The organism is Algoriphagus sp. NF (assembly GCF_028823735.1).
Taxonomy (GTDB): domain Bacteria; phylum Bacteroidota; class Bacteroidia; order Cytophagales; family Cyclobacteriaceae; genus Algoriphagus; species Algoriphagus marincola.
This window is the reverse complement of record NZ_JAPEIB010000002.1, coordinates 1-57671: the sequence shown is the minus strand read 5'-3', so window position 1 is coordinate 57671 and position 57671 is coordinate 1. Positions and strand designations below refer to the sequence as shown.

The following is a 57671-nucleotide window of genomic DNA, read 5'->3' as shown; positions in this document are numbered from 1 at the left end:
AGCCTCCGTCAGATTAGTATCTGATAGAACATCAGGTCAGGAAAGCGGTGATCAAGGTCAAAGAAATGGGATGCAAAACTTTTTCAGTTCTGACGGAAGTTTTATCCATTATAAGCCTGGCTTTGATGAAGTGAAGGGTGCCTGGGATTGGCGTAAAGTACCTGGAACTACAGCAGCTCTTATCGACTATCCACTACCTGCAGTGCCTTATGGTAAAAACTATTCAGGTTTTTCCAGCTATGCAGGTGTCTTGAATACAGAGAAAGGCGCTCTTATAGCAGGCAACTTGCGCAGAAAGAGTGGAAGCTATCAATTGGAGATGGTGAAGTCATATCTTTTGCTCCAAGATGTCGTGTTTTTCTGGGGGTTTGGATTAAAGTATGAAGATAAAGATGAAGTCCATACCACTGTAACCCAAGAATCTCTTCATGAAAATGCATTGTTTTTAAATGGGAGCGAAAAGTTATCACTTGGCTTGGGCTTTGAAAAGCATATGGAAGCAGATATTCCCATTGGAGTTTGGAATGACGACACTGGCTACATTATTTTTCCTGTGGAGGAAAAAGATATTCAAGTAAGTTTGGTCGCCAAGCCAACAAATACGAAATGGGAGCAGCTAGACCAACGAAATAAGCCTGAAAATAATGAAATACCGCTTTTGACGATCAGTGTCAAGCATGCTGAAAATGCAACAATGTACAACGACTCTTATTTTTATATGATGATCCCAGAGATTAGTAAGGAGGAATTTATTCAATTATACAATGAGGGTGCAGTAGATTTCCCATCTTTGGGAATTGAGCAGTTTACGTATTCAGGATCTAAGTTTTCGCTTGTCCATGATTCCTCTGCTTGGTTTGTCAACTTCAGAAAAGCTGCTAAATCTGAGTTTACTATTTCTGATTATAAATTTTCTGTTTCAGGGCTTATTGGAGGAGCCTTCCAATTCAAAGATGAAAATTTAAACCTTAATATCACCCAAATGGAGAAAAGGGAAAGTATTGGTCAGGACTTCTTGATTACAATTGATAATTTTGGTCCAATTAATATATCTTCGCCTTCAGTCCTGTCACAACCGATAAAAGTTCAGAATTCGCAATCGGGAATTCAAATATCAGGAAATACCGAAACCAAAAATCCACTAGAGTTTGGTTCAACTTTCCGTTTTGACATACCTTTAAAATCCCAACAATAACTTTTGAAATTTTCTGTCCTTATCTCGATCTATTTTCGAGAAAAACCCGAAAATCTGCAATTAGCTTTTCAAAGTCTGGTCGATCAGACTCTTCAAGCAGATGAGATCATTTTAGTCAAAGATGGTCCTTTGACTCCTGAGTTAGATCAAATGATCAATATTTTTCAGGATTTATTGCCGTTGAAGCTCGTTGTCTTACCTGAAAACAAGAGCTTAGGTTATGCCTTAAATGAGGGACTAAAGCACTGTTCGTTTGAATGGGTAGCAAGAATGGATACAGATGATCTCTGTCATCCGGAGCGCTTTGAAAAGCAGGTGGCTTTTGTAAAAGCAAATCCTGATATTGACTTGATTGGGGCAAATATTACCGAGTTTATAGAAGCTCCCGGTGACCTGAGCAGAAAGAAAAACGTTCCAGAAAAACACGAGGATATTATTCGATTTGCATTTAAAAGATGCCCTTTTAATCACCCTACTGTCTTCTTTAGAAAATCGGCCATTTTGGAGGTAGGATCTTATCAATCAATGATCTTATTTGAGGATTATTACTTATGGTTTAGATTGATTAAGGCGGGAAAGAGATTTCATAATCTTCAAGATTCTCTGCTTGATTTTCGACTAGGAAAAGATATGCTGGGCCGTAGACAGGGCTTACAATATGGCTTAAATGAAGCAAGGTTTTTTCTATTTGCATATCGAGAAGGACTAATACCATTCAATTCACTGGTTCGCTTTCTTCTTCGATTTCCTATACGTATTATGCCTCGTTGGTTCACCTTGTTTGTTTATAATACCTTTTTGAGGAAATAAATTTGAAAAAAGGTCTCCTTTTTGTTGGGTCTTGGCTCATTTTTTTCTTGAACTCATTTAGTCAACAGCTCAATGTTGGCCTTCCGATTTATGAAGAGTATTATCGGAGGCAACAGTTGGCTGGAGAGCTAGGTAGTATGCACTCCTTTATGGTTCGTCCTTTGAGGTTGCCAGAATTAAATAAGGATTTGGAGGACGATCTATTTCTCCAAATCATCGAAGAAGAGACGAAAATAGGTTTATTAACTCTTCCTTTAATTTCTCGAAATACCTACAATTCTAAGAGGCCTTACGGTTGGGGTAATAAAGGGATGCTACCCAATGTTGGGTTTCAGACATATCTAAGTACAGGGATATTTGCAAAACTTGGATTTTTTGAATTGCAATTGCAGCCGGAGTTTGTTTTTGGACAAAACAGGCCATTTGTAGGCTTTGGGAGTGATTTTTCTACCCCAGTTCTACAATCAAGGTTCTTTTATTGGAATAATGGAGATAACCCTGAGCGATTTGGGACTAGCCCAAATAATCGGCTATGGTGGGGACAATCTTCAGCAAAATTGAATTTTGGCGCCTTCGCTATTGGGATTTCAACCGAAAATATTTGGTGGGGACCAGGGCAATTCAATTCACTGACATTTAGCGATAATGCAGAAGGTTTTCCGCATATTACGCTAGAGACCAAAAGGCCAGCAAAAACCTTTCTTGGGAATTTTGAAGGTCAATTGATCGTGGGGCGTCTGGAAAATAGTTTGCAGCCACCTACACAAATTGATTTTTTGAATCAACGATACTTCAAAGAATTTGATGGGGATTGGCGTTATTTAAATGGGATTTCAATCAGTTATAACCCCATATTTCTCCCAAATTTGTTTTTTGGTTTTAGTAGGACCTTTCAACAATACAATAGTCTTAAAGGAGACAAGTTTTTAGATTGGTTTCCGATTTTTGAAGTATTTCAAAAAGAAGGCTTGTTTTCAAATGGTAATTCCGTTAGCTATGATAGCAAAGGTCAGGATCAGCAAGTTGTAGTTTCTTTTAGATACCTGGTTACCTCTGCCAAATTTGAAATTTATGGAGAATATGGGCGAAGAGATCACGCTTTTAATTGGCGGGAGTTTATTCTTAATCCCGAACATGCCCGAGCATATTTGATAGGCTTTCAAAAATTAATTGCCTTAAACAAAGGGGATGATTTCCTTCAAATAAGAGGAGAATACACCCACCAGCAGGAATCTGTCAATCGGTACATTCGGTATCCTGGCCTAATAGGTAATCAGACTTGGCATACGCACGGGCTTGCACGAGGCTTTGTGAATAGAGGGGAAGCTTTGGGAGTAGGGGCCGGAGTGGGATCGAATGTAATGAGCTTTGAAGTATCAAAAGTCTCTAAACTCAATAAGCGGGGAATCCTTCTAGAACGTCTTGCAAATCATCAGGATTTCTTCTACCGTGCGTTTGGTAGAAGTTCTGGGAGACAGCCATGGATTGACTACAGTATCGGCCTGTTGTGGGATCAATCTTTCAAAAATTTGACTATTGGAAGTAAAGCCCAACTTATCTCCAGCTATAATTATCAATGGAAATCAAATTTATCAAGTAGTCGGGATTTTCCACAAAAGAATCTTGACTTGGCACTCTATTTAAATCTAAACCTACTCTACCGATTTGGAGATTGAAATTGTTGGAAGAGGTTTTTTTTCAAGCCTTTTCTATTAGTTTTGCCCTGAGTTTGAAGTGAGTAATTTTGGTACTCACTCTTATCTTTTCGATCCTCAGTATCAGTTAATCTTGAGGGTTAGACATATTCTAACTGATGGACATTTAGGTTTCAAGTTAATTTGGGACTGAAAGGGCGAAGCTGTTTCGGATTTTAACTATTAACAATATTAGTTTTTATGCTTAAATCACTTAATGAATCAAAAATTGGCATCATAGGGCTTGGATATGTTGGCCTGCCGTTGGCTGTGGAGTTTGCCAAAAAATTCCCGGTGGTTGGGTTCGATATAGATCAAAAGAGAATAAATGACCTAAATGAGGGACACGATTTCACGCTGGAAGTGGAGGATGAATTACTCCAATCAGTGTTAGTGAAAAGTAGCCCAAAAATAGGGTCCAAGGGCCTTTTTAATACGGCTTTATCTGAGGATCTATCAGATTGTAATATTTACATTGTTACAGTTCCAACCCCTACAGATAGGCACAATCGCCCGGTATTGACTCCCATGATTAAGGCTTCAGAGAATATCGCAAAATATCTCAAAAAGGGAGATGTGGTCATCTATGAATCTACGGTATACCCAGGTGTGACAGAAGATGATTGTGTACCTGTTTTAGAAAGAATCTCAGGACTAAAATACAATGAGGACTTTTTTGCAGGCTATTCTCCAGAAAGAATCAATCCTGGAGATAAGGAGCATACAGTAGCAAAGATCTTAAAAGTGACGTCAGGAAGCACGCCGGAAGTTGCTGAGTACGTCGATCAGCTTTACAAAACCGTAATCATCGCAGGTACGCATAAGGCTTCTTCAATAAAGGTCGCTGAAGCAGCAAAAGTGATTGAAAACTCACAACGCGATATCAATATTGCTTTCGTGAATGAACTTTCAAAAATCTTCAATCTTTTGGGTATCGATACCAATGAGGTACTTGAGGCTGCCGGCACTAAGTGGAATTTCTTGAAGTTTAAGCCAGGCTTGGTAGGTGGACATTGTATTGGAGTAGATCCTTTTTATCTTGCTCAAAAAGCCCAAGAAGTAGGCTATCATCCAGAGATAATTTTAGCCGGTAGAAGACTCAATGACAGTATGGGTAAGCATGTGGCTACCGAAACGATCAAACACATGATGCGCAAGGATCTGAAAGTGATTGATTCAAAAGTTTTGATTTTGGGCTTTACTTTCAAAGAAGATTGCCCTGATGTGAGGAATACCCGCGTTATTGACATTTACAATGAGCTAAAGTCTTTTGACATGGATGTGGATGTCTTTGATCCTTGGGCCAATTCTCAGGAAGTAGCGCATGAATATGGATTGACTTTACTTCCCGAGTCCCCGCAACTTGAGGATTATTCTGCAATTATCTTAGCCGTGGCACATAAAGAATTTAAAGGCATGGATATTTCTAAATCTGCCAATCGAGTGGTTTTCGATGTGAAGGGGATTTTAGGGAAGGGTTTAGTCGATGCGAGACTTTAAATTTCCCAATAGTAAAGTCTAATATTTTACTAATTTTGAAACAAAATTTCTGAATAGAGTAATTCTCAAAATTCTTTTTATGCAAAAATTGATTAGACCAATAATTTTTGGGTTGGTACTCGTTGCCGCCCTTTTTTCTTGTGTTTCCAATAAAAAAGTGATTTACATGCAGGAGCTCGAGGAGTCTTTGGGGCCGCTTGTAGAGTCTAGTGATCGATATGGCTATCAAACAGAAGACTACCTTTTACAGGTCAATGATATTGTAGAAGTAAGTATCAAAACTACCGATCCAGAGCTTAATAAGGTTTTCAACGTGGTAGTAGCTGAAAACAACAATATGGCTCAAATGGGAGGCTCTCAAGGCGCAGGGGATGCTTTCTTCATGAATGGTTACACGCTTGATGATCAAGGAATGGTAGAAATACCCCTTGTTGGCGAGCTTAAATTTTTGGGATTGACAACCAGAGAAGCAAAAGAGCTTGTAGAGTCTAAGGTAGTTAAATATGTCAAGGAGGATGAATATTTCGTGCGCGTCAGATTAGGGGGGGTTCGATTTAGTGCTTTGGGAGAATTTAACCAATCAGGAAAATATACAATTCTCCAAAACAGGGTTACGATTTTTGAAGCAATTGCCTTCGCAGGTGATTTAAGTAGACTAGCCAAGCGAGATGAAGTTCTCCTTGTAAGACAATACCCTGATGGTTCTCAAATTCATAAAATCAATTTGCTTGACCGGGAGCTTTTAGGCTCCGAGTATTACTTTTTGAAGCCAAACGATATGATTTATGCCGAACCGATGAAAGTAAGGGAAATCGGTGCAGGGAATACCTTGGTAGAGACTTTGACGCTATTTACCACCACAGTGACAGCGATTGCGCTCATTTTGACTTTGATCCAAAATAATTAAAATATGTCTGTAGATCAGGAAGAAAATGATTTCCTACAGGAAGAAGAAAGCACCTTTGATTTAAAGGCGATTCTTCCCAAGATCCTGCGAATTTGGCCTTGGATTTTAGGCAGTTTACTTATTTCTTTAGGAATTGCGTTTTATATCACGCAAACTACTCCTCCAAACTTCAGGGTTTCCTCCAAATTTTTCATTAAAGAAAATGAAAAGGGATTGTCACTTTTCGAAAACCCAGCAATGATGCAGGAGCAGGGGATGGGTCTTACCAATGAGACGATTATTCTCAGGTCTCGCCCCATTGCTAAGGCTACTCTTGAAAAGCTTGATTTTCAGGTTGAATACTATCAGCAGGGCACTTTTATACTTCAAGAAATCTATAAAAAGACCCCGATTGTGGTAGAGGTAGATTGGAAGTCTCCTCAGTTGCTAAATGGACAAATTAAGGTGACTTGGACAGATGCTGAAAATTACACAATAGAGTTTCCGCAAGAAAGTTATACCCAACTCCTTCCTGACGGAAGCTATGACGCAGTTAGTAATTTGGAGCCCAAGACCTTTAAGTTTGGCGAGTGGGTAGAAACTCCTCAACTCAAAGTGAGGATAAATAATACCGCAGCTTCAAATGAGGGGAATTCCATCTTCATCCTGAGAGATCAAAACTATCTTGTGAATGTTTATTCTTTGGGTTTGATTGTTGAGTTGTCAGAAAAAGGTTCCTCCATTCTTGATTTGAGTCTCATGGTAAGGAATAGGGCTAAAGGAGAAACCTATCTCAATGCGCTGATGGAGACTTATCTTGAACTTGAGCTTCAGGAGAAAAATGAAATTGCCAATAGAACAATTGATTTTATAGACAGTCAGGTAGCGGGTGTTGCGGATTCTTTAAGTTCCTTTGAAGATCAATTGCAAGACTATCGATCATCCAATCAGATTTTCAACCTTTCCACCGAGTCTTCTGCAGTATTCGATCAGTTGACTGATATCGAAAGACAAATAGCAGAAGCTAGTCTTAAGCGTCGATATTATCAAAGCCTGAAAGATTATTTGGTTCGTGAAAATTACAACGAAATCGTGGTTCCTTCGGGGTTAGGGATCGATGATCCGTATCTTAATGGATTGATCGAGAATCTTTTGGAAGTACAGGTAGAAAGGTCACGTCTCCTTGCCACTCAAACAGAACTGTCACCGCAAGTCCGGGCAGCTAATCAAAGACTTGCCGACTTGAATACATCTATTCAAGAGATATTGACTAATGTGGAGAGCAATAACCTCATGACCATCAATGATCTTGAGAATAGAAAAAAAACTATTGAATCATCATTTAGAAGTCTTCCACAAGCGGAGCAGAACCTGATTAAATACCAGCGTCAAGCCACACTGACTGAGAATATATATAACTTCCTTTCTGAGAAAAGGGCAGAGTCTGCTATTTCAAAAGCTTCAAATACACCTGCTAACAAGATCATCGAATATGCTAGAGCAGGAATGCTTCAGATCTCACCAAAGCCTACCAGAAACTACCTGCTAGCTGGTTTTGCTGGTTTGTTTTTGCCTGTTTTGGTAGTGTTTGCTTTGGAGTTTTTCCGAACCAAAATAGAAGAACCTAAGTATCTTGAGCGAAAACTTAAAATACCTGTTTTGTCTACTATTTTGTTTAATAAGACAAAGGAGAATCTAGTGGTTTTTGGAAATGGCAAATCAGGAATAGCAGAAGGTTTTCGTTCCTTGAGATCTAATATTAAGTTTTTGGTGCCTAAGGAAAAGCAACTGACTTTTATGATTACTTCCACCATTTCAGGTGAGGGAAAGACATTTTGTGCAATGAATTTAGCATCAGTCTATTCGTTGACTGGTAAAAAGACCATATTGATTGGCTGTGATATGAGAAAGCCTAAAATCTATGATGATTTTGGTTTGAAAAATGATATCGGGCTATCTACCTACCTAAGTGGACAAGAAGATGAGTGGTCCAACGTGGTCAAGCATTCCAATTATGAAAACCTTGACTTAATCGTGGCAGGTCCAATTCCTCCCAATCCATCAGAACTTCTGTTTTCAGTCAATTTTGAGAAGTTGATCAATGAATTGAAGGCTGAATATGATGTAATCATTTTGGATACTCCACCAGTTGGTTTGGTTTCGGAAACCCTCGACCTACTTACACTTGTGGATTTCACTCTGTTTGTGTTTAGACAAAACTACTCCGATAAATCCTTCATCGATGCAGTGAATGGGCTGAAAGAGCAGAAAGGGGTCAAGAATATTTATGCAATTTTCAATGGCTTGGATGCCACCAAAGTGTCATATGGAGGGTATGGATATTCATATGGATATGGGTATGGATACTACGATACTGACAAGAAACAGAAAAAGCGATTTCGCATTTAATTTAGATTTTTGAAAAGTTTCATCACTAAGTATTTCAGATATTTCTCGTTTTTTTACGAGTATCTAGGTAATAAAGTCATTCTTCTGATAGTTTCCAGCCTATTCGTAGGTTTATTGGATGGGTTTGGTTTAGCACTATTTATTCCTGTATTTACCATAGCCGCAGATGGAATCACCGAGGAAAACAGACAAGCCCTTGGGAATCTCGACTTTCTTTTAGACTGGATTGAGAAGTTGGGCTTTGGACTGAATCTCAACGTTATACTCGGCGTAATGGTCAGTTTATTTGTCCTGAAGTCAATTTTGAAGTTTTTCGATGGGATCTTGAAGACAAAACTTCAGATGGAATTTGTCAAAAAGCTCCGGTATGAAATGGTAGAGGGACTTGGCGGAATGAGCTACAAAAACTTTGTAAATCTTGACGCAGGTAAAATTCAAAACACTCTTTCCGGCGAAGTATTCAAGGTTACTTATAGCTTTTTGACTTATTTCAGTACCATACAGTTCATGGTACTGCTGTCGGTTTATGTGACGCTAGCGATGCTTTCCAATTTTCAGTTTGCGATCCTAGTTAGTATTGGTGGATACCTTTCCAATTTTCTTTTTAAGATTATTTTTAGATTTACTGAGAAAGCATCGGTTGGTGTGACCGCATTCAACCATGAATTTCAGTCTTATCTGATTCAGGCAGTTCATAACTTCAAGTATTTGAAGGCTACAGACTACTTTGCCAAGTATAAGCTGAAGCTGAAGGCTATTATTGACTCCATAGAAGTTCAGCAACGTAAAATTGGGATTTACAATGCTTTTCTTTCCTCTACTCGAGAGCCGATAGTTCTCATTATTGTAGCGGTGGTGATTTTGGTGCAGGTCAATCTGATGGGAGGTCAGATGGCGACTATTCTTGCCTCACTTTTATTCTTTTACCGAGCCTTAAATTATGTCATATCACTTCAAACTAGTTGGCAAGGATTTGTCGCGCATTATGGAGGAATAGTTGCGGCAATGGAATTGATGGAGGAGTTTCGTTCGCTAAAAGAGTCTACTGGAAAAAGACCTGAAATTGAGCAAATCAAAGAAATCCAACTTCAAAATCTTTCCTTCGAATATAAGCAGGATATACCAGTGCTAAAGCAGGTCAATTTAGAAGTAGAGAGACTCAAAACGCTCGCCTTAGTGGGAGGCTCAGGAAGTGGCAAAACCACGATGGTAAACTTAATTATCGGACTCTTGGAACCTGTATCCGGTGAAATTCTTATCAACGGACAAACTCGAAGTAGTTTTGATAAAGCTTCCTACCGAAAGCGATTCGGGTACATCACTCAAGAGCCAGTCATTTTTAATGATAATATCTTCAATAATGTTACATTTTGGGATGAGCGATCTCCAGAAAATTTAGCAAAATTTGAGGAAGCAATTCGCCTTGCTAATATCAATACCTTTGTTAATTCCCTTCCTGAAAAGGAAAATACGAAATTGGGGGACAATGGAATGCTGGTGAGTGGTGGGCAAAAACAACGGATCTCCATAGCTAGAGAACTATATAAAAATGTAGACGTCTTGATTCTGGATGAGGCCACTTCCGCATTAGACAGCGAGACTGAGCGCTCAATCCAGGAAAATATTGACAATCTTCGAGGAAAATACACTATTATCATCGTAGCACATAGACTCAGTACGGTGAAGAAAGCGGATAAAATACTCGTTTTGGATTCAGGGGATATAGTGGGTGAAGGGAATTTTGAATCACTTGTCAATTCTAGTAAGGTCTTCAAAAGAATGGTAGAACTACAGGAATTTTGATCAAAGAAGATAAAAGACAATTTTTTAAAATCTTACTTTCCCCAATTGGTCTTCCCACTAAAAGTATTGGGAGTTGGACCAATAGAATTCAAAGATTTCAGGAGAAAACAGGATATTTTGATAGAATTATTTCTCCAACTCCAACTCCATCTCAACTTCATATTTTTGCTGAAAAGAGGCAACCGGGAAAGCTTTTAAAGCTTATTTTAAGAAACAATCTTCAGGCTTTTCGCTGTAGAAAATTTTTAGACGCAGTCCTTTCTTTTGGATCGCTTTCTCAGCCTCTTCAGATCCTCGTGATGGATGATAAAAACCTGCTGGAAGCTCTCGTTTCCATCAAGCCTAATCTTCCCAAGTACTCGGAGATTATTTTTTCTTTTCATGGACATCGACTATTGCTGGGTCCTTATCTTGCTGATCGGGTTGATAAAGTTCTTTTTTTGACAAAGCGAGGCTATCTAGAGACTTTCGAAGCAAACCATCAGCATCCTCCACTTTCATTTGTTGTGGGAAATGGTGTGCGTAGTGACCTATTCTTCCCGCTTTCTAGATCTGAAAAACACAAGCAGCGAGAAGCATTAGGCCTTTCTGTTGACAATCCCATTATCATTTGGATGGCCAATTCTCGGCCTGTAAAAGGCTTTCACTTGTTCAAAAAGGTGATTGCTGTTCTTTTGAAAAAATATCCCAACCTTCAAATTTTAAGCATTGGGCACGAACCTGATGAATCCATTTCTTATCCCAATTGGCATCAACTTGGTAAGGTGCCCAACGAAAAATTACCTAAATATCTCCAAATAGGAGATTTTTATTTTTTCACTTCATTGTGGCAAGAAGGCTTTGGACTTTCCCTTGCTGAAGCTGTCAAATGCGGAAATTTCGCATTAGCCTCAAATGCGGGAGGAATACCTGATGTAGTATCAGGCTGTCCCTTCTCAGAATTAGTAATGGAACCAAATAGTATTTCCTGTTGGGTGGATACTTTTGATAAGCTTCTCACCAAAAAGTCCAGTAATACTATCAGTGATGAGGAAATGAGAGATTGGCTTTCAAACTGGCATGATTATCAGGCTTGGGAAAGAAACTATTTACATGCGCTTGAATCCTAGTCTATGTGTGGCATAGTCGGAAAATATTCTCTTAAAGGTTCTATATCAAATGATGATGAACAAAGGCTAAAGCTCGCTTTGGATTTACAGAATCATAGAGGCCCTGACGCAAAGGGGATTTGGAGAGGAGATTCTGCGATCCTTGGACATAATAGGCTTTCCATCATCGATCTTTCTCAGGCAGCTGATCAACCGCTTTATAGGGCGGATTTGGGATTGAGAATCATATTTAATGGTGAAATCTATAATTACCAGCTGCTTAGAAGTTCTTTGCAAAAACAGGGATACGAATTCACAACAACTTCCGATACGGAGGTAATTCTGGCGGCTTATGCTCATTGGGGAAAAGGACTCTGTGAGTACCTGACGGGTATGTTTGCATTTGCTATTTGGGATGAGCAGAATGAAGAGCTGTTTATAGCAAGAGATCGATTTGGAGAGAAGCCCATCTTTTTTATAAACCATGGAGATGGTTTTTATTTTGCCTCTGAGTTGAATGCTCTGAGAACCATTTACCCGAGGGAGTTGAAGATTAATCAGGATGCTGTCATAGACCTTGTCGAGTATCTTTATATCAATTTACATCATTCTATTTATCAAGAGGTAAACGTATTTCCTCCAGCCTCTACGCTTTCGATTTCCAAAGATGGAGCCAAGAATTGGGGTCAATATTACAACTACCCCACCCAAGTTGGAGAGAATATTGATTTTGATTCGCTGAAAAAACAGACAAAAGAGAAACTGTTCCAAACAGTGGAAAGAGAACTGCATGCTGATGTACCGGTAGCAACTTTTCTCAGTGCAGGAGTAGATTCTGGCTTGATCACTGCTATAGCTCACGAGATCAAACCAGACTTGCAAGCTGTGACCATGGCTACTAATGAAGAGGCCACGGATGAGACCGATGGAGCAAAGTCTTTAGCTAGAAAACTCGGGATAAGGCATGAAATTGTTCCGGTAAACACAGATTCTCTAGAAGTATTGGGTAAAATACTTACTGATATTCAGCCTTTAGCAGATGCTTCATTAATTCCCAGTTTCATGGTAACGGAGCAAATTAAGGATAGATATACGGTGATGCTTTCAGGAGATGGAGGGGATGAGATATTCGGTTCTTACAATCGGCCAAATCGATATCTGAAACTGAAGCGAAAAAGTATACCAGGTGGGCAACAGTTTATTGATTGGGCATTCTCAGTCAAGAATCCAGCCCTTTCTGGCAAACTAATGTCCTTTCTCAATGACGAAAAAAGGATGTTACTGAATGGATGGCAGGGCTTATATTCGCGTCATAATCTCTCTGGCGCGAGTCTTTTTCAATGTATATTTTGGTCAGGAAAAGAGCAGAACTATCCAAAATCTTTGATCCCATCTCTCGAAATAGACTATAAAAGGAATTTGGAGAAACTTACATTTGGACTGGATGTGAAAACCCGACTCCCTGGAGATTTTCTTTTTAAAGTAGATAGTGCCGCTATGCACTCCTCGGTGGAAGTGAGAGCTCCTTTTCTCGATCATGAGTTAGTTGACTTCCTATCTAAAGTTCCAGTGGAATCGCTGATGCCAAATGGGGTGGACAAAGAGTTGAGTAAGTCGCTTCTTTCTGACTATAGTGGCGAATCTTGGCATCCTCCCAAGCGTGGTTTTACGATTCCTTATTGGCTTTATTTACAAGGTCCATGGGGAGATCAATTAGAATCGTTTCTTGATGAGGGTTTATCCGAATCTTATTTTAATTTTAATAAGGAAGGAATTCGCTCCATTCTTCAGCAGCATAGACAGCGATCAAATAGTACCTATGCACGTATTCTATTTTCATTGTTGATTCTCGAAATCTGGCTGAGAGTGTTTCATTTGAAAAAAGAACTGGTCTTTCTTTCCAAAAAGCAAAAAATAAAATGATCATCGCAGAAATAGCCCAAGCCCATGATGGAAGCCTTGGAAATGCCTATGCTTACATTGAAGCATTAGCTGCGACAGGGGTTGACGCCATTAAATTCCAAACTCACATCGCCGAGGCTGAGAGTTCAATCCACGAGCCATTTCGGGTGAAATTTTCAAAGCAGGATGCTACCAGATTTGAGTATTGGAAGCGAATGGAGTTTACTTTGGATCAATGGAAGGGCCTCAAGGCATACGCTGATTCTCATGGTATAGAACTGATTTCATCTCCATTTAGCAATCTTGCAGTCGATTGGCTCGAAGAAATTGGTGTAAAGCGATATAAAATAGGGTCTGGTGAGGTTTCGAACTGGTTAATGCTTGAAAAAATTGCTAAAACCGGAAAACCTATCATTCTGAGTTCAGGGATGAGTAGCTGGGAGGAATTGGATCAAACAATAGAGTTTTTGAAAAAGTATGGAAACTCCCTATCTATTTTACAATGTACAACAGCTTACCCCACTGCTCCAGAGCAATGGGGACTCAATGTAATTCAAGAGTTAAAGGACAGATACCAATTGCCCATTGGTTTTTCTGATCATAGCGGAGATATTTTTGCATGTATATCAGCTGCCTCTTTAGGAGCAGAGATATTCGAATTTCATGTTGTTTTTGATAAAAGACAGTTTGGGCCTGATACTCCTGCCAGTATCACTATAGATCAGACAGAGCAAATGGTGAAGGGCATTAAGGCTATTCAAAAAGCACTGAAAAACCCTATCGATAAAACTCAGATCAAGCCTTTTCAAGATTTAAAGAAGATTTTTGAAAAAAGTTTGGCTGTCAATCGTGCAATGAAAAAAGGAGACATCATCCAGCCTGAATTTTTGGAAAGCAAAAAACCGAAAGGCTTTGGAATAGATGCAAAGGACTACGCCGATGTAATTGGAAAAAAATTAAACAAAGATCTTTCTCAGTGGGGGTTTTTAAATTGGGAGGATCTTGAAAGCTAATATGAACAAACGGAAAATCTGTGTTGTAGTCACTGCAAGGCCATCTTATTCCAGGATTATGACGGCCCTTCAAGCTATCAAGGAGCATCCTGACTTGGAGCTTCAACTGGTAGTCGCAGCCTCGGCACTATTAGACCGATATGGGTCTGCTATCAATTATATCCAAAATGATGGCTTTGAGATTGCAGCTAAGGTATTCAATGTCCTAGAAGGAGAGAATCTCACTGCAGCGGCCAAAACAACCGGGATAGGAATTCTTGAATTATCTACTGTCTTTGATAATTTATCTCCTGATATAGTCGTCACGGTTGCAGATAGGTTTGAAACCATGGCAACAGCTATCTCTGCTAGCTATATGAATATCCCGCTCGCCCATGTTCAAGGTGGAGAAGTGACTGGAAATATTGATGAAAAGGTACGGCATTCTATCACCAAGCTTGCAGATTATCATTTTGTCGCATCTGAAAGTGCGCAGCAGCGGGTAATTAGACTTGGTGAAGATCCAGAATTTGTATTTAATACAGGTTGTCCAAGTATTGATTTAGCAGCTAGAATTCTCGAACGACCTGATTTTAATTTCGATCCATATCTCAAATATGGGGGAGTGGGCTCCAGGCCTGATTTGTCCAAAGGATACTGGGTGGTTATGCAGCATCCGGTCACTACTGAGATTCAAAAATCAAGGGCCCAAATTGAAGAGACGCTTCATGCAGTGTACAATCTTAATGAGCCTGTTCTTTGGTTTTGGCCAAATGTTGATGCGGGAGCAGATGGTACAAGTACGGGTATCAGGGCGTTTAGAGAAATGCATGATTTGGAAAATTTCCATTTTTTCAAAAATATGGAGCCAAATGATTTTTTGAGATTATTGATCAATTCAAAAGGGTTGATAGGCAATAGTAGTGTAGGAATTCGAGAGTGTGCCTACTTAGGAGTACCGGTAGTGAATATTGGAAGTAGACAAAATGCACGAGATAGAGGTCATAATGTCCTCGATGTGACTTATAACAGAGATCAGATTTTTGACGCAATCAAATCTCATCAGCAAAACGGAAAAGCAGACTCATCTCATGTATATGGAGGAGGGGTTGCCGGTACCAAAATAGCAGAATTATTGGCTTCTTTACCACTTCGTTTTCATAAAACAATTATGTATTGACTAAAATAAAACAGTATGGTTAGGAGTGATTTTGATATTAGAGATGCTCGAGGACTAGAAGATATAGTAGATTGCATCGAAGAAGGTACTTACGGCGAAGCACCAAAGAGCTTAATTTCATTTTTAGATAGCTTGCCACAAACTCCTTCCATGAACTTTCTTAGGACACTGACTGTCCCCTTTTTATTTCATGATTTTGAGGATAATATTCACCTCGACAATGATCCGATCAGCCATTTTTCTAATACACTCCTTGAGTTGAAAGAGAAAATAATGGGCCTAGTAGCTATGGGGAATTATGAGAGAGTCTTTTCTGGAGCGCTTGAATATACTCCTGAGGACACCTTTGCCAAAGAAATAAAGGTGCATACAGGCCAACATTATGGGACTTTATTCAGTGCTTTTGACTCCAAAAGCTATTTTGAGGAAGCCAAAAAGTTACTGGAACTGCGATTAAACCGAAATGGAATCTCTTTTTCAGACTTAAGCAAGTTGACCGTACTTGATCAAGGCTGTGGGGGTGGTCGGTACACCACAGCATGGAAATTACTAGGCTCTAAGGCTTGTATCGGGATTGATTTTTCAGAGATAGGGCTGGAAGATGCCAAAAAAAGAGTTTCAATGGCCAATATCGATAATGTAGATTTTGTACAAGGATCAGTATTAGAAATGCCCTTTGACGAGGATACTTTCGATATTGTTTACAGTAACGGGGTGTTGCATCATGCAGAAGATTGGAAAAAAGGCATTTCTGAACAGCTGAGGGTATTAAAATCAGGTGGATGGGGTTGGCAATATTTAATCGAGAAACCAGGGGGTATTTTTTGGGATCAAATTGAAATTCTAAGGGCGATCCTTTGTAAAGTGCCAAAACCTTTTGCCCAGCAAACCCTGAAGGGGCTAGGTATCCCCCCGAATCGAATTTTTTATATGCTTGACCATGTGATGGTTCCAATCAATACACGAATTACCCCTGATGAACTTTCCGAAGAATTAGAAAAAAATGGTGCGATTGAAATAGTTCGATTGAATCGAGGTGCTGATTTTGATAGAGTAGAGCATATTTATCAAAACGTACCGAGAGCCAAAGAAAAATTCGGTGTAGGAGAAAACAGATTTGTATTTAAGAAAGGATGAGATCAAGCCTGTCTGAGGCAGATAGGCATGAAGGACTTCACGCACTTGGGATACGGTCAATAATGCGAGATTCTCCCGAATCGTGTTCGGGACAGGCCATGTGACTGCTATAAACCAATTATAACCATATGAAAATGCCTTTTTCGAAATAATGAAAATTCTAGGCCTTATTCCAGCTCGTGGTGGGTCCAAGGGTATTCCCGGGAAAAATATCAAACTCCTAAACGGTAAGCCTCTTTTAGCTTATACCTTTGAATCAGCTCAGAAAAGCAGTTTATTATCTAAAACTATCCTGAGCTCAGATGATGCGGAGATTATTCAAACCGCTCAAGAACTAGGGTTGGAGGTGCCTTTTGTCAGGCCAGCAGATCTAGCTGATGATAAAAGCCCTACATTACCGGTAATTCAGCACGCACTACGATTTTTTTTGGAAAAGGGAGAGAACTTTGATGCAGTTTGCCTGCTACAAACTACTTATCCTTTCAGAGCTTCAGGATTGATAGATAAAGCCATTGAGAAATTTATCCAAATGGACGCGGATGCGCTGATTTCAGTTTTGCCGGTACCTCATGAGTTCAACCCCCATTGGGTATTCGAGCCAGATAATTCAGGTCTACTGAATATTTCCACTGGCGAGAAAAAAATAATTTCCCGACGTCAAGATTTACCTCCCGCTTACATTCGGGATGGAGCTATTTACCTCACTAAAGCAAAAACACTGTTGGAAGAGGCTTCTTTATATGGTGATAGTTTAACCTTTTTCGAGACAGACCCATCTAATTATGTCAACTTAGATACTTTTCAAGATTGGCAAAAAGCAGAAGAATTGGTTTTAAGATTATCCCCCAAAATCTAAATGTGCGGAGTTGCAGCTATTGTAGGGCCTAAGGCTAGTCTTCAGAATCTAGAAGGAATACTTGCCTTGCAGAACCATAGAGGGCCTGATTATACAGGATATTGGGTTGAGCCAAATCAAATTGCTCTTGGTCATAATAGACTCTCAATTATTGACCTCTCAGCTGCTGCTAATCAGCCTTTTGTGTCCTCTGATGGAAGATACCATTTGGTTTTCAATGGAGAGATTTACAATTACCTTGAATTAAAGCAAAAGCTTCGTTTTGATTTTGAATTCAAAACCAATTCTGATACGGAGGTACTACTTGCTGCATTTATAAAATGGGGCAAAGAATGCCTTGCAGAATTAAATGGGATGTTCGCTTTTATCATTTGGGATATAAAAGACCAATCCCTTTTTGCTGCTAGAGACCGATTTGGGGTGAAGCCATTATATTTTTCCCAGCTTGCAGATTCTCTGATTTTGAGTTCTGAGATTCGTCCTCACTGGCAAATTGGTATTCCCAAAGTTCCAAATTCTGATGTTTGGCATTCCTATTTGACCAAAGGACAATATGGTATGCCTGACGAGACATTCTGGAAAGGAATTCATCAAATCCCTGGAGGTCACTATCTGACCTTAAAAAATGGTGATATTGAAATTCGATCCTGGTATGATTTCGTTACCAGGTCTATGGCACTGATTAATCATCAGGAAAATGATGAGGAAGCTTACATTCTTGATTTGCTCAAAGACTCCGTCCGGCTAAGGTTTAGGGCAGATGTTCCAGTTGGCTTTAATTTGAGTGGAGGACTTGATTCCAGCACTTTGTTGGCATTAGTTTCTGATGCTTATCCAGATGAAAAAAAAATAGAGGCATTTACGTTCTTCACAGGTGATGAGCGATATGACGAACTTCCTTGGGTTCGGCAGATGCTTGTTGGAAAGCCTTACCCTCTGAATACCTGTAAGCTGGAAGTATCAGATATCCCTTACCTCACTCAGAAAATAGCCTCGGTTCAGGATGAACCTTTTGGAGGTATTCCTACTCTTGCCTATGCTAAGGTATTTGAAGAAGCGAGAAAGAAAGGGTTTTTGGTTTTGTTGGATGGTCAAGGCTCTGATGAGGCCTGGGCAGGCTATGATTATTATTTAAAAAACACTACATCCTTGATTCAGGGGACTAATACCTCGCCCGTTAGGCCTGAAGCCCTCACGAATAGCTTAAAGAGCATGGGGAGCAGAGAAATACCTATGCCATTCTCTGATAAACTGTTGAACAAACAATTTCGAGATATATTCTACACAAAAATCCCTCGGGCACTTAGGTTTAATGATAGGGTAAGTATGGCTTTTAGTACTGAGTTGCGCGAACCTTTCTTGGATTATAGGCTGGTTGAATACGTCTTTTCAAGATCCAGGGATTTTAAAATTAAAGATGGTCAGCAAAAATGGCTCCTACGGAAAATTGCTGCTAAATACTTGGGAGATGATATCGCTCTAGCTCCCAAAAGACCACTTCAGACTCCTCAGCGTGAATGGCTTGGTGGTCCACTAGCCTCATGGGTAGAAGAAAAAATAGAATTTCTCAAAGCAAATATTGATTGGTTTGATCCAGAAAGCTTAGATGTGATTTGGAAAGAGTATAAAAATGGAAATCAAGAGAACAGTTTTTACATCTGGCAGTGGGTAAATACAGCAGAGGTATTGCAATGAAGCGAATTTGTTTTTTAATCCCCGACGGCGTTGGTATTCGCAACTATCTGTATTCTGATATACTTCGAGATTTAAAATCAGAAGGTTTTGAGCTTTCTGTTTGGCATGGTCTTGATCCAAAAATCATAGATCAATCCCAACTAAGAATAGGTTTTAGGCCGGAATCTTTTCCCCTTGCTACCTTCAAAGAAGATGCAGTCACTCAGCTTTTCAGGGAATCTACCTGCTATGCTCGTCTATTGAGGGGACAAGAAATCACTTCAAACCCCACAATTCTTTCGAATTGGCATAACGGGAAATTCTCTTTTCAAAAGAAAATGCTCATTAAGCTTTCTGAATTGCTAGGTGGGACGTTTAGGAAATATGAGAATATTTTACAAACAGAAAAGCTTCTAGTTTCGCGACTAAGAGGCAGTCAGGCATATAAAATTTATAAAAAGCAGCTTTCTGAAATCAAGCCTGATGTTTTGTTTTGTACTCATCAACGAATGCCGGCTGCGACACCTGCGATGCTGGCAGCATCAGATCTCGGCATCAAGACAGTAACAGCTATTTTTTCTTGGGATAATTTGCCAAAAGCAAGGCTTGCAATGCGCCCGGATTACTATCTAGTTTGGTCTGAATATATGGCAAAGGAACTACAGTTTTTTTATCCAGAAATCAAGGAAGACCAAATACGTGTCACTGGAACCCCTCAGTTTGACTTCTATACAAAGACTGATGATATCATGTCCAGGGAAGAATTTGCAGCCGAATTTGGACTTGACCCTGAAAAGAAATGGGTTTGTTTTTCAGGAGATGATGCTAAAACTTCACCTCACGATTCCTCCTATCTCAGAGATGTGGCAGAGGCACTCGCTGATCAGCAAGATATACAGCTTATTTTCAGACAAGTACCAGTAGAAACCACGGCAAGATATAGCAAAGTTCTGGAGGATTTTCCGAAGGTGGTTCATATCAACCCTTTCTGGGAAAAGGGGAAATATTGGCAACAGTTTTTCCCATATCCAAAGGATGTTTCGCACTTGGTAAATTTGGCCTATCACTGTGCTACGGTAATCAACATTGGTTCCACAATGGCATTGGATTTTGCGCTTTTTGATCATCCTGGCCTTTTTTTGAAATATGATCATGAAAAAAATCAAGAGTGGAAAACCGAAACAGTTTATCGGTTTCAGCACTTCAAGTCTATGGATGGGCTTGATGCAGTTGGCTGGATTAATTCCAAGGATGAAATCCAGACTAAAGTCCGACTAGCAATCGATCATCCAGATAAAATAGCCACCGACCGACAAGTGTGGCTTAAAAAAATAACTGTAGATCCAAGGGTACAACCTGCCTCTAATAGGATTCTACATGAATTAAAAAACCTGATCTAACTCGAAAATGCACATTTGTTTTTTATCCCAAGAGTTTCCTCGAAAAGGAGCTTCTCACGGGGGAATAGGTACCTTTTTAGCAACTTTCACTCGATCCCTCATCAACCACGGTCATCAAGTTACCGTGGTCGGGGTAACAGGGAGCAAGTTTGAAGATCAGGTGATGGATGGAGTTCGTGTTGTGAATTTTCCGGGTAGCAAAGCTCAGTTGATTGCTTGGTGGAGAAATTACCAGCGCGTGGATGATTTTTTGACTACACTTCACAAAGAGAATCCCATTGATATTGTAGAAGGCTCAGAGCTAACCTTGGCATTTTTGAACAAAAAAAAGGGGATAAAATATGTGATCAGATTGCATGGTGGACATCATTTTTTCGCAGAAGGAGAAAAGAGAAAAGTTAACAAGTGGAAGGCTTATCAGGAGAAAAAATCTTTTTCAAAAGCTGATGCTTTTATCGCTGTTTCCAATTATGTAAAAACGCATACAGAAAAATTTCTTTCATACCACTCTAGGCCGATCGAGGTGATCAATTACCCAATAAACCTAGATAAATTCTATCCTTCTAATCCAAAAAAAGTCAAACCATTTAGATTGGTTTTTGCAGGTACAGTCTGTGAAAAAAAGGGTATAAGGCAGTTGATGCAGGCTATCCCATCCATTGCTTCAGATTTTCCTGATGTTCATTTGGAAGTGTTTGGTAGGGATTGGCTGTTCCCAAACGGCAAATCTTATATAGAGTTTTTGAGGGAAACGATGCCAAAAGTAGCCTTGCAAAAAACGACTTTCCATGGACCTGTGGCTCATGATGAGCTGCCCGGCCACTATGAACAAGCAGCAATCTGTATATTCCCCTCTCACATGGAAACGCAGGGTTTGGTCGCTCCGGAGGCTATGTCGATGGAGAAAGTAGTTGTTTTTTCTAAAACAGGTCCAGGTCCTGAGACAATCAGTCATGGAGTGGATGGCTGGCTATGTGACCCTCATTCTCCTGAGGATATTGCGAATACCGTGAAGGAGGCATTCAGTAAGGTGGATGAATTCGAAAAAATTGGTAAAGCAGCTAGAAAAAAAGTGATCTCCAAATTCGAAACCGAAATGGTCACCGATAAAAACCTTGCTTTTTACCAAAAGCTGGTAGCCAAAAAATGAGGTTTTTGGTCGTAGGCCATGTAGTTCATAAGTATCAAAATGGTTCATACTATGCCTATGGACCCTATGTCAGGGAAATGAATCTCTGGTTTAAGTATGTGGGCAAGGTTATTATAGTGGCACCTTTGAACAAGGAGATCGATCCAGACCCGATCGATTTACCCTATAAGCACGATCAGGTAGTGTTTTTCCCAGTCCCTGAATTTTCTACCCAGTCTGTAAAAAATATTTTATCTACGCTTCTTCACTTACCCGGAATTTTCTGGACTGTAATAACTGCCATGCGGTCGGTAGACCATATTCATTTACGTTGCCCGGGAAACATGGGCTTAATTGGGGCTTTGGCACAAGTTTTCTTTAGGAATAAAAATAAAACAGCTAAGTACGCTGGCAATTGGGATAGGAGCAGTAATCAACCATTTAGCTACAGGTTGCAGCAAAAAATTATATCTAGTCCATTTTTAGCTCCAAAAATGAAAGTATTGGTTTACGGTGAGTGGCCAAACGAAACCGAAAATATTGTCCCGTTCTTCACAGCTACCTATTCAGAAAGAGATATTGTTCCCTTATCCAATAAAGAAATAAACCTGAAGAAGGAAATTAACCTCATTTATGTTGGCGGCTTATATGATGGAAAGCAACCCCTAATTTCGGCAAGGGTGTTGTTGCAGCTAATCAAAAAAGGTTACTCTGTAAAGCTCGATTATTTTGGAGAGGGTCCTGAGAGAAAATCAATTGAAGAATTTCGAGATGGTAATGGTCTAGAGAATTCACTTTTCCTACACGGAAATGTCAAGGCAGATCAGGTGAAAAAAGCTTTTCAAGAGGCTCATTTTCTTATTTTCATTTCGAAAAGTGAAGGATGGCCCAAAGTTGTGGCCGAATCTATGTTTTGGGGATGCTTGCCCGTAACCACTCCTGTTTCCTGCGTACCTCAAATGCTTGATTTTGGGAATCGGGGGGAGTTGGTAGAGGGTCACGTAGAAGAGATTGCTGAGCGTGTCGAACACTTGATACTGGCCCCTGACTTATATTTTCAAAAATCCCAAAAGGCAGCGGCTTGGAGTAGGTTATACACCTTGGAGCGGTTTGAATCCGAAATAAGATCTTTGATTTACCCAGAGAGTTTAGCGGAATGAGAATTTTGCAATTGATAGATACTTTGGATCCCGGAGGAGCAGAGCGGATGGCTGTGAATATGGCGAATACATTTCATGAGATGCAAATCCCCAATTGTCTGGTTGTCAGTAGATCTCAAGGCCAACTAGGCTCCCTAGTCATAGATCAAAATTCGGTTTCTATTCTGGGGAAGAGAAATACACTTGATATAAAAGCCTTTTGGAAGTTACGGGCTATTGTACATAAGTTTAGGCCAGATATTATTCATGCTCACAGTACCTCTATTTATTGGGCTGTTGGACTCAAGTTTATATTCTCAAAGGCCAAACTCATTTGGCATGATCACTTGGGAATAAGTGAGGATGTCATAAAAAACAATCCCCGTCATGAGCTCAAATGGCTGGCACCATGGATAGACTTGGTAATTACTGCAAATGAATCAACGGCTGATTTTTGGGTAGATCAAAAGCTTAAGAGTGCAGATAAAATCCAATACCTAGCAAATTTCCCTTACTTGAAAGTCAAGAAAAAAGTGAAAACTGATGTTTTTACTTTTTTGCATTTGGCTAATTTCAGATCAGAAAAGGGCCAAAAAACCTTGATCTTGGCATCTAAAAGATTGTCCGATACAGGGTTGAAATTCAAGGCTCGATTAGTAGGGAAAAAAGTCGATATTGACTGGTGGGAAGCCTGTAGTCAAATGATTTCGGAATTAAGGCTGGCAACTCATGTTTTTTTGGAAGAGGCAAGAGCTGATGTGGATCAATTAATGGCAGAAGTAGATGCTGGGCTGGTGGCCTCAGATAGGGAAGGTTTACCCGTTGCTTTGTTGGAGTATGGCCTGGCAGGTCTTCCCGTAATCAGTACTAATGTTGGGCAATGCCCCACGGTACTGGAAAAAGGGAAGTACGGTGAGCTTGTGAATCCGGGAGATGCAATTGGCTTGGCCGATGCTATGGAAAAGCTGATAGTAAACCCACAAACTGCCAAAGAATCAGGTCAACGATTTCAATCCCACATTAATGAATCCTACGGGGCCTCATTTTTTATTGAAAAATATGCGGATATTTTAGAACGAAATTTCCATCAGAAACTAACTCAAAATTGATAAAGTATCTTATTCAAAATAAGTACCCCATTGTGCTGATAATCATCCATTTTTTATTGGGTTTTTCAGCCACACTGACTCCTTATGCGATAATTGCTTGGTTTTATCTAGTTCTTATCACATCAGCTATCCAAGTCCTCAAGGAGAAGGATTCAATCTTTGTTTTGGTTTCTTTGATTTTTTACCTGATTTCATTTGAATTGATTTCTAGGATGGCCAGAACCTCACCTTTTATTCCTTATGAGCTAGGTAAGTATTTGCTTTGCGCTGGTCTTGTATTTGGTTTGCTGCGATATAAGACAATTGGAATCATGGGCTGGATTATGCTATTATCTTTGATTCCTGGTTTTTTTATTGATGTGTCTGGTCAGGTTCAGCAGTCAGATATTATTTTTAATATCCTTGGTCCAATAAATGTGGCATTGGCAATTGCATTCTTCAATAGAAAGCGATTGACCTCTATCCAATTAGGTAAAATTCTCAGACTGATGATATACCCAATTTTGGGAGTATTAGCCTATACTTTTGTGAAAACTCCTGATTTTGATGAGGTTGAATTTGTCCTAGGTGCCAATGTGGATTTGAGTGGAGGTTTTGGTTCTAATCAGGTGTCAACCTTATTCGGACTGGGAACGCTTTTTATATTTATCTTAATGGTAAACAAATGGGAGTTTTCAGGCTACTTTATCCTGGATGCTCTGGTTTTGTTCGCACTTGCTTTTCAGGGCTTACTTACGTTTTCACGAGGAGGTATGCTCGGGGCAGTTTTGGGTATAGTTGTCATCTTATTTTTCCTTAGGTCAGCCCCCTTATTCAAGCGGAAAAAATACCAGCTGCCAAAAATTGGTAAATATGTGCTTCCTGGGATCTTGGTTGCTGTGTTGGCCTATGTTGCCGTTGATCAAATTACTAATGGTTTGCTTAGCCTTAGATATCAGGGTGAGACTATGGGGACTATTCAGGGTTCTAAAGAAAAGTCATTGTATACCATCACTACTGGCCGTCTTGATATTTTTCTGGGTGATCTGAATCTTTGGTTTGAGAATTTTATTTTTGGGGTAGGAGCAGGAGCTTCTAGATTTTTAAGAGAGACGATGACGGGTACGGTAGCCCACGTAGAAGTGAGCCGCTTACTCGCCGAGCATGGCTTATTTGGACTGATATATTTCTCAGTGCTCTGTATTGCCGGTTTGGTATTACTCAAGTACAATGAAAACCCAATGATCAAAGGAATCCTTTTTGCACTTTATCTGGTGGCTGTCTATACCTCTTTTCATGCTGCAATGCGGACTTTTGTCACACCTGCTCTAATAGGTCTTAGTTTGCTTATGATTAGAGCTCCTAAAAAAGTAGACCCTAAAAAGGTCAAGAAAAAAAGAAAAGTACCACAATTAATTTTGGAGTAATCCGATCTTCAGATTTTGAAAAAAAAGTTGCTGGAAAACATAATTCTTCCACTTGGAGATCAGTTGACAGGAGGAAGTTTTATCAAGAAATTAAAATATTGGCGAGAGGTATGTGACCTTTCTCAAAATGAACTGAACAATCTCCAAAAAGAAAAGCTTTCAAAAATTCTGGAATTTGCCAGCTCAAATTCTCCATTTTACAAAGCTTTGGCCATTCCTCATTCTAGCGATCCATATGAATGGCTCGCCAATTTTCCAATCCTGAAAAAGCAGCAGTTTCGAGATCATTTATCTCAATTTTTGACTACAAATAATCTCGAAGGCCTTACCGCGATTACCTCATCTGGTTCGACAGGCCCACCTTCCAAGATTTATTTCAATAAAGAAGAACTAAGTAGTAATCGTGCACTTCAAATTTTGTGGTGGGAGTGGGCAGGGTATCGATTTGGTAACTCGATCTTGCAAACAGGGGTCAATATGCAACGATCCAAGGAGAAGGCAATCAAGGATAAATTATTGAATACACGATACATATCTGCGATGAGCCATAGCGAAGCAGAGATTTTGAGAGAGCTTCGACTTTTGCAGAAGTCCCCTAGAGATCACTTCGTGGCATATGCTTCTAGCTTATACCTTTTTGCTAAGACTTCCTTGGATCATGGAATTTCAAATATTCAATTCAAATCAATCATTTCTCTCGGTGAAAAACTGTTGCCACATTTTCGAGAAGCTATTGAGAGAGCATTTTCATGTCAAGTCTTCGATACCTATGGTGCCTCTGAGGGCTTTTTGATTGCAGGGCAGTGCTCTGAAGGGACCTACCATATCTATAGTCCGCATTTGATAGTAGAGATACTCGACGATCAAGATCAAGAAGTCAATCCAGGGGAAAGTGGAAGGGTGGTCTTGACGGGACTTGATAATTTTACCACTCCGCTCATTCGCTATGAAGTAGGCGATATGGCTGTGAAATCGAAGATTCAAAAGTGTAGCTGTGGCATGAATCTACCGATTTTAGGTGAGGTAATTGGTCGACAAACGGAGTTTCTGCTTACACCAAAGGGTAAGTACATTACGGTACAAAATGTAGTCCGTATTATGAAGCACTTTCCTGAGATAGGTCAATTTAAGCTAGTCCAAGAAGTAGCTGACCGTATTAGACTGATTTATACGACGGATGAACAAATCCAGGAAATCGATCATTCAAAGATTCTCGGCATGTTTGAAGAGATATTTGAAGAGCCGCTAGGGATGGAGTTTAATCGAGTTTACTCCCTCCCAAAAGCCAAAACAGGGAAGTTTCAGTTGATTGAAAATAACCTTGGATCTACCTGATGAAGATTCTAAAAAAAATAAAACCTCACAAAGTAGATTTACTTGTTTTTGGATTGGAAAAGGGGGATTCAAATTATTCTCCTACGGTTAAGGAGTTAGAATTCCAACTTTCTTTTGATTCTAAAAACCATTCCTATCAGATAAAGGAACACGGGGAGATTATTCATCGTAGCAATATCTATTTAAATAGTCATTTGCTACGTGCATTTGATTTTGATCAGCCCATGATCACCATAGGCGACTGTGTGACCATTGATGCGTATAAAGGGCAAGGGATTTATCCTTGGGTAATCACGGAGATAGTAAAAGAGCATCTTCTCAAGTCACATATTTATATGCTTGTGAGTCCTCAGAATATTCCATCGATTAAGGGAATTCAAAAGGCTGGACTTAGAAAATTGGCTCGCATTAGATGTTTAAAAATTGGACCTGTATATTTGGGTAAAAAATTAGAACTTTTTGATTGAATCAGTTTCCATTCATTTGGCAGAAGGCCACAGAGAACTTGTCTCTGAGGATTACTTGAAATTCGAAACTCAACAGGAGGGACCTTTTTCTACTTACCAAATTGAGTTTAAGAAAAACTGTCAAGTAGCAGTTTTACGAGTAGACTTCAAGCTTTCTGAGAAGCCAATTTTCTTTAGGAGTTCAGCCTATCAATGGATATCTCCCGAGGATGTAGATGCGACCGCCAATTACCATTCGCCCAAAATATTAAAATTTGCGAATGACTTTTATTTATTGGGAACAACTACCCTTGGAGCTTGGAAATGGAATAAAAAGAACAATTCACTGAACTGGTACTTAATTCATCCGTATTTAAACCCTGTTTTTAGGTATAATGAAGATGATTACCGAGTTTGGAAAAAGCAATTTGAAGTAAGCACAGGCAAAAAATTTTCTTTAGGCGTTTTTTATGGGCCAGGGCCAGTGCCTGAGTTTGCAAGAACCCCACTAGGCTTTGCTCCTACGATTTGCTTTACAGATCATTGTGATTATGACACTCTAGACCTACTTCAGGCACAAAGGGAGCTGTTTAAAAAGAATCATATTCGAACCACTAAAGGGGTCTTTCTACATACTTATTCCCATAAAGGTGAATATGCAGCCTTGGATCAAAGGCCAGTACTCGAAGAAATAAAGAAATGGGAGAAAGATGGTCATGAAATTGCCTACCATGCCTTTAGTAGATCATTTCGAAAAGAGAGCTGGAAAGAGTATCAAGAATTTGAAACACCAAGCGGTTTGAAAACTATTCAAACCTATATTGATCATGGATTTCATCAATACAACTTTTCCAAGCAATATTTTTCTTCCCAGAAAGAATGGCTCCAGCATATGCAAATAAAAGGCGTCAGATATTTTTGGAACTATGTGGATGGTATGGAGGCAAACTCAAGATCTCACAATCAACTAATGCCTAGTCATTCATCAATTAGCGCGATATTACAAGAAAAGAGTAGTGCCAAACGTGCTGGATTAGATTACGATAAAAGCAGAAATAAAAAAACATGGCTCGCTTATGGTACGAACGATACACTCGATAAGAGGGTCAAAGTACTGAATGCTAGTTTTGCAGAATTTAGGAAGGGTGAAAAAGGTCTTTTTCCATTTGCATTTAGTCTATTTAAAACCCTATCCGCTGCCGCTTCATTAAGATTAATTGAGAAAAATCTTTTCCGCCCGGATAAATCCTTTTTCTTCTCAAGGTTTTCTCCTGCTTTTTTCCCCGTTTTTTTTGGGCAAAATGAGGATTTGATGGCCTTTCAGAGCTTTTCATTAAAAGACTTTCGGGCTGTTTTTTGCGAAAAATCCTTACAAGACCTAGAGGCTGAATCAGGTGTCTTGGTGGCTCATACTTACTTTGCCTATTTGGGATCCAATCACCCGGGAAGAATTTTTAAAGATGAATTTGGTCAGATTCAAGAAGAAGTGGCCTCTTCTTTTGAACGATTAGGGAACAGAATAAAAGAAAGCCGTATATGGAACCCTACTCTTTCTGAATTAGGCGACTTCCATAGAAAACTGATGGAGTCAAATTACACCTGGAAGAATGGACAATTGAATACCGAAAATTTCCCTGGCACTGTATGCTGGATAAAGTAATCTAAATTGAAAATTCTCTATTTCTATCAATATTATGCAACTCCTAAGGGCTCTTGGGGAACGCGTGTTCATGAATTTGCCCAAGAGTGGGTTAAGAAAGGGCATGAGGTACAGGTGGTGACAAGTATTTACTCCAAGTCAGACCTTACAGCAACTAAATTTATTGAGCATCAGAATTTTGAGGGTGTGGATGTGACTGTCATCAATGTACGAATCGATAATAAGCAGCCATTTTTAAAAAGGGTCTTTACTTTTTTGACTTATGCTATTATGTCGATTTGGTATGCACTTACGGCGCCAGCAGATGTTGTGATTGCATCCTCAGGGCCAATCACGGTAGGACTACCGGGATTGGTAGCCAGATATTTCAGAGGAAAAAAACTGATATTTGAAGCTCGAGACCTGTGGCCTGAAGGGGCTATTGAATTGGGCTTGCTAAATAATCCGATCGCGAAAAAACTGGCATACGCTCTTGAGGCTAGGTGCTATAAAGCATCCTCTCTGGTAGTGGCATTGTCAATTGGGATGCGTGAAAATATTGAAAAGCGTTTTCCGGGAGTACGTGTCATAGATGTTACCAATGCCGCCAATATTCCTCTTTTTTCAAAGACTGCTCCATTCGAAAACCGCTCAATCCTTGATACAAAGAAGTATGCTATATACACAGGCAATATTGGCCCAGTCAATAATTCCTTATGGCTTTTGGAGGCCGCCAAGATCTTACAAAAGAAGGGAAGAACAGATTTAAAAATTCTCATGGTAGGAGAAGGGCAACAGCGGGAATATATTGAAAGTGAGATCTCCAAACATCAACTAGAGACACTACATTTATGGGGTTTGATGCCAAAAGAAAAGTTGGTTGGATTGATTCAAAATGCTATGGTCTCACTCGTTCCCCTGAGGGGCACACCCGTCTTGGATACCTCTTCCCCAAACAAATTTTTTGAATCATTGGCTGCTGGTGTTCCAGTAATACAAAATACATCAGGCTGGATGAAAGATTTTCTCATAGAGCATGATCTTGGTTTTACACTCGACCCTAATGATCCGGTACAATTGGCCAATAAACTCATAGAATTGGATGCAAAGCAAGGTCAGCTATCCGAAATGGGACAAAGAGCAATGATTTTAGCTGCAAAAGAATTTGATAAGGATTTCCTTGCTTCGAAGATGTTGGACGAAATCCAAAACTCAATTCAATGAAAGTTTTGCTGACTGGCGGAAGTGGATTTTTGGGAGGTATCTTAACCGATACCCTTCAAAAAGATCATGAGTTGTTTTCTCTGGGGAGATCATCTTCTAATACGATTAGTTGTGATCTGAGCAAAGAAATTCCGGAAATTCCGGAAATAGATATGATCATTCATTCTGCTGGTAAAGCACATGTCATACCCAAAAGTCCAGAAGAAGAACAAGAATTTTTTAGCGTTAACTCTATCGGAACTTCAAATTTGCTAAAAGGGATTAAAAAACTCCCCAAGCTTATGGTTTTGATAAGTACCGTCGCAGTATATGGACTAGATGAAGGGGTAAATATCGATGAAAATCAAGCTCTGAATGGGACTACTCCCTATGCTAAAAGTAAAATTCAAGCAGAAGAAATCTGGAAGTCTTGGGCTTTGTCCAATAATGTCGACTTTTTGATTTTACGCCTACCTTTGATTGCTGGTCCAAATCCACCCGGCAACCTCGGAGCTATGATCAAAGCAATAGAAAAGGGATATTATTTTAGAATGGGAGACGGACAGGCTAAAAAGTCTGTTGTTCTGGCAAGGGACATCGCAGAGCATCTTCCTAAGTGGATAGGACATAGTGGTGTTTATAATCTCACAGATGGTATTCATCCGAGCCTAAAGGATTTGGATAGTTATTTATCTCTCAAATATGGGAAGAAAGTACGTTCTATTTCAGAAGGTCTTCTTGGGCTCATTTCAAAAATAGGAGATGTTATCAGTGTGTTCCCTTTCAATTCTTACCGTCACTCAAAATTAAAGTCCACATTAACATTCTCGGATTTGAAAGCTCGGAGAGAGTTAGCTTGGAGTCCTAAGCCTGTAATTGGAAATTTCTAAAAAATGAGAATACTGTTTTTGGGTGAGACCTACCGGGCAGATGCTATTACCTGGATAAAAGGAATCGAAAAGGAGTCAGGTCTAAGCATCGAAACCAAGGAGCTTTTCAATAATCAGTCTAGGGCCAAGCGAATTTTGGAGGCTTTTAGATTTTTTTGGAGCTTGATTTTTTCTTCAGAAAGATATGATTTGGTCCTGGCGGAAAGATCAACTAGCTATGGTTTTTTCAGTTTGGCAGTGAAAGCCAAAGTAAGAGTGGTTGCCCAACAGGGAATCTCCGATATTTGGTCCACCAATGCTTTAGGAAGATGGATTAAATCCATTCTTCAGAGAATTGTTTATCGAAATGTGGATTTAATCCATGCTTGGGGCTATGTTATGACCTATGCCATGCTTCAATCCGGAGCTCCACCACATCGAATATTGGTTCGACCCAAGGGACTAGATTTGTCTCTTTTTACTTTTTCAAAAAAAGCCATCAATGAAAAGCGATTTACTATAATTGTTACGAGAAGTCTTTTTCCTATCTACAACCATGATAAAATTCTAGAAGCTTTAGCAATTATACGTGAGAAGGGCTATGATTTTGAGTGCATTATGATTGGTGATGGAGTGGAAAGTGAGCGTTTGATTGAAATGACTTCTCACTTGAATTTAGACAACAACATCAAATGGCTTGGTAGAATTGATAATGATGATCTGCCCGAATACCTAAGCCAAGCTGACATCTATCTTGCCTTTCCTGACTCTGAAGGGGTGTCAGCCTCATTATTTGAGGCGATGGCCTGTGGAGCATTTCCTATTGTGACAGATTTGCCTGCCAACCGGGCTTTTATTGCTCATGGTCAAAACGGCCTGCTTGCCAATCAAGGAGATGTACAGGACCTAGCCAATAAAATAGAGCGATTTATGATGAATCCTTCGAAGTATAGAAAGGGCGTTGTTGCAAACCGAAAATATATTGATGAATACTGCAACAGAGATCAAAATATGAGACATTTTTTTGAAGTTTATTCCACGCTAGTAAAGGAAAAATCACAATGTGCGGAATAGCAGGTTTTTGGAATAAAAGTGGGCAGCCAGCCTCCTATCAAAAATTGAAGGAGATGACTGATGAATTGTACCATCGTGGGCCAGACGCAGCAGGTTATGAGGTATTAGATGATGTAGGTTTAGGACACCGAAGACTTTCAATTTTGGATTTGAGCGAGCATGCCAATCAGCCTTTCCAATCTTCTTGTGGACGCTTTCATCTGATTTTCAATGGGGAGATTTTTAATTTCAAGGAGTTTTATCCAGAGCTGAAGCATAAAGGATACACCTTTAATACCACTTCTGATACTGAAGTATTGCTTTATTTATTGATGGAATATGGGCTAGAAGTCTTGCCCAGATTAAATGGTTTTTTCGCGTTTGCTTTTTGGGATCAGTCTCAGCGAAAGTTAGTCCTGGTGCAGGATAGGTTTGGCGTAAAGCCTATATTTTGGACAGAAAATGAGGACTATTTGGCTTTTGCATCCGAACCAAAAGCTCTTTTCAAGCATGGACTTCAAAAAGAAATCGCTGAGGAATATCTGGATGAGCAGTTCTTTTATAGACATGTCAGTGGAGAGAACACCATTTTTAAGGGAGTCCGTCGCTTTCTTCCGGGGCATTATCAGGTATGGAAGAATGGAGTTGATCTTCAGTCTTACACTGCTTGGTTCAATCTTGGTGAAGCAGCATTGGCACATCCCAAAATCCAAAATCCACTGGAATGGTATAAGGAAACCTTCCTTGATTCTGTCAAATTGCGGATGATTTCAGACGTTCCGGTGGGCACCATGCTGAGTGGAGGCTTGGACAGTAGTAGCATCTTGTATGCCCAATCGAAATTAGGCTTTTCTAATTTAAGTAGCTGGAATCTTCGATTCAAAGGCTTTGAAAAGGATGAATCAGATCTTGCAGAGTCCCTTAGTAAGGAGCTGAATGCAGCCTATCACGGGTTTGATATCCTCGGTTCAAATTTGGTGAATCTGCTCAATGAAAGTATTCTGATAAACGATGAACCATTAATGCATTATACGGACGGCTTACTCTTGGGGCTTTCTAAGGAGGCAAAGAAAAATGTGACCGTTCTACTTACCGGAGAAGGAGCTGATGAAGTGCTTGGTGGATATGTAAGACAAAAGGTTATGGGGAAAAACTTTATGTATCAGCTTTTAAATTTCCTAAAATATGTTCCCGAAAATTGGGTGAAGAACTCACGATTAAAAAAGCTGGCTCATTATCTAGAATTTAGAAATCCAGATTTCCATATTCTCACCAATTCCAATGAATTGTTCCTGCATGATTTAAAACGATTGGGTTTAAATTCATTGAATATTTTGCCTCAATATAGAATCCAGAAACTAGAGGAAGCCAAGAAGTATTTTCCAAAATCAAAGCTTCGGCAGCTTCTTTACTTGGATCAGCAAATTCATCTTGGGACTTTAAATGATAAAAATGACCGTACGACCATGGGAGCGTCCATCGAATGTAGGGAGCCCTTTTTAGACTATCGCTTAGTCACAGGCGTCAATAGCCTCCCTGATGATTGTTTTTCAACCAGTGGAAAAGGCAAGTGGCTTTCTATGAATACTATCGGTAAAGAATTACCAGATTACATAAGAAATCACGAAAAAATAGGTTTGGCTATTCCGTGGAATAAATATTTTCTTGAAATTCCAGAACTCAGGGACCACTTAGAAAATATGCACAAAAGTCCCCTGTTTGAAATCGGACTCTTTAATTACCTTGATATTTCAAAAATTGTAGAAGATTTTAAAGTGAATCCAGTTCAAAACTATTCTTATGTAAGGTCTCTATTTTTCAATAGTTACTGGTACCAAGTTCAGTTCAACTCATAATGATACTCTCGTACTTATCCGTATTTCTATTTTTTCTGTTGATCGCCTTAGTCTATTACCGTTTAGCCTTAAGGTTTGATATAGTAGATCGTCCCAATTCCAGATCTTCTCATACTAAAGTGACCGTACGTGGGGGAGGGATTCTTATTCCCGTTGCTGCGCTTTTGTGGTGGATGGCCTACGATTTTCAGAATACCTGGATGATTTTGGGCATGATGTGGATTGCTGCGATCAGCATGCTTGATGATATGTTTGATATCTCAAGGCTTCTTAGATTCGGAATACAGTTTTTAGCCTTATCCTTTGCTTTTTGGGATCTCAACCTTTTTTCCCAAATTGATTGGTACCTTCTTCCAGTTTTCTACTTCTTTGGTTTGGGGGTTATCAATGCCATCAATTTTATGGATGGTATCAATGGAATAACAGGATTGTACTCCTTGGTCTTTTTCGGTAGTCTTTTGGCTGTAAATGAATACTTACCAATTTTTCCTGAACAGCTATTGTCATATCAAATTCTAGCTCTTTTAGTCTTTTTCATTTTTAATTTGAGGAAAAGAGCCCTGATGTTTGCAGGTGATATCGGTAGCATTTCGCTTGCATATTTGATGATATATCTGCTTACCAAATGGTACTTGATAGATCATAATCCGATCATTGTTTTGTTCTTACTGGTATATGGAATTGATATTTTCTTTACCATTTTCAGGAGATTGATCAAAGGAGAAAAAGTCACAGAACCGCATAGAACCCATCTGTACCAGTACTTGGTCAATCAGGTAAAAATCGATCATGTAATTATAGCACTTGTTTATGCTATACTGCAGTTGCTTATTAATTTTGGACTATTTATTTATAATGGAGAGTATCCAAATCTCACTATTGCCTGGGCAATAATGATTGCACTCTCACTCATTTATCTTGCCCTGAAGAAAAGAATACGGGAAAAATATCACCTGAACTAATCATGACTATTTTAATTCATAACATTCCCAATTTTTATTCTTCCTACTATTTACTGAGCCTATCCAAACTCTTTGATTTGAAATTTCAATCAAACTCTGAATTCTCAAAATTCAACAACCGAGGATTTATCATTTTTTCACTGGAAGGAAGACTGGCAGTCATCGATAATCATGACCCGGTAGGAGTGAATGATGAGCTTTACAAAAAATGCCATCTTTACTTTGCTACGAATAAATTACTTGACAATCCAAGCTATCAACAGGAAAAGGTAAGACCTTTATTTCCTCATTATCCGGTCAATATCTTACCATTATATCTGAAGACTTTTCATTTCCATTTATTGACGAAATTAAAGCCTAAAGACTTTGCAAGAGAAGTCTATGTTCTGAGAAAAAGACCTGATTATAAAAACCTGGAGGATAATTATCACTTCCATCCTTATGTGTTTTTTTCAGGAAGTACATGGAAAAAGGAGACTTGGGCCAATCAAATTAGAGCCGAATTTATCCGGGCATGCAAAAAGCATCCAAAGATTGAATTTGAAGGAGGTTTTATTCCCCGCTCAGATGGTAATAACTTTGGATATGACGAAGAGCTGAACACCAAGACCTACTCTCCAAAGCTTTTTTCAGAGCTTAGTGCCAAATCCCTCATATCATTAAACAATCCTGCTGTTTTGGGAGCGGTTAGTTGGAGACTGGCAGAATATTGGAATGCAAGTTCATTTGTTCTTTCATTTCCTTTTGCCATCGATCTTCCTATTTACCCTGAGGAGGGAAAGGAAATCGCATACATACATTCTTCGGAGGAATTTGATTCTAAATTAGATGAGATAATCAACGATCCGAGCTACCACGAGAAAATATCTAGAGGAGGGAAGGCTTTTTTTGAAAAATATTGTACTCCTGAGGCCCAAGCTGCCTATCTCAAAAAAGAAGTGCTCGACTAATCAACCAAATCACAAAGAAAAAATGCCCGGAGAAACCCCGGGCATTTTTTATTGGCTTAGCCTGATTAAAACTTAACACTGACATAAAAGTCGGAATAAAAACAAAGCAAAAACATCCCCTAAAATGGGTATTTTTTGGCTATAAGAAGTTTTTAAATCAAGTGAATTATAGTTTAATAGCCCTATTCACTCAAATTAGCCCTCAAATTTTAAATTGATCTTTAGCTAATATTTTTCCTTGAAGGCCCGAAAAATCAGGAACTCAAGGTTTGGTTTGTCATTAATTCAACCATTCATCCGAATTTTGCAATAATTGACAAAGTATCAATTGGATTTGGCTCGCCCTTTGTCCTAATCTTCACTGATTTTATTTAATTTGGCAGAATCTTTAGAACCCCTCAAAAAGCAAACAACTAAATTTAATTCAAAAATGAGAGAAAAGTTAATCACCTTGACTTTCAAGCGAGCACTCCTCATCGTGGGAGTTTCTATCATCGCCCTTGGGGCTTGTAAGTCCAAAAAGAAAGCTGTTCAACCTGAGCCAGAACCAGCACCTGTTGAACGTGTTGAAGAGACTCCGCCACCACCTCCTCCAGCTCCATCTGCAGAAGAGGTAGCAGTCGAGAAACTTGAATCTGCTTTTAATACCGTAGCAGGTTCTAGCAGTCCGTCTATGGCTAATCAATCTATCGAACAAACATTGGCCATGTTTTCTAACCAAGATACTCCTGTGCTGATTGTCATCCATGAAGAAAATGGAATCAAAGATTATGATGAACCTACCACCATCAGAAAGTATCTCGAGTACCTGAAGGATACCAAAAAGAATCTGAACTTCATCAGCGATATCCGATTGGATGCCAATGGAAAAGTATCTGAACTTGAATTGAGAAGAAAATAATCACTGCTAGAACTCTAAAAAAATGAAAAATAATATCATCTTATTTCTAGGCTTGTTTTTAATCAGCACAGCGACAGTTTTTGCACAATCGGAGACTATCAGCCCTGCTAGAAAGCAAGCTATTGACTCTCTTGCCCTTGAGAAAGTAAAGGATCTTAGTAAATACATTGCCATTATCGGAAGCAAGGAAACTCAGTTTTCTGAAGCCAACCGCGTAATGGACAGAGCTGAAGAGCTATTCGCACCGGGTGCTGAAATGGGCGTATCCAGTATCAATACCAGCGAAATCGCTTACTACAAAGTCAGAAGATATTTTGAGCGTCTGATGGCTCTCAATTATGACCGTGTAAATATCACTTGGTATGACATTCAGTACATTTCAGACCTTGAGCGTCAGCCTGATGGACGTTATGTAGGGGTAGTGACTATCTTCCAGCGATTCGAAGGTACATCTATCGAGACAGGAATGAACTACAAGGATACGACCAAGAAAGACATCACGATCTATGTAGAGAAAAAACAAACCCAAATCGCGGGTAGAACCATTGAATTTTGGGATGTCATGCTCGGCGATGTACGAGTGACTGAGACTTCCGCATGAGAATTACCCTGATTACCATTGCGATATTTATCGCAAGCCTTTCGATTGTAGCCGCCCAGGGCATTGGCTCTGGGGGCACAATCAAAGATGACGGTCGATTTGCAGCCTCGACCAAACAACTCAATCAATTTTTCAGAAGATTCAATGCCGAAGAATCTCCCGACGGCAATACCCGCTTTTATACTGGAGACTCTCTTTTTCAAAATAAAGAACTACGCCGCCAGTTTATTCAGCGACTCTTTGATAATGAAACCAGCGGGATCAGTGCTGATCTGAAAAACCAATTTATCAATCAAGTCCTCTCAGACAATTACCCTCAATACCTCAAATTCCACTTAGGGGACTGGTTTTCAGAGGTGAAAGCTCAGTTTATGTTTCAGGGAAAAAGGGAAACAGCAACCCTAATCCTGAAAATTCAACCCCAAGGTCTCGGTTACGAATGGGTAATTGATGCGGTGGATTTTGGACCTTTCCGCAATCTCTTCGATAAACCTGTCGGTGATGAGAAGGATTTTCTTCATCCACTTTCCCATGAATTGGGTTTTATGAATCTTCGCAGGGCATTTCAGGATTCAGAGCTACCCGAAGCCTTTACCGAAAGCTCATTTTCACCGGATTATTTGACGATTTTTCTTTATGAAATGAAAAAAGGAAACCTGAAATTTGAAACGGTGAGTAATGTTAAATTTCACTTTTTTCAAATAGATGGCTGGTATTTTGAAGTAGCACAGTTCAATAGACCCGGATTTAACACAGGCTGGTTGATTTCCAGTTTGGTCAAACTCAATACCGGGGACAAAGAAACATTGCAAAAGTATATTTATGGTTCGAATTAGATTTCTTCTACTTTTCTTTTTGATAATCACTTGCTTACCGATCTATGGGCAAGACATAGAAGGGTACAGCAAGGAGGAAATCACCGAGTTTTCTGGAAAAGTGGAGGATCAAATCCGCTTTTTGGAATATTTGCTTAATACCATCGGTTCTTCTGAGACCTCCACACGAGACAAGGATGTCATTATTCGGGAGAGCTATTTGAAAATATTTAGGGATGGAACTGTACAGGTAGAAGATGACCTGGTTCTTGACCGGAAAGTAGTTACCAACAAAGATGTTACCGCCTACCTGAAGGATATCGAGTTTTTTTTTCAGGATGTTAACTTCAAGTTTAAAGTAAGGGAGGTAAAGCCCGGTCAAAAAGAAAATGGAGAGGTGTTTTTCGTAGTCTCCATGGACAGAACCATTGAGGCGACCGCCAAAGACGGGAACAAAATTACAGATACCAAACCTCGGTTTGTAGAGGTGAATCTTGAAGAAAACTCCCAAGAGCTTAAAATCGCCAGCATCTACACTACCAAGCTGAGTCGCGATGAAGAACTTTTGGAGTGGTGGGAGATTTTGGACCCTCATTGGAAAGGCTATTTCCTCGATCGATTTGCACTTTCCGCTACTGATTCGATCAGTCTAGACGAGTTGTATAAATTCGTTTCAGTAGACTCTTTGGATATATCAGGTACTGATTCATTACTTGATTTGACTCCGCTTGAGGCGCTTCGCGAACTCAAGTTTATCGATCTTAGTGATACCCGAATTGTGGACTTGGGACCAATCTCCAATGTTACATTTCTGGAGTATTTGGATGTTTCTAATACTCCGGCCTCAGATATTCAATTCATCAAATATTCCGAGCGTCTGAAGCAACTTGATATTTCTGAAACCCAAATAGCGGAAATTGATCCCTTGCTCAACCTAAAATCACTTGAAAGATTGAAAATGTACCGCACGCCTGTGCTGAGTTTTCAAGTGCTAAATGAATTTCAAAACCTTCAATACTTGGACCTGACCGAAAGTGGGTTTAACAATTCAGAAAATATTAAAGATCTGAAGCGTTTGAAGGAGCTCAATTTGAGTAAGAATTACCTAATCAATTTTTCTAGCTTAAGTGAATTGGATTCTTTAAAAAGTATTGATCTATCAGAGACAAATATTATTGATTTAAGCCCTCTTAGAAGTCTTGATCTGCTCGAAACCATCAATCTCACCAATACGGAAGTGGCAGATATTTCTGGCTTGAATGCCAAGTCCAATCTTCGTAAAGTTCTCGCGGATGAGACCAAACTTTCGGTCATCGCTGCAGATAATTTTATCAGGGCAAATCCTGACGTTCTTTTGATTCACCATGTTCGGGATCTCGAAAGTTGGTGGACAGCTCTTTCGGAGCCTTGGAAAAATGTGCTTCGAAAAGCTAATCCTCAAATCCGGGGAGAAAACCCCCCGGATGTAGAACTACTGACTTCCACCATTGGTCTAGAGTCTTTGGACCTTGCGGGGATGGAAGTGAAAACACTGAATCCCATCACTCGTTTCGTGAAGCTTCGAAAGATTGATTTCTCAGACAATCCAATATCGGACTTGTTGCCGCTGTCTGAAGTCAAGACTCTTAAGGAGGTAAAAGCCGAAAATACAGATGTACAAGATTTGGCACCGTTGACAAATTTGGACTCCTTGGTGCGGTTGAATTTTTCGGGAAGTCCCATTGAAAGTATTCTACCAATTCAAAGCCTTGGAAATCTTACTTACCTGAATGTGAATCAGGCCAATTTCTTGGAGGAGGAAGTCCCACAATTACTTCAGATTAAACCCAATTTGACGCTTGTGTATAGAAGTGAAGAATTGGCTACTTGGTGGGAAACACTACCTGAGACATGGAACGAACAGCTCAGAAGGCAATTCAGTCTTCCTGAAAATCCTAGTACGGAGCAATTGCATAATCTGACAGCATTGTCTGAATTAAGTTTCGAGAGAGTTTCCTTTAGTAACCTATTTCCTTTGAAGGTATTTGTGAATTTGAGGGAGCTTTCCATTTTTGACGCTCCACTCACTGATATCAGTCCTGTTGCTGAACTGAATTTACTGACAAAGCTTCGGCTTTCTCAGGTGCCTGTTACAGATTTCACCCCTGTTTCCTCACTGTTTCAGTTGACGAATTTGGACATCTCCAATACTGGTATCGAGGATCTGACATCTCTATCAAATCTTTCTGAACTTAGAGTATTGAATCTATCCGGGACCAATTTGAGAGTACTTAAAGGTTTGGAACCATTACTTCGTTTGGAAGAACTTGATGTAGCAAGCACCAATCTTCGTTCACTCCGCCCTATTGAAGATTTGCCAAACCTTATCAAATTATCCTGCTTCAATACCAGACTAAGTAGTCGAACAGTGGATCGATTTAGGGAGTCAAATCCAAATTGTGAGGTTAGATACTATTAAAAAACAAAGCCCTTCGCAAGAAGGGCTTTGTTTTTGTCTCTGATTTAATGAGAGTTAAGGGGTAAAAAAGTGTTGAAAAAAATCCCTTATAATTTTCTATAAACAATGATGAGAAAAGCTGCTTAATCACCCTGATTCAAAGGTAAAAATCAAAACCGGAAAAAAAATACCATAAAGTGGGTAATTTTTGGAATGAGAGAAGGGTAGTTTTCCACATTTTTGCACATAATCAATTTTTTATATAATTATTTATATTATAAATTCCCAAACTTCAAAACCCACCAACCTCCTAACCTCCCAACCCCCAAACCTCCCAATTTCCGAACCCCGAACCTCGAACTCTGAACCTCGAACTCTGAACCCCGAACCCCTTAACCTATCAATTCGACAATTAACCTCCAAGCCAACTCCTAATTCCTCATTCCACATTCCTAATTCCTCATTCAACATTCCTAATTCCTAATTCCTCATTCAACATTCTTTCACTTCCCTCAATCAGGAATACCCATATTTCTTTATTTTTGATCTTCCCATGGCAAATCAAGATTCCGGTAATTTTCCAGTTAATATTTCGGTGGTGGTCCCAGTATATAAAGGAGGGAATACCTTGGAAGAATTGATTCAAAGAATTTTGGCGGCTTTAAATTCCGAGAGTCTTTTATCAGAAATTATTCTTGTGGACGATGGCTGCCCTGAGGGATCTTGGGAATTGATCGAGAGGCTTTCGGAAAAGAATGCTGAAGTTTTTGGGATAAAGCTTTCTCGTAATTTTGGTCAGCACTATGCCATCACAGCAGGCTTGGACCATGCGAAAGGCGAGTGGGTGGTAGTGATGGACTGTGATCTGCAAGATAGGCCTGAGGACATTCCTATGCTTTATCAAGAGGCACAAAAGGGATACGAAGTGGTCTTGGCAAGAAGGATGAATCGGAAAGACGATGCCTTCAATGTTTGGACCTCCAGAATATTTTTCTATTTCTTATCCTATCTTTCTGGCAAAACATTTGATCCAGCCATTGGCAATTTCGGAATCTACCATTTCAAAGTAGCAGAATCTTTTTGCAGAATGCGAGAGCCTGTACGGGTATTCTCTGTCATGATAAGCTGGATGGGCTTCAAGTCATATACCATTGAAGTGGAGCATCAGCATAGGCTTGTAGGCAAAAGCAATTACTCTTTCCGAAAAAGAGCAAACCTAGCTTTAGATATCATTTTAGCCTATTCTGATAAACCTATTCGATTGATGGTTAAAGTAGGCCTATTGGTATCTATACTAAGCTTTCTTTTTTCCTGTATAACATTGATTCGGTATTTCATGGGATCGATTACAGTCTCAGGATATACCAGTTTAATCCTATCTATTTCATTTTTTTCTGGGATTTTAATGATGATGATAGGTGTCGTAGGATTGTACATTGGGAAGATCTTTGAAGGTGTAAAAGGAAGGCCCCTGTATTTAATTGACCGAATGACTCATGGAGAATATACAGGCGAATCAAATTGAATTAGGGCAGGGAGTTTTTATTCATCCTACCGCAATTATTAGAGGTATAGATGGTCCTGCTGATCGTATTCGAATAGGGGATCAGGTTTACATTGGGGCTGGAGTTCAAATTATTTGCAATGATTTTCAAATTGGGGATTATGGCAAAATCCATCATCAGGTGACTATTCATGGATATCAATCCTGCTCAATCGGTCACAATGCCTGGATAGGTCAGTTTGCCATTATTGACTGCATAGGTGGAGCGACCATCGGCGATAATTGTGGTATTGGGGCTCATTCTCAATTATGGTCTCATATCAAGTTTGGTGACACGCTTGAAGGTTGCCGATTCAATTCCCAAAAACCCTTAAAAATTGGTAATGATGTATGGTTTGTCGGGCATTGCATTGTAGGGCCTATTGAAGCTGCCGATAAGTCAATGGCCTTAGCCGGTTCAGTCATTACCCATGATATGGCGTATAATCAAATCTATGCCGGTAGCCCTGCCAAATCAATTTCTTCCAAACTCGGAAATCAATTTATAGCGGTAAGTACAAAAGAGAAAATGGAAAAAATGAGGCAGTACTTATCCGAATCAGGAGTTGACCAAGAAAAGATTATTTTGGTAGCTCATGAGAATGAAATTAATTGGGAGAATTCGGATAAAACTTACTTTGCGGTTTCACCAAGAAAATACACCAAAAGGCAAAGTGTGGATGAGGTGAATTTCATGAAGTACCTACTTCCTGAAAAAGCTAAATTCACCCCTTTTTAAGGTTGTAATAAATACATTAAAATTAAACCGGGAACGAATGATCCCTTTCAACAAACCTTACTTGACCGGTGCTGAGCAAGATTACCTTTCAAAGGCAGCAGCCTTGGGTAAACTCTCTGGGAACGGCTATTTCACGCAGCTTTGTCAGACTTTTTTTGAAGAGCAGTACGGTTTTGGGAAATGCTTTCTTACGACTTCCTGTACAGATGCTTTGGAGATGGCTGCTTTACTTCTTGATATTCAGCCCGGTGATGAAGTGATAGTACCGGCTTTCACCTTTGTTTCTTCTGCCAATGCCTTTGCACTTCGAGGGGCAAAAATCCGTTTTGTGGAAAGCAAAGCCGATTTTCCTGGGCTGGATGAAGCTAAAGTAGAAGAGCTGATCAGTGAAAAGACAAAAGCAATAGTAGCCGTACATTATGCAGGAGTTCCATGCGATATGGATGTCTTGCAGCAATTGGCCGACAAATACAATATTATATTAATTGAAGATGCTGCGCATGCAGTGGACTCATTTTATAAAGGAAAAGCTTTGGGAAGCTTTGGTAAATTGGCAGCCTTTAGCTTTCATGAAACCAAAAATGTCCATTGTGGGGAAGGAGGGATGCTTGTGGTCAATGATCCTCAACTCATAAAGCGTGCAGAAGTGATTTGGGAAAAGGGGACAGATCGGGCAGCTTTATTTCGCGGTGAAATCGATAAATACGGTTGGAAGGATTTTGGCAGTAGCTTCTTGCTTTCGGAATTGCAGGCTGCATTTCTTTTTGCCCAATTAGAAAACTTGGCTGGGATTCAATCCAGAAGAAAAGCCATTTGGGAGGACTATTCAGCTTGGTTTTCCGGGAAAAAGGATCAAATACAAGTCTTGCCTTTATCTTTTTTGCAGCTCTTGGAAGAATGCTTGAAAGGTTTGGGAGAGGTGGGGTTTCAAACTCAACCTGGTAACTATCATCTATTTTATTTGCTTTTTGAGTATGCCGATCTACGACAAGAGTATATTCAAAGGCTGAAGGAGAAAGGAGTGTTGGCGGTATTTCATTATCAAAGCTTACACAAAAGCGAGTTTATCCAAAATTATCAACCGGAAGAGTTTGTCCGACATCTTCTCAATTCCGATCGCTTCAGTGACTGCCTTCTGCGACTTCCACTCTTTTATCAATTACCAAATTTATTGGTGGAGAGTTAGAAATGTTGAATTAAGAATTTTGAATTAAGAATGAGGAATGTTGGAGTAAAGGGTTTAATATTTCGGATTCAAATTTTACAACTTTAAATGCTTTAATTTTCAATATAATTATCCGCAATGATACCAGTAGATCAAAATGGCCTCGACTTCGCTCGGCCTCCGGGTTTGAAGTTAATTATGGGAGGGGAGAAAAAAGGTGCGTGGCCCCTTTTTTCTCCTCTCCCCAACCTAGAAAACAAACGGTCACCGAGCGAAGTCGAGGTGAAACCATATAAAATTCCGTAACTGGTAGGATTGCGGATAATCAGATTTCCAATCTTCCAATCATTCCTAAATGCCCAAATTTCTGGTCATAGCTACAATTATATGTATCGCCATGGTTATCCTGGGGATTAATCGCGGATTTGATGTCTCAGATGAGGGCTTGTATGTTTTGCTAGCCCATCCTCTTCAGGAAAATCAAGGAGGAATTTTTAATTACGATCTGTTTTTTAAGCTTTTCCACCAAATCACCGGGATTCACTATGGAATAGTTGGTTTGAGGATTCTCCGACTTTTCTTTTATTGCTTAGGAGCATTGGGCTTGGCTGTTTTTTACAGAAATCTGAAGTTTGAAAAGCAGCTATCTTTTGAAGTTTATCTTATTTCTCTTTTAGGATTAATGGCCGGATATGGCTTTCTTCCTGCTAGCTTATCCTACAATCATCTTTCCGTTGTACTAGCTGCCAGCTGTATAGCATTGCTTTCGACTAGATTATCAAAATTGACTCAAAACTTAAGCTTGGGTCTCCTTCTTGGGATTTTGGTCTATGTAAAAGTGACAACAGCATTACTTTTGGGAATATTGACGATTGGCTTAATGCTTTATGAAAAAAGGCTCAATTGGAAGGTGCTATTTGCTTTGCTCATTCCCTTTATTCTTTTGGAGGGGATATTTTATTTTACTCTTAGCGAAAATGCCATTATTCGACTAAGCGCTGGACTATCCATACAAACCGGTCGAGAAGATTACCATTGGTGGACCTTAGTCAAGCATACTGGTGTTGGAGCTTTTTGGTGCTTGTTGCTCTTTCTGATTTCTTTTTTATCCTTTCGCATTATCAAAAAGAAATTTTTTCAGGCCTTACTTATTGTCCCAGTATTTTACCTGACTTTTTTCATCACCCATATAACTGATGAATGGAACCACTTTTTCCTGCTCTTTGGAGTAGTAATCTGGGCTTGGTTTTTTGCAAAATCCGATTTTTCCCGATTTCCGGCGAAGGAAAAAGTCTGGATATTTCTTCTTTTGGTTTTGCCTTTTGTGCTTCATTTTGGAAGTAATGTCTACTGGCTGAGATTAGGGGTTCATTACTTGGTTTTTTGGATCATGGCGTGGTTGATTCTTGCAGGCAAATCGCGATTGAAATCACTCCAATGGGTAGGTATTGGCATCTCTTTTTCAGCCCTGCTTTTGGTATTCAATGGACTTTGGTGGCATCCATTTGAGCAAAAACCACTTTGGAAGAATACAGAAAAATGGGAATATCTTCCGGGTAAATCTACATTGCTTAGTCCCAAGCAGGTCAATGGTTTGGAAAAATTGGTTTCTTTATTTCCTGAGCAAGAAGAAATTCTGGCGGTCTATAGGATTTCAGGGGTGCCTTATTTACTAGGAAAAGTTCTCCCCAATAGTCCAGGGTATTGGGACAGAGAACAATTGAAAGGTTTTTTTCCCAATGGCTATTCCAAAGATGTCTTATTTTACCAAGTGGATTCTTTGCCAGAAGGATTTACGGAACCTCCCATTTTAGTCACGGAATACCTATGAGTTTATCTCAAGCAGTTGATAAATCTTTTCTTTTTTGGGCAATAGGCCTTTTTCTTGGCTTGGGGATGATCTGGTTTCTGCCTTGGCGATTTCAGACCAATGACGATGTGATGATGATGTGGCTGGTTTCTGGAGCCTACACGGGCGAACCCGAACCTTATGCAGTATTTATTCATCCCTGGCTAAGCTGGCTTTTTTCTACGATTTACAGCTTTTTTCCAGAGATTAACTGGTATGGTTTGACTTGGTTTGGAGTGAATTTCCTTTCGGCTTTTCTTTTGTTAAAGAAAATCTGGTCTATTACTTTTCCAGCTATTCAAAAGCACTTCTGGAGTCTCTTTATTGCTCTGATTTCGTTTCACTTTGCCTTCTTCCCTCAGTTCACGCTGATCGCTGGTTTTGCCGCGTTAGCAGGCTTGATGGTCATATGGGATTCCTCACTTCCAAGATTTCGCCTTTGGGCATTTTTGGCTTTATTCATGGGCTTATCCATTCGATGGGAATCCGTTGCCTTGATCAGTTTGGAATGGATCTGGGCTGCTTTGGTTTTCCTTCAGGTCAAAGATGGGTTTTCCATTTCCAGAGGTCTTTTGCTTATTAGTTTCGCAGTTTTCCTTGTTTTAGGAAAGTGGGCATATGAAGAATGCCTAGTTTCTCCTGATTATTTGGATTTCAACCAGGCAAGGTCAAAAGTCTTAGACCATCCGGTTTTTGTTCAACAATCTCAAGAAGGGACGATCCCGGATTCATCCGATTGGTTCTTTGTTGGATCCTGGATGTTTGAGGAGCTTCCTCTAAATAGAGCAGATTTTCTTGCTAAAAAACAGGAATTGAATCTGCACCTTTTTGCCTGGGAAGCAGTAGGTGATGGACTAATTCGGCTATTTCGGGTTCAACGAACGGAATTGTTCAAATCCATGCTCATTGGCTTTCTATTCCTTTCTTTTTTTACAACAAAAACTGGAGGCAGGCAAAAGGCTCTCTTTTTGGGACTTTGGTTGGGGTTTTATCTGGTGTTTAACCATTTTAACTTGCTTTTGGGTCGGGTTAATTTGCTGTTTTTCCTGGTGTTGCTTTTTCCGGTTTTACAATTCCCGGATTCCTTGGTTTCCCGAAAACTTACTGCTGGTCTGATTGTTCTTCTTGTCCTTTTCTTGGGTATTCATACTTTCAATTTTTTCAAAGAAGCCCAAGGTAGGTTGGCTTTTCAGGAGGAATTTGATCAAATGCTTTCTGAGGAAAATACCGAATCTCCTCTTTTCCTCGAAGGGGTAATGGAGTACCTTTTCACGGACCATTTCAATCAAAACCATCAGGTTCCTTTCCTTAGTTATGGATGGATTTCCAGAAGTCCCATGCAGGAAAAAGCCTATGAAATAAGAGGATTTACCAGCCAAAGAGAAATGGATGAATTCTACCTCTTAGCTTTTCAGTCACCTGATCCTTTGATTTTTCCAGACTATATGAACCGAATTTATCCTGGCTTTACCCTTCAATCTGAGCTGAAAAGCGAAAGTTTGGTTTTGCTTCATTTTATAAAATCTAAGTCTTATTCTTCTGGTCCATGAAGATGATTCCCCGTTTACCGGCTTTTTGGATAGCTGCCCTTTTAGTCACCCTAGGGTATTTCTGGATTACCTATGAGATGCTGGCTGGAAATATATTTTCAGATTTTCTGGCCCATCTGGATATTTGGAATTTTTATCACGAACGTGGGAAAATCCCCTTTCCACCGCTCTACTACCTTACTTTTTTTGGGATCAGCACTGTGATTCCAGGTTCCAAAAGCCTTAAAATCGCCCTTCTACTCATGATGGGAATCAGTTGGTTGGCAAAATACCTCCTGACTTATCACTTTCTTAAAAATGAAATCCGAGAGAATCCATGGCTTGCTTGGATTCCCTTTGGCTTGCTGTTGATGTTTCCGCTAGTTCTTTTGAATTGGGAAGGAGAATATTGGCTTTTGGGAAAAATGACCCCCAATCTCTGGCATAATGGTAGCACTATTTTCGTCTTCCCTTTTTGTATGCTCTTGTTTTGGGAGGTAAGGAAATGGTACATTGGCAGCCAACCCAATTTTATTCCATTGATCAGCTGGACGCTTCTGGTTTTATTGATAAAGCCAAGCTATCTGTTTGGATTAATTCCCGGGCTGATGGTCATGGCCATTTTTTCAAATACGTCCAGAAAATCAGTCTTTGCTACTGGGATTTACTCGGTTTTGGTCATGTCATTTTTATTGGGAAGCAAGTGGCTGATTTTTTCAGAAACGGCTGAAGACAGTCTGTTTTACAATTTCAATGCCCGTGGAGATGTAATGATTGATCCCTTTGGAGTTTGGCGAAAACTCTCCGAAAACCCGGTTTGGGACTTTTTTGGCAGTTTCCCGCTCTTGATAGCTTCTTTGATTTTCTTTGGAAAGACACTTTGGGCAAATCCTGAATTCCGCTTGGCTTTCCTGACTTTCTGCTTTGGTATCTTAGTTTTTTTCCTTTTCGCAGAAAGCGGCCCAGGCTACCTGGACGGTAATTTTTACTGGCAAATTCCTGTATCACTTTTTATTCTTTACCTCGTTTTGGCAATGAATCTCTTGAAAATGCTTGGAGAGAATTTTATCAACGAAAAACCAAATCAGTTAAAACTTTCATTGCTGGGCTTTCTTTTTGCAATTCATGTCTTTTCGGGTCTAGCTTACCTTATCCGAATACAAGTGGTAGGTCAGTTTTTTTAATTCATTCCTTTTCCAATACTCCAAAAGATAGTTTCCTCGCTTATGACTAGTCCTAAATCCGATCAGCTCCTCAGCTCGACAATTTCTCCATTCGACAACAAGCCCCAACGAACGTAGAACCCAAAACCTCGAACCCAGAACCCTCAACCTCCCAACTTCCATACTTCCAAACTCCAAACTGTCACATCGAGCGAAGTCGAGATGCTAAAACGTACAACGTTCTATGTTCAGCATTCTACGTTCACATAGCTTTGGGAAACGCCTTAACGCTTAACAATTAACAATTAACTATTAACTTCTCAGTTCGACAATTCATCGGTTCATCAATTCGACTTGGAACAAGGAGCCACGAACTTCGAACTTCACATTAACCTTTAACGCTTAACGCTTAACTCCTAAACCCCCAAACTTCCTAACTTCCTAACCCCCAATTCCTCATTCCTCATTCATAATTCTCGGAACCCCAACTCCCACTTCCAAAAGATAGCTTTGTCGCTTTTTGCGAATCGAAAAAGATTAAAATCAGCACAGATCCTCGCTATGACGTCCCAATCACACTTCCAACAACAAAAACATTTGCCAAAAACACCAAAACCCCTTAATTTAACCGAGTAAATATTTTACTCAACATTCTTCATTCTCGATTTTTCATTCCTAATTCATAATTCCTCATTCTCAATTCTTAACTAACTCTTGCTAGACTCCCTCGTCACATCCAAAACCCGAATCAAGCTTCTGCTGAAGTTTTTTTCTCATGCCAATTCAGGTTACCTGCGCTCCCTTGCCAAGGAATTTGATGAATCCACCAACTCCGTACGGGTTGAACTCAATCGACTGGCAGATGCAGGACTCTTAGTGGCTAAAGATGAGGGCAAGACCAAAATGTATAAGGCCAATGAAGGACATCCCTTTTTTCAGGAAATCAAAAACATGGTATCCAAATTTTTAGGTTTGGATGACTTGATGGAGCGAATCGTCAAGCGAATGGGGGAGGTAGAAAAGGCTTATATCGTCGGAGATTATGCACAGGGGATTGACTCAGGGACGGTTCAGATGATACTTATAGGAAAGAATTTGGATCGAGACTACTTGGATTTCATCCGGGAAAAGACCTACGAGAAAGTCAGCCGAAAAGTAGAAGTAGAAATTCTCGAGTCTGACCCAGGAGATATTCAAGGCATCTTAATCTTCGGAAAATAACACCTGAAATCTTACCTACCTAAACTGGTATTGAACCGGAATTTCCAATTAGGATATTTCTCAATCTCAGTACTTCAAACCCTTACTATTAGGGCATAATCCTTAATTTTGCGACAAATTAACATTCATGACTATCAGGGAAGTTTTCAGAAAAGGGTATCCTCAGAATTTAAAGGATAGAATGCTTTTTAGTTTAGAAAAAGCTAGAAATTTCCCTAAAATCCATAGGATTTTCGAAAGAATGGTGGGCTATCCCTTGGATTTAAAAAACCCCATCACGCATAATCAGCGAATATTTTTTAAGAAAATATATGATAGGAATCCGCTTCTAGTCATTACCTCGGACAAGGTGAAGGTCAGGGATTATATCAAAGAAAAGTTGGGGAAAGAGCTAGCCGAAGAACTCCTGATTCCTACCTACTTTGTGTCCAAAACAGGGGATGATATCCCCATGGATTCCTGGAATCATGATTTTTTTATGAAAGCAAATCATGCTTCGGGTTTTAATAAATATGTATCTACTACTGATGATCCAAAGGAAATCAAGGACTTAGCCAAATCATGGCTGGCTCAAAGCTACGGGCAACATTACCTGGAATGGGCCTACAGAGATATTCCCCGCAGGGTCATTTGTGAGCAGGTATTGGTTGATGAAAGAGGTAAAATCCCCATGGATATCAAATTTTACTGCTTCCATGGAAAAGTGAAAATGGTAATGTTTGTGGATGACCGATTTGAAGATCAGCAACGATCCTATACGGATGAGAATTTAAGGGAAATACCCGGTCCCCAAACCTTAGGATTCCCGAAGCTGAAGCAGATTCCCTATCTTGATACATTCGATAAAATGAAGTCTATTAGTGAAAAGCTATCCGAGGACTTTACCTATTGCCGAGTAGATCTATATTCCATAGGTCAAAAAATATATTTCGGAGAAATCACGCATTATACCGGAGCAGGCTTGGAAAAGTTTGATCAGTATGAGACAGATTTAACTTTTGGCGAGTTTTGGAAACCTGAAAACAAGGATTTGAATTTTTTCGAGCTGTATGAAAAAATAAAAATTCCCTCCTTTTCAAAGAAGCAAGAAATCGTCTAGTCCAGAGGAAATACCATCTTTTTTAGCCTTGTGAGTTTAATGTCTAAGAGTTTAGCATCAAGAATCAGGTACAAAGTCTCAAGGACTAATCTTAATGGCTACCGAAACCACGAATAAAGAACTTCAAACCCAAAACCTTCCCCCAATTCCTAATTCTTCATTCCTCATTCCTCATTCCTCATTCCTCATTCCTCATTCCAAATTCCACATTCCTCATTCCAAATTCCCAATTCCTCATTCCTCATTCCTCATTCATAATTCTCGGAACTCCAACTCCCCCTTCCAATCCTTCTCTTTTTTTTTATATTTAGGCTCTAGCTTAATTACCTACACGTAACATCACCCTTTATGAGTACCAGTAACAGGTATGTCAAACCATCCCATCGGATCCTTGCGCGCTTTTGCAATGAGCTTTGGAAATACATCAAGCAAGGAAAGCCCATCTCGGAAGCCATAAAAGGATATTCAGCTTACTATGATTACAATCGCGTACGGGTATTCCCCTACGAACGCCAACTCCCATGGATCAATCATTTTGCCTGTGAACGCCTCCGCGAATTGATCAAGCCAGGAATGAATATTCTGGAATTTGGACTGGGGGGCAGTACGCTGTTTTTTAGAAATTTAGGAGCCTCAGTTTATTCCATAGAGCATGATGATGAATGGTTTCAAACCGTGAAAAAGGAGCTGGAGAACGACAAAATGGTTTCACTTCATCTGTATAAGCCAGAAATCGATCAACCGGAAATTGAGGATAAATACCGAAGTGTGCATGGACTATTTTCGGAGGGGATGTCTTGGAAAGCTTATGCACATGCGGCTGATCATCTCCCGGATGAAGCCTTTGACTTGATCCTCATCGATGGACGGGCAAGACCCGAATGCCTTCGCAATTCTATCTCAAAACTTAAGCCGGGAGGGATGCTGGTTTTTGACAATTCTGAACGAGAATCCTACCAACAAGCAATGGATGAATTGATGGGTAATTGGCGCTGCGAAAAGTATCAGGGAGTACAGATTTGTGATCCTTTTTTCTCCGAAACAAGAATTTATTTCAAACCCGCTTAATCTTTCAGATTGCATAGCTAATTTGCCCTTCATGGCTGAAAAACTAGTTTCTATTCTCATCCCCAACTTCAATAAGGAAGCATACATTCCGCACACTTTTCAAAGCATCTGTGAGCAGACTTATACGAATTGGGAGTGTATAGTCGTAGATGACCACAGTACCGATGCTTCATTGGATTTGCTCCATGACTTTGCTGAAAAAGACCCCAGAATAAAAGTAGTCCGAAGGCCTGAACACCTACCAAAGGGAGGGAATTCCTGTAGAAATCATGCTTTTTCGCTTGCTTCGGGTGAGTTTATTCAATGGTTTGATTCGGATGACCTGATGCTGCCGCATTGTCTGCAGGAGAAGGTCGATTTCCTTGAATCCCACCCTGAATTTGCCTTCGTGGCTTCTAAAGCTGAAATCAAATATGAGAAGGACTACAAGGGCAAAAGGACCTTTCATCAAAATATCCAATCCGAACAAGCCATTGAAGACTACTTGAGATTTCGAATTCTCTTTATTACCGGTGGGCCACTTTTTAGAAGGAAAGTTTTTGAAAAAACCGGGCTCTTCTCTTTAGGATTGAAAAAACATCAGGAATGGGAACTCTTCTTTCGAGTCATACTCAATTATCCCACCTGGGGAATTATTAATGAGCCCACCTATGTCTACCTGATCCATGGGAATAGCATTTCAGGGCAAAGTGCCAATAAACGCGAAAAACTCGTAAATGCTGAGGTTGCAGCCATCCAAACAGCCCTAAACCCGACCACTAATCCCTTTATTTCCAAAATTCCCCCATCGGTTTACCGGAAAACTTCCCTTCGCTACCTCAAATTTTCCCTCATTCACAAAAGGATGCAGGATGCTGGCTGGTTTTTTACTCAATACCTAAGACAATTGACTAGGTAGAATGACTTACTGCTAAAAATCAATATTTCAGCATTCATTACTAAACTCGAATCCCCAGCAATTGAACTTAAAAGCAAAACTGAATAGCACCTACGATCGGCTCTATGACCTCCGGGAGCGATTCTTGGGCTATCCAAAACTGCATGAGATCTTCAAAAGGCACAATGGATTTGACCTTAACCTTCATGATCCCTGGACCTACAATGAATGGGTGGTTCATAAAATTTTATTTGACCGAGACCCACTTCTGATTCAGACTACAGATAAGTTTGCAGTGAGAGATTATGTTCGCCAGAAACTGGGCACCAAAGAGGCAGAGGAAATTCTGATTCCCATCTATCATGTCAGCAAGAATGCTAGAGACTTTCCCGAGGAACTTTGGCAAAAAGAATATTTCATGAAAGCCAACCATGGATCCGGCACCAATAAATTGGTCATGCCTGGTACTGATCCTCATAAGACGCTCCAACTTGCCAAGGCTTGGCTCAATTCAAGCTATGGACAAAGACGTCATGAATGGGCCTATCGCGATATTCCAAGAAAGATTATTTGCGAAAAGGTGATCCGAAACGAAGAGGGAGATATTCCCATGGATATCAAATTCTATTGCTTTTATGGAAAGGTCAAATTCATTCTCTTTTTCAATGGGCGCTTTGGAAAACCATCCCGTGCATTTACCGACCCAGACCTTCAACTTATCCATGGGGTGCAGTCAGGCATACCTGATTTGGAAGATATTCCTTCCTATTCTACCCATCAAAGAATGATTGAAATTGCCGAGACTTTGTCCAAGCCCTTTGTGCATGCGAGAGCAGACTTTTATTCAGTAGGAGAGAAAATTTACTTTGGGGAATTGACCCAATACTCAGGTGGAGGAATTGAGCATTTCGAGTCTTACGAAATCAACCTAGCCCTTGGACTTTTATGGCGACCCGAATACAAGGATAAAATCGTCTGGGATTGCATTCAAGAAGCATCAACCAAGTACTAGGTATCAAGTAGCTAGTATCAAGACATAAGTGGTAAAAGGGAGAACCAAGAAATCAGAAACAAGAACCAAGACCATTAACCTCTAACAATACCTCGGATTAACCCTTAACAATTAACGCTTAACATTTAACCCCCATACTTCCAAACTCCAAACTGTCACATCGAGCGGAGTCGAGATGCCAAAAGAACCACGAACTTCGAACTTCACATTAACCCTTAACGCTTAACGCTTAACATTTAACCCTTAACTTCTCAGTTCGTCAATTCATCAATTCGACAATAGCCCCAAAATCCCATTATTTCAAAAATAAATTTGCAAATCCCAAAGCACCGAGTAATTTTATTACTCAGTCGTCATTGCGAGGAGGTCAGTATGACCGACGAAGCAATAGAAAATGAAGAATTAGGAATTTGCAAATGAAGAATTATGAATCAGATTCGGGGGTTTGTTGTCCAGAATAAAAACTCCTAATTCAACATTCCTAACTCCTCATTCAACTTTCCTAATTTCTAGCTCCTAACTGTGAGTGAAAGGGCGAAGCTGTGATTAATGTAGAATGATGAATTTTAAAATGCGGAATTAGCAGTCTCACCAAAATTCAACATTCCTAATTCCTCATTCCTCATTCTAAATTCAACATTCCTCATTCCTCATTCCTCATTCTAAATTCATCATTCCTAATTCCTAATTCACCATTGCCCAAGGAGAATCACATACTTACAAAAACCTTTGAATTTGCTAATAAGTCCATCGATCTGTATCTACAACTTCGAAAAGCAGGTCATTATCGATTAGCAGATCAATTTGTTGGTTCGGCTACTTCAATAGGAGCAAATGTGGAAGAAGCTCAGGCAGCACATTCTAAACTGGATTTTATAGCAAAGATGGTCATTGCAGCCAAAGAAGCCAGAGAAACTCGATACTGGCTTCGGCTATTTAATCGGGAGGAGCTTGGAGCAAATCATTCGGATTATGAGTTCTTAAAAAATGAAATAGAAGAAATTTTGAAGATTCTTAATTCAATCATTAAATCTAGTAGAGAAGGAAAACGCAATTCATAATTCAACATTCCTAACTCCTAATTCCTCATTCCCCATTCTTAATTCAACATTCTTCATTCTCCATTCCTAATTCCTAACTCCTCATTCCTCATTAACCCTCATTACAAAATAATCGAACCCTCCTCCGGCTGGAAGATGGTAGACTTCAAGGAGCTCTGGCGCTATAAGGATCTCCTCTATTTCCTGACGCTCCGCGGTATCAAAGCCCGCTATGCACAGTCTATTCTCGGGGTGTCTTGGGCGATTATCCAACCCCTATTCACCACTGTGGTCTTTACCCTGGTGTTTGGTGGCTTGGCAAAGGTAGATTCGGATGGAATGCCTTATATCCTTTTTTCTTACTTGGCCTTATGGCCTTGGAACTACTTCTCAGGCACGCTGACCGAATCAGCCAATTCCCTGATTCAAAATGCGAATATGATCACCAAGGTCTATTTTCCCAGAATGGTCCTGCCGCTCTCCGCCATCCTGTCTAAGATGCTGGACTTTACCATTGCCTTTGTGGTCGTGATCTTTATGCTCATCTATTTTAAGCAGCTCCCCGGATGGGGAGTGCTCTTTACCCCGCTTTTGATCTTACAACTCCTGCTCTGCAGCCTGGGAATCGGGATGTTTCTCTCAGCCTTGGCGGTGAAATACCGAGATGTAAAGCATGCGCTGACCTTCTTGGTGCAACTTCTACTCTATGCAGCACCTGTGGTCTATAGCACCTCGGCTGTTCCTGCTGAATACCAAAAATTCTATATCCTTAACCCCATGGTCGGGGTCATCGAAGGATTCCGAGCCGCCTTCCTCAACCGCCCCATGCCCTGGGAATGGATCTGGCCGGGGACTATCGTAGCAGTGGTCGTCTTTGTGTTTGGGATGTTTTATTTCCGCCGAATGGAACGAATTTTTGCGGATGTTGCATAATCTTTACCCCTCCCGGCCTCCCCTGAAGGGGAGGAGTGATCTCGTTTCCAAGAAAATATTTGTTTAAATACCCTATTAAAATTGAAACCGGTGCCTAAGTCCCCCTCAAGAGCCTGTCCCTGCCTGTCCCGAACTTGATTCGGGAAACTAGATTCGGGAGGGATTTAGGGGGTAAAGAAATAGAACGAATCTTTGCAGACGTTGCATAATCTTTACCCCTCCCGGCCTCCCCTGAAGGGGAGGAGTAGCTCCCCCGATCCCTCCGCCGCGGCGGAGAGGGAGTTGGTTTCGTTTCCAAGACTTTATTCTTTATTTGTGAAAACATTATTTAATTTGAAAACGCTACCCATTTCCCCCCTAAAGGAGGGCTAGGGGGGTAGAAAACAATGGAGAGGATATTTGCAGATGTTGCATAATCTTTACCCCTCCCGGGCTCCCCTGAAGGGGAGGAGTAATCTCGTTTCCAAGAAAATATTTGTTTAAATACCCCATTAAAATTGAAACCGGTGCCTAAGTCCCCCTACAGGGGGATTTAGGGGGTAATAAATCTTCACCTCCCCCGCCCCCTCCTGAAGGAGGGGAGTTGGTTTCGTTACTAAAAGCTGACTTTACGACACCCATTTGATTTTGAAAAAGCTACCCAATTCCCCCCTCAAGGGGGGCTAGGGGGGTTAAAACAAAGAAGCAAACAAGATGTCCTACTCAGAAAACCTTTTTTACGGAGCCTCCCCCGAAATCCATAAAAGAGCTAAAGAACTTAGCAAGCAAATGACTCCAGCGGAAAAGGTTTTATGGAACTTCCTTAAAAATAAATCTCTGGAAGGATTCAAATTTCGAAGGCAGCATCCCATAGACAAATACATCGTGGATTTCTATTGTCATCAGAAAAAGTTAGTGATTGAAGTAGATGGAAGTATCCATGATCAACTGAATCAAAAAGAATATGATTCTGGGAGGACTAGTGTTTTGGAGGAATTTGGTTTAAAAGTAATCCGGTTTAGAAATGAAGAGGTGTTGGATAATTTTCAAAGTGTAATTGGTCGAATTTCGAAAGGTTTGACCTCACCCTAATTCTCCCTTGAAAGGGATTAGAGTCTCCACCAATCCCCCCTCAAGGGGGGCCCGGGGGGTAAAAAAATGGAACGGACTTTTGCTGATGTAGCGTAGGAGTTCGAAGTTTTATGTTCAACGTTCAAAGTTCAACGTTAATTAACGTTACGTTCCTGCCGAGGGCAGAACCACTTCAACGTAGAACTCAAAACGTAGAACGTCCAACGTTACGTTCCCGCCAACGGCAGCAACAATTAACTAACAATACAGAACCTCCAAAACCTTCAACCTTATTACTCAGTTTTGAATTTTTTTTAGCTTATGACCATAAAAATCTTTTGAATTTTAAATATTTTTATGGTTATAACCCTAAATAATGATAAAGAGAAACCTTTATATCGATAAACTCAAAAAATTTATCGGAAAACCTCAGATCAAAATTATTACCGGTATCCGAAGATCCGGGAAATCTACCGTCTTGAGGCTATTGATGAATGAATTGACTCAAATAGGGGTGAAGGAACATCAGATTATCTACCTGAATTTTGAAAGTTTTGCCAATGCTCATCTTACTCAAGCCCAAACGCTTTATGAGGAGATAAAAGGGAAAATAATCGGAGCAGAAAAGCATTACCTTTTATTTGATGAATGCTAAAAAGTGGAAAATTGGGAAAACGCAAACCAATATTTATCTATTTAGATTTACCTTTACTAAGTGAGTAAAAAAAAGCAAAATATTGATAATCAAGTGAATGAGCCTGAATTGGAATCCTACAGACTAATCAATGGATTAGGTTTAATCAATTCAGCTTTACCGAAAATCAGGTCTTTCTGCCAAAAATATTATGTAGATACCTTAGTCTTGTTTGGTTCAGCACTAAAAGGTCCTTTTACCAGCGAATCAGATATTGATTTTTTAGTAAAATTCAGGTCTATACCTTTAGAAGACTATTTTGAAAATTATATCAATTTTAAAATAGAATTAGAAAAGCTCTTAGGAAGAAAAG

The 57671-nt window shown here is 39.9% G+C and carries 48 protein-coding genes (1 of these 48 running past the window's edge); all 48 read left to right on the top strand.

The genetic code is table 11. From position 1 onward, the window contains the following. Positions 1–1195: the 3' portion of a polysaccharide lyase family 8 super-sandwich domain-containing protein gene (locus OU792_RS01185; RefSeq protein ID WP_274669253.1), read on the top strand. The gene continues 1055 nt to the left of window position 1, outside the view; the window shows 1195 of its 2250 coding nt (coding positions 1056–2250); the start codon falls outside the window, past its left edge; the stop codon is at positions 1193–1195. Between the two features lie 3 nt (positions 1196–1198). Beyond that, positions 1199–2005: a glycosyltransferase gene (locus tag OU792_RS01180; RefSeq protein WP_134202222.1), complete on the top strand. Its 807-nt coding sequence runs from the start codon at positions 1199–1201 to the stop codon at positions 2003–2005. A 47-nt stretch (positions 2006–2052) separates the two neighbouring features. Next, positions 2053–3681: a capsule assembly Wzi family protein gene (locus OU792_RS01175; protein WP_274669252.1), complete on the top strand. Its 1629-nt coding sequence runs from the start codon at positions 2053–2055 to the stop codon at positions 3679–3681. Positions 3682–3900: 219 nt separating this feature from the next. Then, positions 3901–5199: a nucleotide sugar dehydrogenase gene (locus tag OU792_RS01170; protein ID WP_274669251.1), complete on the top strand. Its 1299-nt coding sequence runs from the start codon at positions 3901–3903 to the stop codon at positions 5197–5199. Positions 5200–5278: 79 nt separating this feature from the next. Beyond that, on the top strand, positions 5279–6106 hold the full coding sequence (locus tag OU792_RS01165) for a polysaccharide biosynthesis/export family protein (protein WP_246628781.1): 828 nt from the start codon (positions 5279–5281) through the stop codon (positions 6104–6106). A gap of 3 nt (positions 6107–6109) precedes the next feature. Beyond that, positions 6110–8494 carry a GumC family protein gene (locus OU792_RS01160; protein WP_274669250.1) on the top strand — a complete coding sequence of 795 codons (2385 nt, stop codon included), beginning with the start codon at positions 6110–6112 and terminating at the stop codon, positions 8492–8494. Positions 8495–8503: 9 nt separating this feature from the next. Continuing rightward, positions 8504–10297, top strand: coding sequence for an ABC transporter ATP-binding protein (locus OU792_RS01155; RefSeq protein WP_026944758.1), 1794 nt, complete (start codon positions 8504–8506; stop codon positions 10295–10297). A 299-nt stretch (positions 10298–10596) separates the two neighbouring features. Next, positions 10597–11406 (top strand): glycosyltransferase family 4 protein, encoded by an 810-nt coding sequence (locus tag OU792_RS01150; protein ID WP_274669249.1) that lies wholly within the window; start codon positions 10597–10599, stop codon positions 11404–11406. A gap of 3 nt (positions 11407–11409) precedes the next feature. After that, the gene (asnB, locus tag OU792_RS01145) at positions 11410–13308 is read left to right on the top strand and encodes an asparagine synthase (glutamine-hydrolyzing) (protein WP_274669248.1); all 1899 of its coding nucleotides are present in this window, start codon (positions 11410–11412) and stop codon (positions 13306–13308) included. After that, positions 13305–14300, top strand: a complete 996-nt coding sequence (locus tag OU792_RS01140; RefSeq protein ID WP_134202229.1) for an N-acetylneuraminate synthase family protein — start codon at positions 13305–13307, stop codon at positions 14298–14300. The genes asnB (OU792_RS01145) and OU792_RS01140 overlap by 4 nt, the downstream gene beginning before the upstream one ends. A gap of 1 nt (position 14301) precedes the next feature. Further along, on the top strand, positions 14302–15459 hold the full coding sequence (gene neuC, locus OU792_RS01135) for a UDP-N-acetylglucosamine 2-epimerase (RefSeq protein ID WP_274669247.1): 1158 nt from the start codon (positions 14302–14304) through the stop codon (positions 15457–15459). A gap of 15 nt (positions 15460–15474) precedes the next feature. Continuing rightward, complete coding sequence (locus OU792_RS01130; protein ID WP_274669246.1) at positions 15475–16596, top strand: class I SAM-dependent methyltransferase; 1122 nt, start codon at positions 15475–15477, stop codon at positions 16594–16596. A 151-nt stretch (positions 16597–16747) separates the two neighbouring features. Then, entirely contained in the window at positions 16748–17452 is a 705-nt protein-coding gene (locus tag OU792_RS01125; RefSeq protein WP_134202232.1) for an acylneuraminate cytidylyltransferase family protein, read from the top strand. Beyond that, positions 17453–19147: an asparagine synthase (glutamine-hydrolyzing) gene (gene asnB, locus OU792_RS01120; RefSeq protein WP_274669245.1), complete on the top strand. Its 1695-nt coding sequence runs from the start codon at positions 17453–17455 to the stop codon at positions 19145–19147. Then, entirely contained in the window at positions 19144–20526 is a 1383-nt protein-coding gene (locus OU792_RS01115) for an MGDG synthase family glycosyltransferase (RefSeq protein WP_134202234.1), read from the top strand. Before asnB (OU792_RS01120) ends, OU792_RS01115 begins: the two co-directional genes overlap by 4 nt. Positions 20527–20533: 7 nt before the next feature. After that, on the top strand, positions 20534–21676 hold the full coding sequence (locus OU792_RS01110; protein ID WP_274669244.1) for a glycosyltransferase family 4 protein: 1143 nt from the start codon (positions 20534–20536) through the stop codon (positions 21674–21676). Further along, the gene (locus tag OU792_RS01105) at positions 21673–22815 is read left to right on the top strand and encodes a glycosyltransferase family 4 protein (RefSeq protein WP_274669243.1); all 1143 of its coding nucleotides are present in this window, start codon (positions 21673–21675) and stop codon (positions 22813–22815) included. The genes OU792_RS01110 and OU792_RS01105 overlap by 4 nt, the downstream gene beginning before the upstream one ends. After that, positions 22812–23903 carry a glycosyltransferase gene (locus OU792_RS01100; RefSeq protein WP_274669242.1) on the top strand — a complete coding sequence of 364 codons (1092 nt, stop codon included), beginning with the start codon at positions 22812–22814 and terminating at the stop codon, positions 23901–23903. Before OU792_RS01105 ends, OU792_RS01100 begins: the two co-directional genes overlap by 4 nt. Further along, entirely contained in the window at positions 23900–25309 is a 1410-nt protein-coding gene (locus OU792_RS01095; RefSeq protein WP_274669241.1) for an O-antigen ligase family protein, read from the top strand. Before OU792_RS01100 ends, OU792_RS01095 begins: the two co-directional genes overlap by 4 nt. A gap of 15 nt (positions 25310–25324) precedes the next feature. Further along, complete coding sequence (locus tag OU792_RS01090) at positions 25325–26644, top strand: phenylacetate--CoA ligase family protein (protein ID WP_274669240.1); 1320 nt, start codon at positions 25325–25327, stop codon at positions 26642–26644. Further along, positions 26644–27111 (top strand): hypothetical protein, encoded by a 468-nt coding sequence (locus OU792_RS01085; RefSeq protein WP_134202239.1) that lies wholly within the window; start codon positions 26644–26646, stop codon positions 27109–27111. Before OU792_RS01090 ends, OU792_RS01085 begins: the two co-directional genes overlap by 1 nt. Continuing rightward, complete coding sequence (locus tag OU792_RS01080) at positions 27104–28750, top strand: hypothetical protein (protein ID WP_274669239.1); 1647 nt, start codon at positions 27104–27106, stop codon at positions 28748–28750. Before OU792_RS01085 ends, OU792_RS01080 begins: the two co-directional genes overlap by 8 nt. Positions 28751–28756: 6 nt before the next feature. Further along, positions 28757–29953 carry a glycosyltransferase family 4 protein gene (locus OU792_RS01075; RefSeq protein ID WP_274669238.1) on the top strand — a complete coding sequence of 399 codons (1197 nt, stop codon included), beginning with the start codon at positions 28757–28759 and terminating at the stop codon, positions 29951–29953. After that, positions 29950–30822: an NAD-dependent epimerase/dehydratase family protein gene (locus OU792_RS01070; protein WP_134202241.1), complete on the top strand. Its 873-nt coding sequence runs from the start codon at positions 29950–29952 to the stop codon at positions 30820–30822. The genes OU792_RS01075 and OU792_RS01070 overlap by 4 nt, the downstream gene beginning before the upstream one ends. 3 nt (positions 30823–30825) lie before the next feature. Next, the gene (locus tag OU792_RS01065) at positions 30826–31875 is read left to right on the top strand and encodes a glycosyltransferase family 4 protein (RefSeq protein WP_134202242.1); all 1050 of its coding nucleotides are present in this window, start codon (positions 30826–30828) and stop codon (positions 31873–31875) included. After that, entirely contained in the window at positions 31863–33710 is a 1848-nt protein-coding gene (asnB, locus tag OU792_RS01060; protein ID WP_274669237.1) for an asparagine synthase (glutamine-hydrolyzing), read from the top strand. The genes OU792_RS01065 and asnB (OU792_RS01060) overlap by 13 nt, the downstream gene beginning before the upstream one ends. After that, the gene (locus OU792_RS01055) at positions 33710–34672 is read left to right on the top strand and encodes an MraY family glycosyltransferase (RefSeq protein ID WP_274669236.1); all 963 of its coding nucleotides are present in this window, start codon (positions 33710–33712) and stop codon (positions 34670–34672) included. The genes asnB (OU792_RS01060) and OU792_RS01055 overlap by 1 nt, the downstream gene beginning before the upstream one ends. 2 nt (positions 34673–34674) lie before the next feature. Further along, the gene (locus tag OU792_RS01050) at positions 34675–35622 is read left to right on the top strand and encodes a glycosyltransferase (protein WP_133390172.1); all 948 of its coding nucleotides are present in this window, start codon (positions 34675–34677) and stop codon (positions 35620–35622) included. Between the two features lie 430 nt (positions 35623–36052). Continuing rightward, on the top strand, positions 36053–36523 hold the full coding sequence (locus OU792_RS01045; protein WP_026944780.1) for a hypothetical protein: 471 nt from the start codon (positions 36053–36055) through the stop codon (positions 36521–36523). Between the two features lie 22 nt (positions 36524–36545). Then, entirely contained in the window at positions 36546–37124 is a 579-nt protein-coding gene (locus OU792_RS01040; protein ID WP_026944781.1) for a hypothetical protein, read from the top strand. After that, the gene (locus OU792_RS01035; RefSeq protein ID WP_100629600.1) at positions 37121–37960 is read left to right on the top strand and encodes a hypothetical protein; all 840 of its coding nucleotides are present in this window, start codon (positions 37121–37123) and stop codon (positions 37958–37960) included. Before OU792_RS01040 ends, OU792_RS01035 begins: the two co-directional genes overlap by 4 nt. Continuing rightward, positions 37947–40397 carry a leucine-rich repeat domain-containing protein gene (locus OU792_RS01030; RefSeq protein WP_274669235.1) on the top strand — a complete coding sequence of 817 codons (2451 nt, stop codon included), beginning with the start codon at positions 37947–37949 and terminating at the stop codon, positions 40395–40397. Before OU792_RS01035 ends, OU792_RS01030 begins: the two co-directional genes overlap by 14 nt. 532 nt (positions 40398–40929) lie before the next feature. Then, complete coding sequence (locus tag OU792_RS01025) at positions 40930–41901, top strand: glycosyltransferase family 2 protein (RefSeq protein ID WP_274669234.1); 972 nt, start codon at positions 40930–40932, stop codon at positions 41899–41901. Next, positions 41873–42658, top strand: coding sequence for an acyltransferase (locus tag OU792_RS01020; RefSeq protein ID WP_274669233.1), 786 nt, complete (start codon positions 41873–41875; stop codon positions 42656–42658). Before OU792_RS01025 ends, OU792_RS01020 begins: the two co-directional genes overlap by 29 nt. A 37-nt stretch (positions 42659–42695) precedes the next feature. After that, entirely contained in the window at positions 42696–43844 is a 1149-nt protein-coding gene (gene rffA / locus OU792_RS01015) for a dTDP-4-amino-4,6-dideoxygalactose transaminase (protein ID WP_274669232.1), read from the top strand. A 334-nt stretch (positions 43845–44178) separates the two neighbouring features. Further along, a complete protein-coding gene (locus tag OU792_RS01010; protein WP_274669231.1) occupies positions 44179–45654 on the top strand; it encodes a hypothetical protein in 1476 nt (491 codons plus the stop codon). After that, positions 45651–47222, top strand: coding sequence for a hypothetical protein (locus tag OU792_RS01005; RefSeq protein ID WP_274669230.1), 1572 nt, complete (start codon positions 45651–45653; stop codon positions 47220–47222). The genes OU792_RS01010 and OU792_RS01005 overlap by 4 nt, the downstream gene beginning before the upstream one ends. Then, on the top strand, positions 47219–48385 hold the full coding sequence (locus OU792_RS01000; protein WP_274669229.1) for a hypothetical protein: 1167 nt from the start codon (positions 47219–47221) through the stop codon (positions 48383–48385). Before OU792_RS01005 ends, OU792_RS01000 begins: the two co-directional genes overlap by 4 nt. 693 nt (positions 48386–49078) lie before the next feature. Beyond that, on the top strand, positions 49079–49585 hold the full coding sequence (locus tag OU792_RS00995) for a winged helix-turn-helix domain-containing protein (protein WP_274669228.1): 507 nt from the start codon (positions 49079–49081) through the stop codon (positions 49583–49585). 127 nt (positions 49586–49712) lie between these two features. Beyond that, positions 49713–50684 (top strand): ATP-grasp fold amidoligase family protein, encoded by a 972-nt coding sequence (locus tag OU792_RS00990; protein WP_222583689.1) that lies wholly within the window; start codon positions 49713–49715, stop codon positions 50682–50684. A 348-nt stretch (positions 50685–51032) separates the two neighbouring features. Beyond that, a complete protein-coding gene (locus tag OU792_RS00985) occupies positions 51033–51752 on the top strand; it encodes a class I SAM-dependent methyltransferase (RefSeq protein WP_134202252.1) in 720 nt (239 codons plus the stop codon). Between the two features lie 31 nt (positions 51753–51783). Then, the gene (locus tag OU792_RS00980) at positions 51784–52650 is read left to right on the top strand and encodes a glycosyltransferase family 2 protein (RefSeq protein ID WP_274669227.1); all 867 of its coding nucleotides are present in this window, start codon (positions 51784–51786) and stop codon (positions 52648–52650) included. Between the two features lie 61 nt (positions 52651–52711). Then, positions 52712–53641 carry an ATP-grasp fold amidoligase family protein gene (locus OU792_RS00975; protein ID WP_274669226.1) on the top strand — a complete coding sequence of 310 codons (930 nt, stop codon included), beginning with the start codon at positions 52712–52714 and terminating at the stop codon, positions 53639–53641. Between the two features lie 695 nt (positions 53642–54336). Beyond that, the gene (locus tag OU792_RS00970; protein ID WP_274669225.1) at positions 54337–54702 is read left to right on the top strand and encodes a four helix bundle protein; all 366 of its coding nucleotides are present in this window, start codon (positions 54337–54339) and stop codon (positions 54700–54702) included. A gap of 135 nt (positions 54703–54837) precedes the next feature. Next, complete coding sequence (locus OU792_RS00965) at positions 54838–55614, top strand: ABC transporter permease (protein ID WP_222583686.1); 777 nt, start codon at positions 54838–54840, stop codon at positions 55612–55614. A gap of 693 nt (positions 55615–56307) precedes the next feature. Further along, positions 56308–56685, top strand: coding sequence for an endonuclease domain-containing protein (locus OU792_RS00960; protein ID WP_274669224.1), 378 nt, complete (start codon positions 56308–56310; stop codon positions 56683–56685). Positions 56686–57040: 355 nt separating this feature from the next. After that, the gene (locus tag OU792_RS00955; RefSeq protein ID WP_222583684.1) at positions 57041–57319 is read left to right on the top strand and encodes an AAA family ATPase; all 279 of its coding nucleotides are present in this window, start codon (positions 57041–57043) and stop codon (positions 57317–57319) included. A gap of 60 nt (positions 57320–57379) precedes the next feature. Further along, positions 57380–57671, top strand: a 292-nt coding sequence (locus OU792_RS00950) for a nucleotidyltransferase family protein (protein WP_274669223.1), incomplete at its 3' end; no start/stop codon positions are given.

Bases quoted from the DNA above. Each gene is read 5' to 3' on its own strand.
- OU792_RS01170 (WP_274669251.1), top strand. From the start codon at position 3,901: ATGCTTAAATCACTTAATGAATCAAAAATTGGCATCATAGGGCTTGGA.
- rffA (WP_274669232.1), top strand. From the start codon at position 42,696: ATGATCCCTTTCAACAAACCTTACTTGACCGGTGCTGAGCAAGATTAC.
- OU792_RS01035 (WP_100629600.1), top strand. From the start codon at position 37,121: ATGAGAATTACCCTGATTACCATTGCGATATTTATCGCAAGCCTTTCG.
- asnB (WP_274669237.1), top strand. From the start codon at position 31,863: ATGTGCGGAATAGCAGGTTTTTGGAATAAAAGTGGGCAGCCAGCCTCC.
- OU792_RS01030 (WP_274669235.1), top strand. From the start codon at position 37,947: ATGGTTCGAATTAGATTTCTTCTACTTTTCTTTTTGATAATCACTTGC.
- OU792_RS01105 (WP_274669243.1), top strand. From the start codon at position 21,673: ATGAGGTTTTTGGTCGTAGGCCATGTAGTTCATAAGTATCAAAATGGT.
- OU792_RS00955 (WP_222583684.1), top strand. From the start codon at position 57,041: ATGATAAAGAGAAACCTTTATATCGATAAACTCAAAAAATTTATCGGA.
- OU792_RS00980 (WP_274669227.1), top strand. From the start codon at position 51,784: ATGGCTGAAAAACTAGTTTCTATTCTCATCCCCAACTTCAATAAGGAA.
- OU792_RS01125 (WP_134202232.1), top strand. From the start codon at position 16,748: ATGAAAATTCTAGGCCTTATTCCAGCTCGTGGTGGGTCCAAGGGTATT.
- OU792_RS01110 (WP_274669244.1), top strand. From the start codon at position 20,534: ATGCACATTTGTTTTTTATCCCAAGAGTTTCCTCGAAAAGGAGCTTCT.
- OU792_RS01065 (WP_134202242.1), top strand. From the start codon at position 30,826: ATGAGAATACTGTTTTTGGGTGAGACCTACCGGGCAGATGCTATTACC.
- OU792_RS01040 (WP_026944781.1), top strand. From the start codon at position 36,546: ATGAAAAATAATATCATCTTATTTCTAGGCTTGTTTTTAATCAGCACA.
- OU792_RS01050 (WP_133390172.1), top strand. From the start codon at position 34,675: ATGACTATTTTAATTCATAACATTCCCAATTTTTATTCTTCCTACTAT.
- OU792_RS01005 (WP_274669230.1), top strand. From the start codon at position 45,651: ATGAGTTTATCTCAAGCAGTTGATAAATCTTTTCTTTTTTGGGCAATA.
- OU792_RS01165 (WP_246628781.1), top strand. From the start codon at position 5,279: ATGCAAAAATTGATTAGACCAATAATTTTTGGGTTGGTACTCGTTGCC.
- OU792_RS00960 (WP_274669224.1), top strand. From the start codon at position 56,308: ATGTCCTACTCAGAAAACCTTTTTTACGGAGCCTCCCCCGAAATCCAT.
- asnB (WP_274669245.1), top strand. From the start codon at position 17,453: ATGTGCGGAGTTGCAGCTATTGTAGGGCCTAAGGCTAGTCTTCAGAAT.
- OU792_RS01130 (WP_274669246.1), top strand. From the start codon at position 15,475: ATGGTTAGGAGTGATTTTGATATTAGAGATGCTCGAGGACTAGAAGAT.
- OU792_RS01115 (WP_134202234.1), top strand. From the start codon at position 19,144: ATGAAGCGAATTTGTTTTTTAATCCCCGACGGCGTTGGTATTCGCAAC.
- neuC (WP_274669247.1), top strand. From the start codon at position 14,302: ATGAACAAACGGAAAATCTGTGTTGTAGTCACTGCAAGGCCATCTTAT.
- OU792_RS01140 (WP_134202229.1), top strand. From the start codon at position 13,305: ATGATCATCGCAGAAATAGCCCAAGCCCATGATGGAAGCCTTGGAAAT.
- OU792_RS00965 (WP_222583686.1), top strand. From the start codon at position 54,838: ATGGTAGACTTCAAGGAGCTCTGGCGCTATAAGGATCTCCTCTATTTC.
- OU792_RS01025 (WP_274669234.1), top strand. From the start codon at position 40,930: ATGGCAAATCAAGATTCCGGTAATTTTCCAGTTAATATTTCGGTGGTG.
- OU792_RS00990 (WP_222583689.1), top strand. From the start codon at position 49,713: ATGACTATCAGGGAAGTTTTCAGAAAAGGGTATCCTCAGAATTTAAAG.
- OU792_RS01070 (WP_134202241.1), top strand. From the start codon at position 29,950: ATGAAAGTTTTGCTGACTGGCGGAAGTGGATTTTTGGGAGGTATCTTA.
- OU792_RS01055 (WP_274669236.1), top strand. From the start codon at position 33,710: ATGATACTCTCGTACTTATCCGTATTTCTATTTTTTCTGTTGATCGCC.
- OU792_RS01020 (WP_274669233.1), top strand. From the start codon at position 41,873: ATGGAGAATATACAGGCGAATCAAATTGAATTAGGGCAGGGAGTTTTT.
- OU792_RS00985 (WP_134202252.1), top strand. From the start codon at position 51,033: ATGAGTACCAGTAACAGGTATGTCAAACCATCCCATCGGATCCTTGCG.
- OU792_RS01010 (WP_274669231.1), top strand. From the start codon at position 44,179: ATGCCCAAATTTCTGGTCATAGCTACAATTATATGTATCGCCATGGTT.
- OU792_RS01160 (WP_274669250.1), top strand. From the start codon at position 6,110: ATGTCTGTAGATCAGGAAGAAAATGATTTCCTACAGGAAGAAGAAAGC.
- OU792_RS01150 (WP_274669249.1), top strand. From the start codon at position 10,597: ATGGATGATAAAAACCTGCTGGAAGCTCTCGTTTCCATCAAGCCTAAT.
- OU792_RS01000 (WP_274669229.1), top strand. From the start codon at position 47,219: ATGAAGATGATTCCCCGTTTACCGGCTTTTTGGATAGCTGCCCTTTTA.
- OU792_RS01045 (WP_026944780.1), top strand. From the start codon at position 36,053: ATGAGAGAAAAGTTAATCACCTTGACTTTCAAGCGAGCACTCCTCATC.
- OU792_RS01100 (WP_274669242.1), top strand. From the start codon at position 22,812: ATGAGAATTTTGCAATTGATAGATACTTTGGATCCCGGAGGAGCAGAG.
- asnB (WP_274669248.1), top strand. From the start codon at position 11,410: ATGTGTGGCATAGTCGGAAAATATTCTCTTAAAGGTTCTATATCAAAT.
- OU792_RS01085 (WP_134202239.1), top strand. From the start codon at position 26,644: ATGAAGATTCTAAAAAAAATAAAACCTCACAAAGTAGATTTACTTGTT.